Origin of the sequence: Delftia acidovorans NBRC 14950, assembly GCF_001598795.1 — a bacterium.
Taxonomy (GTDB): domain Bacteria; phylum Pseudomonadota; class Gammaproteobacteria; order Burkholderiales; family Burkholderiaceae_C; genus Comamonas; species Comamonas acidovorans.
On sequence record NZ_BCZP01000007.1, the window covers coordinates 223,673 to 278,701 of the forward strand.

Here is a 55,029-nt window from a genome sequence, read left to right on the forward strand (position 1 = left end):
ACCGCATCGGACAGGCCGCCCAGGTACAGCGGCCAGACCAGGGACAGGCTGGCCGAGGCATTCGTGCTCTTGCGCTGCAAGGCATAGGAGGTGGGCAGTTGCGGCAGCGAGGGAATGGCCGGCCCCACCGAGGGCGGCAGCTGGCCGAGGACGCCGTCCAGGGTGCGCCGCGCAGGATCGAGATCGATGTCGGCATTGGCCGAATAGCGGTAGCCCAGGCCCGTGATGGCCACGGAAGGCCCGCCCAGCCCCTGCGTACCCTGGCGTCTGAGCCGCGCGCTTTCCACGGCCTTGGCCGAGGCGGCCAGTTGGTCGGAGCCCTCCAGCAACGCCTGGCGGGCCTGCACGAAGCTCATCGCGGCGGCAGCCTGGGAGGCCGGAGCCTCCCCTGCAGCCTGGGCTGCCCCTGCGACCATGCCCAGCGCCGCCAGCCACGGCACAAGGCGCGCGGGCCGCGCAAGCAACGGAAAAAACATGGAAGCGCTCAATGGCATGAAGGGGGGCGCCTTGCGTGGTTCACCGATGGTGGCGAAGCTTACACGGGCTTGCAGGCGGCCCCCCGTCGGACAAGGTCCTGTGCCTTGTGCCCCCGGCACTGTGCAGCAGGGTCGATTTGCGTGGCGTTCCATCCCATTTCTGTGCGCAGGTGCCGCGTCATGCCGCTACACTGGCGCCTGCCTGCGCGAGCATGTCCTGGCGGACCTGTCCGCAGGCCTTTTTTTTCTGCCCGGCATCGGCCCGATGCCCCGACTGACCACCATGTCCACCGTCTTCAACTTCACCTTCGTCCCCTGGTTCCGGTCCGTGGCTCCCTATATCCACAAGTTCCGACACCAGACCTTTGTGGTGGGACTGACGGGCGAGGCCATCGCATCGGGCAAGCTCAGCTCCATCGTCCAGGACCTGGCCATGATCCAGGCCATGGGCGTGAAGATCGTGCTGGTCCATGGCTTCCGTCCCCAGGTCAACGAGCAGCTTGCCGCCAAGGGCCACGAGGCCCAGTACTCGCGCGGCGTGCGCATCACCGACTCCGTGGCGCTGGACTGCGCCCAGGAAGCCGCTGGCCAGCTGCGCTACGAGATCGAGGCCGCCTTCAGCCAGGGCCTGCCCAATACGCCCATGGCCGGCGCGCGGGTGCGCGTGATCTCGGGCAACTTCCTCACGGCGCGGCCCGTGGGCATCGTGGACGGCGTGGATTTCAAGCATTCGGGCCTGGTGCGCAAGGTCGATGTGAGCGGCATCCGCAGCGCCCTGGACATGGATGCCATGGTGCTGATGTCGCCCTTCGGCTTCTCGCCCACCGGCGAGGCCTTCAACCTGAGCATGGAAGAGGTGGCCACGCGGGTGGCCATCGAGCTGAAGGCCGACAAGCTGATCTTCATGACCGAGGTGCCGGGCATCCGCATGGACCCCACGGGCCCGGCCGACGAGACCAACCCCATCGACACCGAGCTGCCGCTGGCCACGGCCCGCCGCATGCTGGCCGAGCTGCCCACGCCCGAGCAGCCCACGGACACGGGCTTTTACCTGCAGCACTGCGTGCATGCCTGCGAGCACGGCGTGGAGCGCAGCCACATCCTGCCCTTCGCCATCGACGGCGCGCTGCTGCTGGAGATCTATGTGCACGACGGCATCGGCACCATGATCATCGACGAGAAGCTGGAAGAACTGCGCGAGGCCACGCCCGACGACGTGGCCGGCATCATCCAGCTGATCGAGCCCTTCGAGAAGGACGGCACCCTGGTCAAGCGCAGCCGCACCGAGATCGAGCGCGACATCGCCCACTACACCATCATCGAACACGATGGCGTGATCTTCGGCTGCGCCGCGCTCTACCCCTATCCCAGCGCCAGGACCGCCGAGATGGCGGCCGTCACCGTCTCGCCCAAGAGCCAGGGCACGGGCGATGGCGAGAAGCTGCTCAAGCGCATAGAGCAGCGCGCCAAGGCCCAGGGCCTGGACAGCCTGTTCGTGCTGACCACGCGCACCATGCACTGGTTCATCAAGCGCGGCTTCCAGCCCGTGGACCCCGACTGGCTGCCCGAGGCTCGCAAGGCCAAGTACAACTGGGACCGCAAAAGTCAGGTCCTGGTCAAGAAGTTGTAACCCCCTGAGGCGCTGTGCGCCTTCCCCCTCACGAGGGGGGCATACGGGCGGCCGGCGACACCCTCGGTGCGGGGGCGGCGCGGCCGGCCCAGGCCCTTCCTCGGTGTCTCTCGTCTTCAGGCCACGCCAATTTTCTGAAATCGCCCAAATCAAGCGACATGGTGGCGCAACTTAGCCTTGCACTGCTGCCTGCCAGCGTGCGGCCGCCTTGCCGGCCGCTGCCAGCGCCGCATCGCGCTGCGGCGCGTCGGCCGGGCATTCGGTGAGGTAGCCGGTCACCAGCAGCGGTGCGCTTTGCGGCGTGGGCCAGGCGATGACGGCATCGTTGGCCGTGCCGCGATCGCCGGTGCCCGTCTTTCCACCCACACGCCAGCCGGCCGGCATGCCCGCGCGCAGGCGCTTGTCGCCCGTTCGGCTGGCCACCAGCCACTGCTGCAGCAGGGCGCGGCCATGGCCGTCCAGCAGCGATCCCAGCAGCAGGCGTTGCATGCTTTGCACCATGGCCAGCGGCGTGGTGGTGTCGCGCTCGTCACCGGGCAGGCCTTCGTTGAGCTCGGGCTCCATGCGGTCCAGGCGCGTGGTCTCGTCGCCGCTGGCGCGCAGCCACTGCGTCAGCGCCTGCGGGCCGCCGCTGGCGTCCAGCAGCAGGTTGGCGGCGGTGTTGTCGCTGAGCACCACGGCGGCCTCGCACAGCTCGGAGATGGTCATGCCGCCGCCATCGCCGGCACGCGGGCCGCTGGCCGGCGAGTAGGGAACCAGCCGGGAGCTGGCGTAGTGCACGCGGCGCGACAGGCGCTCATCGCCCTGCTGCACGCGGTCCAGCACCTGGGCGGCCAGCAGCAGCTTGAAGGTGCTGCACATGACAAAGCGCTCGTCGCCGCGGTGGTCCACGCTGGCGCCCGACTCCGCCTCCAGCACGGCCACGCCGAGCCGGCCGCCCACACTTTTCTCGATGCGCGCCAGCTCGGTCCTGAAGGCCTGGTCGGCAGCCCCCTGTTTTTTTGATGGCAGGGCGCAGCCCGCCAGCCCGGCCGCCATCCAGGCGGCCGCGCCGCCCGTCATCAGAAAATCGCGTCTTTGCATTGTTTTTCCTTTTCAGTTGCAGATCGACAACCGCAACGATAGCGCCGCACCCAATCTGCGACCAGCGTGAATAATTGGCAGCATCCCTTAGAAAAACTATTGGCTCACCATGCAACTGCCCCTCAACGCCCTGCGCATGTTCGACGCGGCCGCGCGCCATCTCAACCTGACGCGGGCGGCCGACGAGCTGTGCGTGACCCAGGCCGCCGTCAGCCAGCACATCCGCAACCTGGAGGAGCGCCTGGGCAAGCCGCTGTTCCGGCGCCTGCCGCGCGGCCTGGCGCTGACCGACGAAGGCCATGCGCTGTGGCCTGCCGTGGCCGAGAGCTTTGCGCGCATAGAGCATTCGCTGCAGCAGGTGGCCGAACCGCGCCCGCGCGAGGTCCTTACCGTGGGCGTGGTCGGCACCTTCGCCATCGGCTGGCTGATTCCCAGGCTGGGCCAGTTCCAGCAGCAGCACCCCTACATCGACCTGCGACTGCTCACGCACAACAACCGCGTGGACCTGGCCGGCGAAGGGCTGGATGCGGCCGTGCGCTTCGGCGACGGCGCCTGGCAGGGCACGCGCGCCGAGCTGCTGCTGCGCGCGCCGCTGACGCCCATGTGCACCCCCGCCCTGGCCCAGCGCCTGCGCCAGCCGGCCGACCTGGCCGGGCAGACGCTGCTGCGCTCGTACCGCCTGCAGGAGTGGGAGAGCTGGTTTGCCACGCTGGACCAGAGCGCGCCGCTGGCGCGCGGGGCCATGTTCGACTCCTCGCTGACGCTGGCCGAGGCGGCGGCCCAGGGCGCGGGCGTGGCCCTGCTGCCGGCGCGCATGTTCCAGCACCTGCTGCAGCAGGGCCGGCTGGTGCGCCCCTTCGAGCAGGAGGTGGACACGGGCGCCTACTGGCTGACCCATCTGCGCTCGCGCGCACCCAGCGCGGCGCTCAAGACCTTCAGGCAATGGCTGCTGGCGCAGCTGCAATAGCCACGGACGCCCGCGGCAAGACCCGCAGGCCGCCTGACTTTGGCCCCGGCGCTATCATCTGCCGCTTTTGGCCCCTAGCCCCGTCCCCGCTCCATGACCCAGACCCTGCCGGTTCTCTACTCGTTTCGCCGCTGCCCCTACGCCATCCGCGCCCGCCTGGCGCTGGCCCATGCCGGCCTGGCCTGCGAGCTGCGCGAAATCAACCTGCGCAACAAGCCGCAGGCGCTGCTCGATGCCTCGCCCAAGGGCACGGTGCCCGTGCTGGTGCTGGAAGACGGCCGCGTGATCGAGCAGAGCCTGGATGTCATGCTGCACGCGCTGCGCGCCAATGACCCGGACGGCTGGCTGGCACCGACCAGCGGTTCGCTGCCGGACATGCTGGCGCTGATCGAGCGCAACGACGGCTTTTTCAAGCACGCCCTGGACCGCTGCAAGTACCCCGAACGCTATACGGCCGAAGAGGTCAACCACGCCCAGGCCGATGCCCTGACCTGGCTGGCCGAGCTGGACGACCAGCTGGAGGCCACCGGCTACCTGTTCGGCCAGAACCCCAGCCTGGCCGACATGGCCCTGCGCCCCTTCGTGCGCCAGTACGCGCGCATCGACGAGTCGCAATGGAACGAGCAGCCCTGGCCGCACCTGCAGGCCTGGCTGCAGCGCTGGATCGATTCGGCCCTGTTCGCCGAGGTGATGGAAACCTACCCGGGCTGGGTGCCCGGCACGCGCGGCCCAGTCTTTGCCGCCGGTGGCGTGGGCAGCGACTGACGCCTGCCCGCCCCGTGTGCCCTGCCCCGGGTCGGCAGGGGCTGCGCAAGGCAGGCAAAGCTGGCACAGTGGCAGGCTGTTGCCAACCGCATGAGCCTTCGCCGACATGACCCTCGCCACCCTGCTCGTCTTCTCCCTGGTCGCGCTGATCGCGATCATCACCCCCGGTCCCACCGTGCTGCTGGCCCTGGCCAATGGCTCGCGCCACGGCGTGCGCCGCGCCCTGCCGGGCATGCTGGGCGCCGTGCTGTCGGACTTCGTGCTGGTCGGCGCTGTCGCGCTGGGCCTGGGCGCGCTGCTGGCGGCCTCGGAGTTCTGGTTCTCGGTGGTCAAGTGGGCGGGAGCGGCCTACCTGGCCTGGCTGGGCCTGCGCATGCTGCGCAGCCAGGGCGGATCGCTGTCGGCACCCCAGGGCGACGGCAAGGCAGAGGCCGGCGCCGACGGCTACAGCGCCCGCACCGTGCTGCTCAAGTCGTTCCTGGTCGCCGTGACCAATCCTAAGGGCTACCTGTTCTGCTCGGCCCTGCTGCCGCAGTTCATCGACCCGGCGGCCGCCCAGGCGCCGCAGTACATCGCCATTGCGCTGGTGTTCGCGCTCATCGATTTCCTGGTGATGCTGGCCTATGCCTTCGCCGGATCACGCGCCGCGCGGCTGCTGCGCGGGCGGGCCGTGATGTGGCTGGACCGCCTGTGCGGCGGCATGCTGCTGGCGCTGGCAGGCTCGCTGGCCTTCTACCGCCGCGCGTCGAACTAGGCGCGCCGCCCAAGAGCCTCGCCTCCCCCACTGCGTCAGCGCGTCGTCCCCATGACATCGTCCAGCTGCAGCACGGCCGCCGCGTTGGCGGTGGTGGTGGCCAGGGTGTCGATGGCGCCGGTGCGCAGGGCGCCCAGGATGGCCGTGACCTTGCTGGATTCGGCCGCCACCGCGATGACGTTGGGTATGCGCAGCAGGTCCTCGCGGCTCAGGCCGATGACGCGGTCCTGCATGGGGGTGGCGGCCGGCTGGCCGTGGATGTCGATGAAGTCGTAGCCCATCATGTCGCCCACCGTGCCCGCGCGGCGGGCGTCCGAGATCTCCTGCGCGGAAAACCAGCCCATGCGGGCCATGTTGCTGTCCACGCTGACATCGCCCACGCCGATGAGGGCGATGTCGGCGCGGCGCGCCTTGTCCAGGGTGTGCCTGACGGTGTCGTTGTCCAGCAGCGCCTTGCGCAGTTGCGGATCGCCCACCAGGGCCGGCGCATAGAGCGATTCGGACTTGCCGCCAAAGCGCGCGGCCAGGCGGCGCGCGATGTGGTCGGCGTTCATCGCCTCCCCGCCACGGTAGGAGCCGCCGATGGCGCTGACGAAGTGGCACTCCCGCCGTGTGGCGGACAGGGCGTGCTCGGAGACCGAGGACACGTTGCGCCCCATGCCCACGGCCACGATGGAGCCATCGACCAGGATGCGCTCCAGCTCGCTGGCCACCAGCCCTGCCAGCAGTTCGCGCTGCCGGTCGGCATCCTTGTGGTCCACCGCGATCAGCGCGCGCTTGATGTGAAAGCGCTCGGTCAGCTGCCGCTCCAGGTCGGCGGACACCAGCGAATGCGGCCGCACGCGGATCTCGACAATGCCCTCTTCCTGCGCGCGGCGCAGCAGCCGCCCGACGGTGGCGCGCGAGATGCCGAACTCCTTGGACAGTTGGTCCTGCGTGCATCCATCGACGTAGTACAGGGTCGCCAGTCGCGTCAGGTCGCTTTCAGTCAAGGGTGCCTCCAAGGGTGCCGGGAAAGGCGCGCAGTGTAGCGCCGCTCACCGGGCCTCGCCAGCGTGGGGCAGCAGCAGGACCTTGACCGAGTCCATGGAATCGGCCACCCGGATGGCGCTCTCCCAGTCCGACAGCGCATAGCGGTGGGTGACGATGCCCTCGGAGGTGACCAGCCCGCGCGCCAGCAGGTCGATGGCAATGGGGTAGCAATGGGCGCTCAGGTGGGCGCCGCGCAGGTCCAGCTCCTTTTCCTCGCCGATGATGGACCAGTCCACCGTGGTCTCGCGCCCGAAGACACTGAACTCCACGAAGCGGCCGAGCTTGCGCACCAGGTCCAGCCCCTGCGTCACGCCCGAGGGCGCGCCCGTGGTCTCTATGTACACATCGCAGCCATAGCCGTCGGTCAGTGCGTGCACGATGGCGCGGGCGTCCTCGCGCGCGGGGTTGATGGTCACGTCGGCGCCGCAGCGGCGCGCCAGCGCCAGGCGCTGATCCGACAGGTCCATGACCACCAGCCGGCGCGGCGTCTTCAGGCGCGCCACCTGGGCCATGAGCAGGCCCAGCGTGCCCGCGCCGGCGATGACCACCACATCATCGAGCTGGATGTCGCCGCGGTTGACGGCATGGATGGCGCAGGACAGCGGCTCGGTGATGGCCGCATCCTCGAAGTCCACGCTCTCGGGAATCCGGTGCACCACGGCGCGGGCGGACAGGCGCATGTACTCGGCCATGCCGCCATCGGCCACCTGGCCCTGGAAGCCGTAGACATCGTGCACCTCGCACATCCAGCGAAAGCCGGTCCTGCAATAGCGGCAGGCATGGCAGGGCACGATCTGCTCGGCGATCACCCGGTCACCCAGCTGCACGCCGTGGTGCTCCTGGGCACCCTCGCCCACCTCCACCACATGGCCCCAGAACTCGTGGCCCGCGATCACCGGCGGGCGCACATAGGCTGGGCGGCCTTTTTCCGGGTCTCCCCAGAAGCGCGGCGCGCCAGCCCAGCATTTGCAGTCGCCCGCGCAAATGCCGCAGGAAGCCACGCGGATGACCAGCTCGCGCGGCCCGGCCTGCGGACGCGCGACGCGCTCGAGCCGGTAATCCCTGGGCCCGTGGCAGACCACGGCCAGCATGTTCGTATCGGCGGCGTCAGGCAGGGTGTTTTGCATGGAACTCTCCCGGGTTGCAGGTTGTGGACAGGACGTGGGCGCAGCGCTTCATGCCCTGCGGCGCGAACTGTCGAGCAGCACGGCGCCGACGATGATCACGCCCTTGATCAACTGCTGGTAGTACGAGGACACGCCCAGCAGGTTCAGCCCGTTGTTGATCACGCCGATGAGCAGGGCGCCGACGACCGTGCCGCCCAGGCTGCCCGTGCCGCCCGACAGGCTGGTGCCGCCGATCACCACGGCCGCAATGGCGTCCAGCTCGTAGGACACGCCGGCCTGCGGCAGCGCCGCCGTAGTGCGCGACGCCAGCAAAATGCCGGCCAGCCCCGCGAGCAGGCCGCTGACCACATAGACCAGCAGCACGATGGCGCGGGTGTTGATGCCGCTGGTCTTGGCGCTGCGCAGGTTGCCGCCCACGGCGTAGATATAGCGGCCATACACGGTGTAGCGCAGCACGAAGGCAAACACCGCGACGGCAACGGCAAAGATCACGATGGGCATGGGCACGGGGCCCAGCTGGCCGGCGCCGATGGCAAGAAAGCCGTCGGGCAGCTCGGACACCGGCATGCCGTCGTTGTAGATGTAGGTCAGGCCGCGCGCCGCACTGAGCATGCCCAGCGTGGCTACGAAGGGCGGCACCGCGAACCAGGCCACCAGCAGGCCGTTGACGCCGCCCAGCAGCATGCCCACGCCCAGCCCGGCGCCCACGCTCACCGCCAGCCCCTGGCCATCGGCCGCCAGCCAGGCGCCCACCATGCCGGCCAGCGCCAGGATGGCGCCCACCGACAGGTCGATGCCCGCCGTCAGCACCACGCACGTCATGCCGATGGCCAGGATGCCGTTGATGGAGGTCTGGCGCAGGATGTCGGCCCAGTTGCCCCAGGTCATGAAATGGGGGTTGGCCAGCGCCAGCGCGGCGCACAGCGCAATCAGCGCGATGACCACGCCGTAGCGCTCGCGCAGGCTGCGCAGGTCCAGCGCGCGCCGCCCCAAGAGCGGCGGCGAAGATGCGGCTTGAAGATTCGTCATGGAGGACTCCCGCGTTGATGGAAGAAAGGCGTGGGGCCGGCAGGCCGCTCACTGGATGGAGTAGCCCCCGTCGATGACGATGTTCTCGCCCGTCAGCATGCCGGCGTGCGTACCGGCCAGGAACACGGCCAGCCGCGCCACCTCCTCGGGCTGCGCAAAGCGGCCCGTGGGAATGAGTGCGCGCATGGCCTCCCCCACCTGCCCGGCCCAGGCCTTGCGGCCCAGCGGCGTATCCACCACGGTCGGCGAGATGGCGTTGACGGTGATGCCGTCCGTCGCCCACTCCAGCGCCAGCACGCGCGTCAGCCCCACCAGGCCCGCCTTGCTGGCGCAATAGGCGGCATGGCGCCTGAGCGCGACCACGCTGGCCTGCGAGGCCAGGTTGATGATGCGTCCGTGGCGCTGGCGGCGCATGGCCGGGGCCACCGCCTGGGCCAGCAGCAGCGGCGCCGTGAGGTTGACGGCCAGCGTGCGCTCCCAGGCCGCCTCGCTGACTTCGCCGGCCGGCTCCAGCAGCGCCACGCCGGCGCTGTTGACCAGGATGTCGATGCGGCCCGTGGCCTCCAGCACCGTGGCCACCGCCTGCTCCACGCCCGCAGGCCTGGTCACATCCACCTCCAGCGCCAGGTGGTGCCGGGGCTCCGCCAGGCTGGCAGCGGCCACGTCCAGTGCCTGCCGCTCCAGGTCCACCAGGACGACACGCGCACCGCCTTCGGCGAGCTGCCGGGCAATCGCCAGGCCGATGCCGCCCGCGCCGCCGGTGACCAGGGCCGTGCGGCCGTCGAAGTCCCGCTCCAGGCTGGCGGCGCTCATTTGCGCACCTTCTGCAAGAAGGCGTCGGCATTGGCGGGCACGATGGCGGTCCAGGGCACCTCGTAGGATTTGGCCGTGCCATCGCCCCAGGGCATGGCCTGGGCATACTCGCTCCATACCACCGAGCGCGGCTGGTAGGACGGGCCGACAAGGTGGCGCAGCAGCACATCCAGCGCGCCCTGCGCCTGGGCCTGGGCATCCTGGAAATTGGTGGTCATCTCGCCGCGCTTGACGGCCGTGATGGCGGCGGCCACGCCGTCCACGCCCACCACCGGGATGGTCTTGATGTCGATGCCCTTGGTCTTGATGGCCTGCACCGCGCCCAGGGCCTCGTCGTCGTTCTGGGCGATCACGCCCTGTATCTGGCCCGGGAATGCGGTCAGCCAGTTCTCCATCAGTCCCATGGACTCGGCGCGCGACCAGTTGGCGGTCTTGCGCGCCAGCACCTTCACGTCCTTGTGGCGGGCCAGCACCTCGTCATTGCCGCGCGCCCGCTCGATCTGTGCCGACTGGCCTATGGGCCCCTCGATGACGACGATATTGCCCTTGCCGCTGATGGCCTTCATCAATGCCTCGGCCTGCATGCGGCCGGCCACCACATCGTCATTGCCCACGTAGGAGGTCAGCACATCGCCCTGCACGCGCGTGTTGGAGCCCACCACGGGAATGCCGGCCTTCACCGCCTTCTGCACGGGCGCCGCACCCGCCTTCAGGTCAATGGGCACGAAGAGGATGCCGTCGTACTTCTGCGTGATCATGGTGTCGAACTGGTTGCTCTGCGTCAGCGCGTCGTAGTTGCCGTCGAACACGGTGATCTGCACCGTGCCGTCCTTCACGGCCGGATGCGCCTTCAGCTCCTTGGTCCACATCTGCATGAACTCGCCCTTGAGCCCATAGACGGCCGCGCCTATGCGGTAGGGCTTGGCCGGTGCTGGTACTGGTGCTGGTGCCGTCAGCGGGGCCGGAGCCTGGGCCCGGACCTGCGCTGCGGCCAGGAACAGCCCACCGGCAAGCGCGGCGGCAAGCACGGTGGTGAAACGAAAAAACGGCATGGTCATGTCTCCTGTGTGTTGTGAAAGGCAAGGGGGAAAACGCTGCATGGGCATCGCCCGGGCTCAGGAAGCGAGGTGCATCAGCGCCTCCTGCGTGATGCCGTGGCCGGCCACCACGCGGTCAAGCCGGCCTTTGCGGAAGATGGCAATGCGGTCGCTCAGCTCCAGCAGTTCCGGCGCCTCGGAGGACACCACGACAACGGCATGGCCCTGCTCGGCCAGCGAGGCCAGGAAGGCGTACACCTCGCGCTTGGCGCCTTCGTCGATGCCCCGCGTGGGCTCGTCGCACAGCAGGCAGACGGGGTTGGTAGCCATGCAGCGGGCCAGCACCACCTTCTGCTGGTTGCCGCCGCTCAGGCCCGAGACCGGCATGGCCGGGCTGGCCAGCTTCACGCGCAGGCGCTGCAGCAGGCCGCCCACCAGCACGCGCTCTGCCGCGCCATCCACCACCCCGGCGCGCTGCAGGCCCGGCAGTGCGGGCAAGCTGGTGTTGAAGCGCACCGAGGAGCTCATCACCAGCCCCGTGGCCTTGCGGTCCTCGGTCACCAGGGCCAGGCCCGCCTTGATCGACGCCGCCGGATTGCCGCGCGGCAGGGGCAGCCCGCCCATGCTCGCCTGCCCCTGATCGGCGCGCGTGAGGCCGTACAGGCAGTTGAGGAATTCGCTGCGGCCCGATCCCATCAGTCCGTAGATGCCCAGCACCTCGCCGGGGGCAACGTCCAGGCTGATGTCCTCGAACTCGCCCCGGCGCGTGAGCCCCTGCACCGACAGCAGCGGCTCGCCCGGCGCCGCAGCCCTGCGCTCGTTGGCGGCAGCGCGGACTTCCCTGCCCACGATGAGCTTCACCAGCTGCCGCCGGTCGATATCGGCCAGCGCGCCGGTCTGCACGAAGCCGCCATCGCGGAACACCGTGTAGCTGTCGGCAATGGTGAAGATCTCCGTCAGGCGGTGCGACACGTAGAGGATGCCGGCGCCCTGCGCGGTCACGCGGCGTATCGCGTCGAAGAGGATGGCGGTCTCGCTTTCGCCAATGGCCGAGGTGGGCTCGTCCATGATGATCAGCTCGCTTTGCCGGCTCAGGGCCTTGGCAATCTCCACCAGTTGGGTCTGCGCCAGGCTCAGGCGGCCCATCTGCGCACGCGGATCGATATCGAAGCCCAACTGCCTGAGCAGCGCATCCGCCTGCTCCAGCAGCGCGGCATGGCGGACCACCACGCCAGCGCGCCGGGGCTCGCGGCCCAGGAAGATGTTCTCGGCCACGCTCATGCCCGGGATGGGCGACAGCTCCTGCGTGATGATGGACAGGCGGTGCGCCAGCGCCTCGTGCGGCGTGGCGAAATCCACCGGCCGGCCCTTGAGCAGAATCTCGCCGGCATCGCGCCGCAACAGGCCCATCACGATGTTCAGGAAGGTGGATTTGCCTGCGCCATTGCCGCCGCACAGCGCGTGCACGCTGCCCGCCTGCAGCTCAAGGCAGCCGTTGCGCAGCGCAGGCACGCCGCCGAAGCTCTTGGCCACCCCGCGAGCCTGCAGCAGTGCGGTGCCGGTGCGGGTGCCGGTGCCCATGGTCACGCGCCCTGCCCGCGCCCGGCCGCGGCGGCCTGCGAGCGTTCGAAGCCGGTGATGGCATCCACCTTCAGGGCCGAGCTGCCGCCATCGAAGCGCGATGCAAGGAAGCGGTCCACGATGGCCTTGGCCAGCTCCACCCCGATCACGCGCGAGCCCAGCGTGATGATCTGCGCGTCGTTGCTGCGGCTGGCGCGCTCGGCCGAATAGGTGTCATGGGCCTGCGCGGCGCGGATGCCCGCCACCTTGTTGGCGGCAATGGCCATGCCTATGCCCGTGCCGCACAGCAGAACGCCGCGCTCATGGCGGCCCTGGACGATGGCCTGCGCCACCGCGATGCCGATGTCGGGGTAGAGCACCGGCTCGCCGTCGTGCGTGCCGAAGTCGGCCACTTCGTGGCCCTGGGCCAGCAGATGCTGCTTCACGGCGTTCTTGAGGTCGCAGGCGGCTTCGTCGCAGCCGATGGCCAGCTTCATGGCATCCCCTTCATTACAAAAGACCATCACATGATCATTTGATCAATGTTTTTTGAGAGTCTTCTCAATCGGAGATCATTTGTCAAACAACGAAAGCTATGCGCATCAGCAATATGAAGACGTAACCTGTTGAATTTTCTAAATAAATCATCAAATCCTATCGTTTTCCCTTGGCTATTGAATAGCCAAAAGGCATTGACACGCCAATTTCAACAAATCAAAAATGACCACGCAATGATCATATGAACAGTCTTCGGCACACCCGCCGAGACCGCACCTGGAGGAGACAAAGGCATGACGACCAACCGCGTGATCAACGACCCCGACCGGGTGGTGGAGGACATGCTCCAGGGATGGATCGCCGCCCATGGCGACACCCTGCGCATCGACGCCGGCAATGCCCGCGTCGTGCGCCTGCATGGCGCGCCACGCAGGGGCAAGGTGGGCATCGTGACGGGCGGCGGGTCGGGCCACGAACCAGCCTTTCTGGGCTATGTGGGCGCAGGCCTGTGCGACGCCGCCGCCGTGGGCGAGGTCTTCTCGTCCCCCACGGCCAGAAGCTTCTACGACGCCATGCGCGCGGCCGATGGCGGCGCCGGCGTGGCCTGCCTGTATGGCAACTACGCGGGCGACAACATGAACGTGGCCATGGCCGTGCAGATGGCCGCGGCCGAAGGCATGGCGGTCAGGACCGTGGTGGCCAACGACGACGTGCCTTCAGCCGCGCGGGGCGACGAGGCCAGCCGCCGCGGTGTGGCCGGCGAGATCCTGATGTGGAAGGTGGCGGGCGCCCGGGCGGCCATGGGCGCCAGCCTCGACGAAGTGATCGCCCTCGCACGGCACGCCATGGCCCGCACGCGCAGCATCGGCATCGGCCTGTCGGCATGCACCATTCCCGCCGTGGGCAAGGCCAACTTCCATATCGAGCGCGGCAGCATGGAGGTGGGCATAGGCCACCATGGCGAGCCCGGCATGTCCGTGCACCGCACGGCCACGGCGGCCGATATGACCGAGCGCATGCTGGACACCCTGCTGCCCGACCTGCCCTTCGCCCCGGGCGACCGCGTGGCCGTGCTGCTGTCCGGCCTGGGCGCCACGCCACTGATGGAGCAGTACATCCTCTATGGCGAGGTGGCCCGGCGCCTGCAAGAACGCGGCATTCAGGCGGCCTTCCGGCTGGTGGGCAATCTCTTCACGTCGCTGGAGATGATGGGCATCACGCTCACGCTGATGCAGTTGGATGATGCGCTGGAAGCCTGCCTCAAGGCGCCCTGCCAGTCAGTCGCCCTGACCCTGGCCGGCGGGCTGCCGCCCCAGCCGCAGGACGCCACTCCAACGTCGCCCTCTGTTCCGGCAAGGACGCCGGCACAGGCCCAGGAACAAGCACAAACCGCCCGCCCCCAAGCCGCAAGGCGCACCAGCCAAGGGCCGGCCATCGTGCTCGATGGCGCGGGCAGCATCGTGCGTGAACTGATCACGGCCATCGTCAGCCACCGGGAGTTCCTGAGCGAGATCGACGGCCTGATCGGCGATGGCGATCACGGCATCAACATGGCCAAGGGCTTTTCCGGCTGCGGCGCACGGCTCGATGCCATGGACGCCAGCCAGGCGGCGCAGCTGCCTGCGGCGCTGCAGCAGCTGTCCCAGGCCTTGATGGACGATATCGGCGGCTCCATGGGCCCGCTGTACGGCAGCTTCTTCCAAGGCTTCGCCGATGTTCTTGGGCCGGAGCAGGAGATGGATGCCACCCTGTTCGGCCAGGCGCTGGCGCGGGCCGTCGCCGATGTGCAGGAGATGGGCAAGGCCCAGGTGGGCGACAAGACCCTCATCGACACGCTGGCCCCGGCCCTGCAGGCCTACCGGCAATCGCTGCAGGCGGGCGCCGGCTTCCGCGAGGCGCTGCAGGCCATGGAGGCCGCGGCCGAAGCGGGCAAGGAATCCACGCGCCACCTGCAGGCCCGCATCGGGCGCTCGGCCCGGCTGGGGCCGCGCTCCATTGGCGTGCTGGACGCGGGCGCCACGTCCTGCTGGCTGATTCTGAGCACCCTGGCGCAGTCGCTGCAGCGGCGACTGGCGCAAGCCTCAGCCTAGGGCTCAGCGCCTGCGGGCAGCGCCGCGCACCAGCAGCACCAAGACGGCCACGCTCATGATGGCGAAGCAGATGAAGGACCAGTTGGCGATGGAGCCGCCCAGGAAGCTCCAGTCCACGGCGGCGCAGTCGCCCGAGCCACGGAAGATCATGGGCACGGCACGGCTGATGGAGTAGTTCTCGATCATTCCGTAGAAGTCGCGCCCGCAGGTGGCGAACTCGGGCGGATACCACTGCAGCCAGCTCTGGCGCGCGGCGACGAAGGCGCCAAAGCCTGCAGCCACCAGCGCCAGCACGCCCCAGCTGATCAGCCAGCCGCGACCGCCGCGCACACTGCCCAGGCCCGTGAAGAGGGCCACGCCGATCAATGCATAGCGCTGCACGATGCACATCGGGCAGGGCTCCAGCCCGACCACATGCTGCAGATACATGCCGAAGGCCAGCATGGCCACGCAGGCCAGGCTGATGAGCGCCAGGATGCGGCGCGGAGCGTTGTCAAACCATTGAAGCATTCTTGTCTTTCGTCACCCGGTTGAATGAAATCAGGGCTGCGGCGCCGGCCCGGCGCTGCAGCCCTGTTCAGCGGGTGCAGGAAGCCGTTGCCGCGCCGTCAGATGCCAGCCGCCTCGTCCAGAAACACCTTGGCACGGCGCGGTGTCACCACCAGGGTTTCCCCCTCGCGCAGGGCCATGTCCCTGAACTGCTGCGCAGGAATCTGCGCCTCGATCAGGCCACCCTCTTCGGCATTGTCCGTGCTTTCGGTGCTCTCCGATGGAATAAGTTCCAGGCGCGCAATGGGCCCCACGACGATGGCGCGGGCCAGCTGCACGACGATGCCCGTGGGCCGTCCCTGGACGTCCAGGTTCTGGCCGGGCGAGTAGCGCTCCACCTCCAGATCGTGCGGGCGCACATAGGCGAAGGCCTTGCTGTCGCTGGCGCCCTTGGCGTCGTGGCTGTCCAGCTGGGTGCCGTCGTCCAGGTAGACACGGCCATCGCTGGCGCGGCCCTTGAACAGGTTGACATCGCCCAGGAAGCCGTAGACGAAGGGCGTGGCCGGGTTGTCCCAGACCTGCTGGGGCGTGCCCTCCTGCTCGATGCGGCCCTGGTTGATGACGACCACGCGGTCGGCCACTTCCAGTGCCTCCTCCTGGTCATGGGTCACGAAGATGGAGGTCACATGCAGCTCGTCATGCAGACGGCGCAGCCAGCGGCGCAGCTCCTTGCGCACCTTGGCATCCAGCGCGCCGAAGGGCTCGTCGAGCAGCAGCACCTTGGGCTCCACCGCCAGGGCGCGGGCCAGGGCAATGCGCTGGCGCTGGCCGCCCGACAGCTGGGACGGAAAGCGTTCGGCAATCCAGTCCAGCTGCACCAGCTTGAGCAGGCTCATCACCTTCTCGCGGATCTGGGCCTCGCTGGGGCGCTGGCTGCGCGGCTTCACGCGCAGGCCGAAGGCCACGTTCTCGAACACGGTCATGTGGCGGAACAGCGCGTAGTGCTGGAACACGAAGCCCACGTTGCGCTCGCGCACATGGACATCGGTGGTGTCTTCGCCGCTGAAGTGGATGCTGCCCACGTCGGGCGTCTCCAGGCCCGCGATGATGCGCAGCAGCGTGGTCTTGCCGCAGCCCGAGGGGCCGAGCAGTGCGATGAGTTCGCCGGACTGGATGTCCAGGCTCACATCGCGCAGGGCCTGGAAATCGCCGAACTGCTTGCTGACGTTGCGTATTTCAATGCTCATGGTCTTGCTCTTGCTTTTGTCTGGTCGGGGCCGAGGTTCAGGACACCTGCGGCACCTGGGATGCCTGGGATGCCTGGGATGCCTGGGATGCCTGGGATGCCTGGGAAGACGCCGTGGGGCGCTCGGGAGGCAGGTCGGCAGCGGCCTTGGCCTGCTGCTCGGCACGCCACTCGGCCACCGACTTGATGACCAGGGTCACCAGCGCCAGCAGGGCCAGCAGCGAGGCGGCAGCGAAGGCGGCAACGGACTGGTACTCGTTGTAGAGGATCTCCACATGCAGCGGAATGGTGTTGGTCTGGCCGCGGATGTGGCCCGAGACCACCGACACCGCGCCGAACTCGCCCATGGCACGCGCATTGCACAGGATCACGCCGTACAGCAGGCCCCACTTGATGTTGGGCACGGTGACCTTCCAGAAGGTCTGCCAGCCCGTGGCACCCAGCACGATGGCGGCCTGCTCCTCGTCGCTGCCCTGCGCCTGCATCAGCGGGATCAGCTCGCGGGCGATGAAGGGGAAGGTCACGAAGATGGTGGCCAGCACGATGCCGGGCACGGCGAAGATGATCTTGATGTCATGCTCGGCCAGCCAGGGGCCGAACCAGCCATGGGCACCGAACACCAGCACGTACATCAGGCCCGCCACCACAGGCGAGATCGAGAACGGCAGGTCGATCAGGGTGATCAGAAAGGCCTTGCCCCGGAACTCGAACTTGGCGATGCACCAGGCCGCCGCCACGCCGAACACCAGGTTCACCGGCACGGCGATCAGCGCCGTGATCAGGGTCAGCTTGATGGCCGACCAGGCATCGGGCTCCTGCAGGCCGGCGACATAGGCGTCCCAGCCCTTGCGCAGCGCCTCGGTGAACACGGCCGCCAGTGGCAGCACGAGGAACAGGCCGATGAAGATCAGCGCAATGCCCGTGAGAATCCAGCGCACGGCGCGCGGCTCGGTGGTGGTGAGCTTTTCGCGCCGGCCCTTCGGGGGCGCGGTGAGCCTGTACAGAACCAGAACGGCGACCAGCACCGCGCCAATGATCTTGAGAAGCAATGCTTCCTGTGGAGACAACGCCATCTCAAGCCCCTCCCGAATGCTTGCGCTGCCATGCCTGCAGCGCGTTGATGACCAGCAGCATCACGAAGGAGAACAGCAGCATCACCACGGCCACGGCCGTGGCGCCTGCGTAGTCGTATTGCTCCAGCTTGCCAATGATGATCAGCGGTGTGATTTCAGAAATCATGGGCATGTTGCCCGCGATGAAGATGACCGATCCGTACTCGCCGATGGCGCGTGCAAAGGCCATGGCAAAGCCCGTGAGCAGCGCGGGCGTGATGGCCGGCAGGATCACCTTGTAGAAGATCTGCCAGCGCGAGGCGCCCAGGCTGGTGGCCGCCTCCTCAAGCTCCTTTTCGGAGTCTTCCAGCACCGGCTGCACCGTGCGCACGACAAAGGGCAGACCGATGAAGATCAGCGCAATCACCACGCCGTTCGGGTTGAAGGCCAGCTGGATGCCGTAGGGCTCCAGGTACTGGCCCACCCAGCCGTTGCCGGCCAGCAAGGCGGTCAGCGAAATACCGGCCACGGCCGTGGGCAGGGCAAAGGGCAGGTCCACCAGGGCATCGACGATCTTCTTGCCCGGGAACTTGTAGCGCACCAGCACCCAGGCGATCAGCAGGCCGAACACCAGGTTCACGCAGGCCGCCGCGAACGAGGCGCCAAACGTCAGCCGGTACGAGGCCAGCACGCGCGGCGAGGCCACGGCCTCCCAGAACTGGGGCCAGGTGAGCGAGAAGGTCTTGAACAGCAGTGCCGACAACGGGATCAGCACAATCAGGCTCAGATAAAACAGCGTATAGCCCAAGGTCAGCCCGAAGCCGGGCAAAACGCGCTTGGCGCCGCGCCCTTTGCGCGCCGCACCGGACGGTGCGGGCACAGGAGCGTCGGCGCCAGGCCTTGGGCTGGTCGGAACGGCAGACACCATGTTGGATTCCAAATCAGCCAGTGTGGGGAGGGGGCCTCAGGCGGACTGCGCCGCCTTCATACCTGCTTGCGTGCTTACTTGCCGGGGACGTAGATCTTGTCGAACTGTCCGCCGTCGTTGAAGTGCACCTTCTGGGCTTCGGACAGCGAGCCGAAATACTTGGCCACGGTGAACTGCTTGATGGGCTTGAACACATCGGCATGCTTCTTGAGCACGGCCTCGGAGCGGGGGCGCAGCGCGTGCTGTGCGGCGATTTCCTGGGCCTCGTCGGAGTACAGCCAGGCCAGGTAGTCGTGCGCCAGCTGGCCCGTGCCCTTCTTGGCCACGGTGCGCTCGACCACGGCCACGGGGTTCTCGGCCACGATGGACACCGAGGGATGGACGGCATCGACCTTGCCCTTGCCGAATTCGCGGTCCACGGAGACCACTTCGGATTCGAAGGTGATCAGCACGTCGCCGATATTGCGCTGCAGGAAGATGCTGGTCGCGTCGCGGCCGCCCTTGCCCAGCACGGGCACGTTCTTGTAGAGCTGCTGCACGAACTCGGCCGCCTGCGCGTCGGTGCCGCCCTTCTCGCGCACTGAGCCCCAGGCCGCCAGGTAGGCGTAGCGGCCATTGCCGCCGGTCTTGGGATTGACCACCACGACCTTCACGTCGGGACGGATCAGGTCGCTCCAGTCCTTGATGTTCTTGGGATTGCCGTTGCGCACCAGGAACAGCATGGTCGATGTGGTGGGCGAGGCATCATTGGGGAATTTCTTGGCCCAGTCCTTGGCGACCACGCCGCTGTCGGCCAGGAACTGCACGTCGGTGGTGGTGTTGAAGGTCACCACGTCGGCGGCCAGGCCGTCGTTGACGGCGCGCGCCTGGGCGCTGGAGCCACCGTGCGACTGGTCCACCTTGATGTCCACGCCCTTGGTCTTCTTGTAGTGCGCGACGAAGGCGGCGTTGTAGTCCTTGTAGAACTCGCGTGCCACGTCGTAGGAAACGTTGAGCAGCTGGTTCTGCGCCGATACCGTTCCCGCGGCGGCCAGCGCCAGGGTGGCCAACAAAGTCTTGAGCTTCAAAGAATGCATGGTTCGCTGCCTTTTATTAGTGGACATCTCTGCGGTGTATTCACAGACAGTCACATTGTGCGAACGCTGACTTAAAACTCAAAAGAATATATTTTTGTTTGTTAATGGCCTGTCACCATATAAAGAACCTGCCCTGCCTGCGGCCCGCCTGGCCATCACAGACCGGCAGCCCATGGCGCGCCAGCGCCAGTACCCGCAGAGACGGAGGCATGCGCAGCCGCCACACGTGGCGGACGCGGCGAGCGCGGCGAACGCACGGCAGGCCGGGGCTGGGCCGGCTGCCAGCTGTCGCCCTGCATCAGCGACTGCAGCAGCGCCAGGCCCAGGGGCCAGTCGCCAAAGCCTGATTCGACATTGATGTGCCCCGCGTTCTGCAGCCGCACGAACTCGCTTCCCCAGGCCCGCGCATAGGCGCCGGCCCGGCGGATCGGACAGTAGGGGTCGTTGCTGCTGGCCACCAGCACGCTGCGGTACGGCAGCGGCGCATAGGGCACGGGCGCAAAGTCGGCCAGCTGGGCACGGCGCTCGGGATCGGCCGGCGCCACCAGCAGCGCACCGCGCACGCGCGCACTGGCCTCGGGGCCCAGGTGCGCGGCCGTGATGCAGCCCAGGCTGTGGGCGGCCAGCACCACCGGTTCGGGCCGGGACAGCACCAGTTGCTCCAGCGCGGCCACCCAGGGCTCGCGGTGGGGCACCAGCCAGTCGTCCTGCTCCACGCGCTCGGCATGCGGCAGCTGCTGCGCCCACAGGCTTTGCCAGTGGTCAGGACCGGAGTTGCGCCAGCCGGGCACGATGATGATGCGGTGGGGATTCATGGGTTCTCCTGGACTGTCCATTGCTGGACATGGGCCCCGATTGTGGAGAACACCGCCAACTATCCCAACGAACGTTTTGTTGTTTTCTTATGGCGTGGCGAGGTGCAACCCAACCCTAGCGTACCGCCGGCTCGCGCGTGGCATGGCTGTTGCGCCCCGGCACGGTCTCGCCGAGGAAGTCCAGGAAATGCCGCACGGCCGGCGCCAGGCCGCGCCGCGAGGGGAAGACCGCGTGCACGATGCCCTGGGGCGGCTCCCAGCCCGGCAGCAGGTGCACGAGCCGGCCCTCGGCCAGTTCCTCGTGGCACATGTAGTCGGGCAGCCAGCACATGCCGCTGCCGGCCAGCGCCGCGAATTTCAGCGTCAGCAGGTCATCCACCACATAGCGCGGCTGCAGCTGCAGGCGTTGCTCGCGGCCTTCGGGGCCGACCAGGAGCAGGCTGGACTGGCCATCCACCGCCGACATGGACATGCTGTCCAGGTGCTGCAGGTCGGCCAGTGCACGCGGCGTGCCCTGGCGCTCCAGCAGCTCCGGGCTGGCCACGAGGATCTGGCGCGCCACATCCAGCCGCTTGACGACCATGGAGCCGCTGTCCTCCAGACTGGGGCGCACGCGCAGCGCCACGTCGATGCCCTCCTCCACCAGGTTCACGGGCCGGTTGGTCACCTGCATCTCCACATGCACCAGCGGGCAGCGCTGCAGGAACTGGGGCATGAGCTCGCCCAGCACGGTCTGGGCCAGGGTCACGGGGCAGCTCACGCGGATGGTGCCGCGCGGCTCGGTCTGCACCTCGGCCACGGTGTCGGCGGCGGCCAGGGCCGCATCTCGCATGGCCTGGCAGTGGCGCAGATAGGCCTCGCCCACCTGGGTCAGCGAGAGCTTGCGCGTGGTGCGCTGCAGCAGGCGCACGCCCAGCCGGGCCTCCAGCTCCGCCACGCGCCGCGACAGCCGCGACTTGGGTATGCCCAGCGCCCGCCCTGCAGAGGCAAAGCCGCCGCGCTCCACCACCTCGGCGAAGTACAGCATGTCGTTGAGATCCATCATGTCGCGCGTCCCTCCCCTGTGCTCATTGACTGCAAATTCAGGACAATCTATCGCAATTTCGGCGGCTTATCAAAGACTCTGTCCAAATTCACAATTGATCCCATCGTCGGCCCTACAAGCTTTCCCGAGTGGCCGATCCCAACCGCGATCCCAACCGACATCCCAGGAGCTTTTCCATGCAAGTGCTGCACATCGACTCTTCCATCACCGGCGCCGCTTCGGTGTCCCGCCAGCTGACCGCCCAGACCGTTGCTGCCCTGGTGGCCGCCAACCCCGGCGCCAAGGTCGAATACCTGGATCTGGCCGTGAACGCCCCCGACCACCTGAACGCAGTGTCCATGGGCTTTCGCACCGGACAGGCCGCCACGACGGAAGCCGAGCGCGCACAGAACGCCATCTCCGAGGCCCTGGTGAGCCAGTTCCTGGCGGCCGATGTGGTCGTGGTCGGCGCTCCGTTCTACAACTTCACCATCTCCAGCCAGCTCAAGGCCTGGATCGACCGCATCGCCCAGGGCGGCCGCACCTTCCGCTACACCGCAGCCGGCCCCGAAGGCCTGGCCAAGGGCAAGAAGGTCATCGTGGCCTCCACGCGCGGCGGTGTGTACTCCACCAGCGAAATGGGCCAGGCCCTGGAGCACCAGGAAAGCTATCTGAAGACGGTGTTCGGCTTCCTGGGCATCACCGATGTGAGCATCGTGCGCGCAGAAGGCGTGGCCATGGGCGATGAGTCCAAGGCCAAGGCCCTGGAATCGGCCCGCAGCGACATCGTGCGTGCAGCGGCTGCCGCCAATCAGGAAGCGGCCATCGCCGCCTGAGGGCCATTGCAGCCCGCAGGGGCTGCCTGCTCAATGAATGGACAAGCGCCTGGGTTTAGGCCCAGGCGCTTTTGCTTTTGCAGAGGCACGACAGCGGCCGTGCCGGGCCGTCCGGAATGCTCCCAATGGACTGTGGCGAATAAAAGAGGTATCCGCCTCTGCACCTCCTTTGAAAAAAGCAATGCGCGATGGGCTTTCGCAGACACACGAAGCTGGTAGGCTGAATCATCACCGCCCTATTCGCGGCTTTGTCCGACACGAACCGTCTGTATTTCAGAAGGACGGCGGACCTGCCGATATCCAGGCAGCCTTATTGCATTCACTGCCTTCCATCCATGCCAGCCACAAGCCACCGTCCCCATGCCCGGCCCCGCGGCCCTGTCCATGTCCATGTCCGCCCGCCGTCCGATGAAAACCTGGTGATCACGGTGATTGCCGTGTCCCTGCTGGCCATTACCGTGCTGGGCATCGGCGTCTACCAGTTCATGCAGTACCAGCGCGAGCAGGACCAGGAGCAGCTCAATTCGCGCGTCTACCGCAGCTATGTGCGCAACACCGACGAGGCACCTGCGCCCGAGGAGCCCGAGCAGCCCGCCGCAGCGCCCACCCCCGCCAAGCCCAGCCAGCAGCAGCTGAACCAGGAAATGACGCGCAAGCTGCTGGCCCATCCCGGCGTGACGCCCGGTGCCGGCTTTTCGGCGCCCGGCGTCAAGTCGACGGGCGTGGTGATCATCGACGCCATCGACCAGGCCCAGGCGCGCGAGAAGGCATCGTCCGCCGCGCGCCCTGCTGCGGCGATTGCCAACCCCTCTCCCGCTTCCTGACGCTTCCTGACCTCTGCGCCCACAGGAGCCGCAACGCAAAAGCCCGGCATTGCCGGGCTTTTTTGTGTCTTGAGCGGCCTTGCCGCACCGCTCACTGGTGCTTGCGCGCCCAGGCCGCGAACTTCTGCACAAAGCCGTTCACGAAGTCGCGGCTGCCGGCGCCGATGGAGCCGTCTTCGGCAAACAGGCCGTCCTTGGCCTGGATGAAGATTTCGGGCTGGGCCAGCGTGGGCATGTCGAGGTAGGCCAGCACATTGCGCAGGTGCTGTTGTGCGAGCGCCGTGCCGATGGCACCCACGGAGACGCCGGCCACGGCAGCGGGCTTGCCGGCCCAGACGCTCTTGCCGTAGGGGCGCGAGCCCTGGTCCAGCGCGTTCTTGAGCACGCCGGGAATCGAGCGGTTGTACTCGGGCGTCAGGAACAGCACGGCCTGGGCCGACTGGATCTGGGCGCGGAACTGCTTGACCACGTCCACCTCATTGCCGTCATGGTCCTGGTTGTACAGGGGCAGGTTGTCGATGGCGACCTGCTCGAAGACCAGGCCTTCGGGCGCCAGGCGCGCAATGGCGTCGGCGAATTTGCGGTTGAAGGAATCCTTGCGCAGGCTGCCCACGATGACAGCGACCTTGATCTGGCTCATGCATTGCTCCTGGAGGAAGTGGCGGGAAACGGGCGGGAAAGAGGCGGGAGGGGCACCTCCCGCAAGCAGCCATTATGTGGCCGCGTTCAGCAGGCTCACTGTAGGAAGGAGGGCTTGGCGTAGCCCTGGAACTTGCTGTCCACCACGGCCTTGAATTCGGCGGAGCGGTAGACCTCGGCCAGGTCCTTGGCCCATGCCGTGCCCTGGTCCTTCTTCTTGATGGCCACCACGTTCAGGTAGTGGTCGGGGGTCTTTTCCAGCGAGACGGCCTCGGTCAGCTTCAGGCCCGAGGAGATGGCGAAGTTGCCGTTGATGATGGCGTACTCGGTGTCGCCCAGCGAACGCGGCAGCTGTGCGGCTTCCAGCGGGATGAACTTGAGCTTGCGCGGATTCTCGGCCAGGTCCTTTTCGGACACGCGCAGCGGATCGATGCCGGGCTTGGCCTTGATCAGCCCGGCCTGCTCCAGCAGCACCAGCGCGCGCGCGAGGTTGCTCGGGTCGTTGGGCAGGGTCACGCGGTCGCCTTCCTTGGCCTCGGCCAGGGTCTTGCGGGTCTTGGAATACACGCCCAGGGGGGCGATGGGGCCTTGCACCAACTCCACCAGGTCCAGCTTCTGGTCGGCCGCGAACTTCTGCAGGTAGACACGGTGCTGGAAGAAGTTGGCGTCCAGCGAGCCCTGGGCCAGCGCCAGGTTGGGCTGCACGTAGTCGTTGAACTCCACCAGCTTGACCTGGTAGCCCTTCTTTTGCAGCAGCGGCACGATGCCCTGCTTGAGCTGGTCGATGTTGGAGCCGGCCGTGCCGCCGATCACCAGCTGCTTCTTGTCGGCCTGGGCGTGGGCGGGCAGCGCCAGCACGCTGGCAGCGGCAAGGGCGGCGGCCGAGGCCAGCAGATGGCGGCGCACGAAGGAAAGGGATGCGGTCATGTCGGAATCCTTTTTTTGGGAGAGAGCGGGAAGAAAGAAGAAAGCGGGTCTGGACAGCGCGCTCAGCCGCGCTTGTCCAGGCGGCGGGCCGCCGTGTTGCCCACGAACTGGATGACCTGGACCATGGCCACGAGGATGGTCACGGTGAGCACCATCACATCGGTCTGGAAGCGGTAGTAGCCGTAGCGGATGGCCAGATCGCCAATGCCGCCGCCGCCCACCACGCCGGCAATGGCCGAGTACGACAGAAAGCTCACGGCCAGCACGGTCAGCGCCAGCACCAGGCCCGAACGCGCCTCGACGATGAGCACGCGCCAGACGATCTGCAGCTCCGAGGCGCCCATGGCGTGCGCGGCCTCGATCACGCCGCGCGGCACATCGCGCAGGCACTGGTCCACCAGGCGTGCCAGGTACGGGATGGCCGCCACGGACAGCGGCACGGCCGCAGCCAGCGGGCCGATGGAGGTGCCGGCCAGCCAGCGCGTGAAGGGCACCAGGGCGACCAGCAAGATGATGAAGGGGAAGGACCGCACGGTGTTGACCGTCCAGTTCAGCACGGCGAAGGCCGGGCGGTTGTCCAGCGACTGGCCGGGGCCCAGCAGGAACAGCAGCACGCCCAGCGGGCCGCCAATGAGCACGGCGGCCGACAGGCCGATGCCCAGCATCAAAAGGGTCTGGCCCATGGCCAGCCACAGCTCGGGCAGGATTTCGACGATGTTTTCAGACATGGGAATGCGGAATCGAAAAGAAGGGGAAAACAGGAAGAGGCGAAAAGCGGGAACGGGCGAAAGCCCCGTCAGTGCTCGGAGCCGCCCACGGCGCGCAGCACCACGGGACGGGTGGCGCCGCGCTCGCGCAGGGCCTTGTCGGCGCGCTCCACGCGCAGGGCCTCGAGTTCGCTGCCCAGCAGCGTGGCGCGCTGCGGCGCCTCGTAGGCACGGCCCTGCGGCAGGGCGGGCAGCGTGAAGCGTTCGGCCACCTGGCCCTGTTCGATGATGGCCACCTCGCTGCACAGCGCATCGACCACGGCCAGCTCGTGCGTGACGATGACGATGGTCACGCCCAGGCGGCTGTTGATGTCCGCCAGCGTGGCCAGGATGGAGCGCGTGGTCTCGCTGTCCAGCGCCGAGGTGGGCTCGTCGCACAGCAGCACCTGCGGGCGCGGCGCCAGGGCGCGCGCAATCGCCACGCGCTGCTTCTGGCCGCCCGACAGCTGGGCAGGATGGCTGGCCGCCTTGTCGGTCAGGCCGACGATGTCCAGGCACTCGCGCACGCGCTGCTCGATCTGGGCACGCGAATGGCCACCGTGGATGCGCAGCGGAAAGGCCACGTTCTCGAACACGGTGGCGTTCTGCAGCAGGTTGAACTGCTGAAAGATCATGCCGATGTTCTGGCGCGCCTCGCGCAACGCGCGGCGGCCCAGGTCGGTCAGGCGCTGGCCTGCCACCACCACCTCGCCGCTGTCGGGACGCTCGAGCAGGTTGATCAGGCGCAGCAGCGTGGACTTGCCCGCGCCGCTCTTGCCGATCAGGCCGAAGACCGTGCCCTGGCCGATGTCCAGTGATACCGAACGCACGGCATCGAAGTGCTTGCCATCGGCTGTTACAAATTTCTTTTGCAGGTCGCGCAGGCGGATCAGCGCGTTTTCCGGGGCCAAATGGGCGGTCTGAACGGTCATGGAGTCTCGGTTCGGCAGTGAGAACGGTCCTGGGGTCGGCAACGGCAGCCTTTGCACCGCCATCTCCAGGCAATGGCGCGCAATTTCCGGGCCCTGTGCTGAGGAGTTGGACGCAGTTGCAAACCGATGGGCATGCGTTGTCTTGCGTCGTCGCCAAGCACAGGCGAATCCCCAGGATCTGCCGTCATTAGTGTTCTAACGAGTGTGTTGCAAAACGTTGTTCAAACAAAAGAATAAAAAATACGGTGCTTATATCGATTGCCGTCTTTCAAGCCTTGATGTACGGCCTGGACGGCATTGCTAGAATCCGCCCCCGACAGGCCTGTACAACGGCAAGATCCCTTGCGGTTGCGTGCATTACAGGTAAGTGCCCGCTTTCCTTTGCCATGCCCGAATCCTCCCGAACTGCCGACCGTCCTGCCAGCACCGCCAGCCTGCGCGTGGAAGCCGTGCGCCTGCGGCGCGGCATCACAACAGTCTTTGACGGCCTCGACCTGCGGCTGGACGAGCCTCGCGTGGGCCTCATCGGCGACAACGGCGCCGGCAAGACCAGCCTGTTCCGCCTGCTGTGCGGCCTGGATGCGCCCGAGGCCGGGCGCGTGCTGCTGGACGGCACCGAACTGCACGAGGCCCGTGCACAGCGCCCGGGCCAGGTCGGGCTGATGTTCCAGAACCCCGACGACCAGATCATCTTCCCCACCGTGGAGGAAGAGCTGGCCCTGGGTCTGCGCCCTTCGGGCATCTCGCGGCGCGAGGCCACGGAGCGCGCCCGCGCCCTGCTGGCCAGCCGCGGCCTGGCCGACTGGGCTCCGCGCGCCGTGGCCGGGCTCAGCCAGGGCCAGCGCCAGCAGGTGTGCTGGCTGGCCCTGCTCATTGCCGCGCCGCGCGTGCTGCTGCTGGACGAGCCCTTCGCCAGCCTGGACCTGCCGGGCCAGGCGCGGCTGGCCCGCGACATCGCGTCCGCCGAGCAGCAGGTGCTGGTCTCCACCCATGTGCTGGACCACGTGCGCAGCTTTGGCCGCGTGCTCTGGCTGGAGCGCGGCCAGGTGCGCGCAGACGGCCCCGGCCACGCGGTCTGCGCGGCCTATGAAGCCGACGTGGCCCGCCGGCTGCAAGCGCAGGACTGACGCAGGAGCCGGCCGCCATGGGAAGCCTCTACAGCGAATACACCAGCTGGCTCCATGCCTGGAGCGCGGGCCGCAAGCTGCTGCTCATGGCGCTGCTGGGAACGGGCCTGTTCCTCATCGATTCACCGTGGCTGCTGGCCCTGGCCGGCGCCGCCTGCGGCCTGCTGTGGCTGTCGCTGGGCCGCGCCACCGAGGGCGCACGGCGGCTCATGCTGTCGGTCACCGTGGCCGCCCTGCTGGTCGCTGCCTTCCATGTGTGGATGCAGCACTACGCCCTGGCCGCCGCCAGCGCGCTGCGCCTGGTCTGCGCCTCCACGCTGGGCATGGCGCTGACCGTGAGCACACGCCCCAGCGATCTGGTCGATGTGCTGGAGCGGCTGCTGGCGCCGCTGGAGCGCATCGGCATCTCCCCCGAACAGGTGGCCCTGCAGCTGGCATTGATGCTGCGTTTCACCGAGCATTTCGTTGTGCAGTGGAAGCGCATGGACGATGCCCACCGGCTGCGCACGGGCCGCGCCGGCGGCCTGCGCCTGATTGCGCCGCTGACCATCCACATGCTGCAGGCCACGCGCCGCGTGTCCGACGCGCTGTGGGCGCGCCTGGGCCGCTGAGGCCTGCCCTGCCCCATTTCCCGACCGATCCATACGCAAAAGCCTTGCGAGAACCTTCCGAGAACCGTCCATGACCGCCCCCTCCACCGTCTCACGCGCCTCTGCGCGCTCCATGGCCCAGGTCTCGCTGTTTGCGGCGCTGATGGCGGTCATGGGCCTGATTCCCAAGATCGACCTGCCGCTGGGCGTGCCCATCACCATCCAGTCGCTGGGCGTAATGCTGGCCGGCGTGATGCTCGGCCCCTGGCGCGGCATGCAGTCCATGCTGCTGTTCCTCGCGGCCGTGGCCGTGGGCCTGCCCCTGCTGTCGGGCGGGCGCGGCGGCATTGCCGTCTTCATGGCGCCCTCGGCCGGCTACCTGCTGGGCTACCCGCTGGCGGCCTGCATTGCCGGCCTGGTCATGCGTGCGCTGCCCCAGGGCTCGCCCCGGCGCGCGGCGTTCAGCGCCTTTGCAGCCTCGGCGCTGGGCGGGCTGGTGGCCCTGCATGCCTTTGGCGTGCTGGGCCTCATGCTGATGGCCAAGCTCAGCCTGTCGCAGGCCTTCATGGCCACCTTGCTGTTCGTGCCCGGCGATCTGATCAAGTGCGTGCTGTGCGCCCTGGTGGTGCACACGGTGGCGCGCGGCATGCCGGACTGGCCGTTCGGAGGCCGCCAGCATGGTTGAGCCGCTCGCGCCCCACCCGCTGGCCGCGCCGCTGCAGCACCCGTGGACCCTGGTCCATGGCCCGCTGGAGCATTGGGCCCGGCAGCGCCCCGATGCGATGGCGCTGCAAAGCGAGGCGGGCCAATGGAGCTTTGCCGCGCTGCATGCCGCCGTGCTGCAGCGCTCGGCCGCGCTGGTGGCCAGCCAGGCGCCAGAGATGCTGCTGCTGGACACGGGCGGCAGCGCCAGCACCGTGGATGCCATCGTCGATTTCCTCGCCATCCTGCACAGTGGCCGCTGCGCCGCCGTGGCCGACCCCGATTGGCCCGAGGCCGTGCGCCAGCGCATCGAAGGCTGGCTGCCCAGCGCGCCCAGCCCGCTGGCCGAGGCCACGGCCACCTGCGCCTTCTACACCGGCTTCACCTCGGGCAGCACCGGCCTGCCCAAGGGCTTCATGCGCCACCACCGTTCGTGGACAGAGAGCTTTCGCGTCTGCCTCGAGGACTTCGGCGCCGTGGCCGCGCAGCGCACCATGGCGCCCGGGCGCATCTCGCATTCGCTGTTCCTGTTCGGCGTGATGCAGGGCCTGTGGTGCGGCGAAGGCGCCGTGGTGCAGGAGCGGTTCTCGGCGGCGCGCTGCCTGGCCAGCCTGGCGCGCGGCGAAGCGCCCTGCCTGGTCGCCGTGCCCAGCCAGTTGCTGCTGATGCTGCAATGGTCCGCACACCGTGCGCTGGCGCCCATCCCCGAGGTGGAGCTGATCATGATCAGCGGCGCGCGCTGGATGCGCGCCCAGACCCCGGCCCTGCGCGCGCTGTTTCCGCGCGCACGCATCATCGAGTTCTACGGCGCCTCGGAAGCCAGCTTCATCGCCTGGATGGAGGCCGACGAACAGGCCCCGCCCCAGGCCGTGGGCCGGCCCTTCAGCAATGTGCAGTTGCAGATCCGCCCCGCCACGCAGCAGCCCGGCGACCAGCCCCTGCAGCCAGGCGAGGACGGCCTGATCTACATGCGCAGCCCCATGCTGTTCATGGACTATGTGGGCGAGGCGCGCGACGGCACGGCCGCGTTGCGCGACGGCGAATGGCTGTCCGTGCGCGACATGGGCCATATCGATGCCGGCGGCCAGCTGTGCCTGGCCGGACGCCAGAGCCGCATGCTCGTCACCCAGGGCAAGAACCTGTTCCCCGAGGAAGTCGAGACCCTGCTGGCCGCGCATCCGGGCGTGGCCCAGGTCTCCATCCAAGGCCTGCCCGACGCCCTGCGCGGCATGCAGGTGCACGCCGTCGTGCAATGGCACGGCGCCGCGCCCGCAGGCTCCGCACAGGCGCTGGCGGCCTGGCTGCGCGAGCGGCTGGAAAGCTACAAGCTGCCGCGCCAATGGTGGAGTTGCGCCGACTGGCCGCAGACCGCCAGCGGCAAGACCGACCACGGCCGTCTGGCGCGCATGCTGGCGGCCACGGCCACGGCCACCGCCACGGACACTGGCCAGGCACTGCCCGGCGAACCCGCGCTGCTGCCCCTGCCATGAACCCGCAAGACGCCCCCGTCATCCTGGCCTGGGCGCGCAGCCCCGTCGCCCCCGTGGGCGGTGCGCTGCGCGAGCTTGCCGCGCACGAGCTGGGCGCGCCCGTGCTCCAGGCCCTGCTGGCCCGGGCCGGCCTGCCTGCCCGGGCCGTGGATGCCGTGGTCTTAGGCAACGCCCTGGGCGCAGGCGGCAACCCGGCCCGCATGCTGGCCCTGGCTGCGGGCCTGCCGGAGCGCTGCGCGGCCCACAGCGTGGACACTCAATGCTGCTCTGGCCTGGACAGCGTGGCCCTGGCTGCGGGCCTGCTGCTGTCGGGCCAGGCCGATATCGTGGTGGCCGGTGGTGCCGAGGCCTGGAGCCGTGCCCCCATCCGCCAGACACGCCCGCGCCATGCAGGCGAGTTGCCCGTCACCTATGACCGCCCCGCGTTCGCTCCCGACCCCGCACGCGACCCGGACCTACTGCAATCCGCCGCAGACCATGCACTGGCCCACGGCATCACCCGCGCCGTTCAGGAGGCCCATGCCATCCACAGCCACGCGCTGGCGCTCGCGCACCGCGACCGGCTGACCCAAGAGATCGTGCCCCTGGCCGGGCTGGACCACGACGCCTATCCGCGCGCCCTGAATCCGGCCCGCGTTGCCCGCATGCCCGTGGTGGCCGAAGCGGGCGGCGCCGTTGACGCCCATGCACGCCAGCGCCATGCGCTGAGCACACCCACCATCTCGCCCAAGGCCGATGGTGCAGCCCTGGTGCTGCTGGCCACGCCGCAGGCCTGTGCACGCCTGGGCCTGCAGCCACGCGCCCGCTGGGTGGCCAGTGCCTCGCTGGGCCATGCGCCTGAAACACCGCTGGTCGCCGCCGCACTGGCGACCCAACAGGTGCTGGAGCGTGGAGCCGCAGCGCTGCAGCTGCCTTGCCTGACTGCGGAAGAGCTCCAGGCTGTGGAGCTGCACGATGCCTTCGCCGTGCAGGCCCTGGCCTTTGCCGAAACCCTGGGCCTGCCGCTGCAGCAGCTCAACACCGGCGGCGGCGGCCTGGCGCGCGGCCATCCTATTGGCGCATCGGGCGCGGTTGCGCTGGTGCGCATGCTCTCAGACCTGCACCGCACGCCAGCAGCCCACAGACCGGCCCTGGGCCTGGCCGCCATTGCCGGTGCGGGCGGCATAGGCGCGGCCTGCCTGGTACAGGCACTTTGAATCCATGGACTCCGCATTTCCCATGTCCGCCAAACCACCGTCCGACACCCTTCCCTTTGGCGATGCGCATGAAGCCCTGGTGCACGCGCGCCGCTCCGTGCGCGCCTACCGGCCCGATCCCGTGCCGGACGCGCTGCTGCACCAGTTGCTGCAATCGGCCCGCCGGGCGCCCAGCGGCGGCAACCTGCAGCCCGGCCAGTTCATCCAGGTGCGCGGCAGCCTGCGCGGCGCACTCACACAGGCACTGCTGGCCGACTGGCAAGGCGGAGCGCCTGAGCGCGAGGACTACGGCTACTTCCCCCGCCCCATGCCCATGGCGCTGCGCAAGCGCCAGGTGGCGTCGGCCCAGGCCCTGTACAGCGCCCTGGGCGTGGCCCGCGAGGACCGTGCCGGGCGCGACGCGCAGTTCGGCCGCAACTACCGCTTCTTCGACGCGCCCGTGGCGCTGGTCGTGAGCATTGACGCCCGCTTCGGCGCAGGCGGCTACATGGACCTGGGCATGACCCTGTACGGCCTGCAAATGGCTGCAGCCGCCCAGGGCCTGGGCAGCTGCGCCATCGGCGCCCTGGCCTCCTACCCCGACACCGTGCGCCGCGTGCTCGACCTTGCGCCCGGCGAGCACATCGTCTGCGGCCTGGCCCTGGGCTGGCCCGACGAGGCCGCCCCCGTCAACCGCACCCAGACCACCCGCGCACCGCTGGGCGAATACTTCAGAGTGCTGGGAGAATAAAAAAAGCTGCCGAAATCGGCAGCTTTGCGAGCTCGCGCCCACTAGTACGGGTCATGGCGATGGCACCACCAAGGCCCAACTCGGGGACACCGAGGAAGGGCCTACGCCGGCCGCGCCGCCCCGCACCGAGGGTGTCGTCCCCCTCCCCCGCGAAGCGGGTAGAGAGGGGGAAGGCGCGTCAGCGCCTCAGGGGGTGCGTTCTTCAGAACGCAGGGATCACCGATCCCTTGAACTGCACATCGATGAACTGGCGCACTTCATCGGAGTGGTAGGCCTTGATCAGCTGCGCCACCCAGGGCTTGCCCTTGTCGGCATCGCGCGCGACCAGGATGTTCACATAGGGGTTCTTGGCGTTTTCCTGCGCAATGGCATCGGTCTTGGGGTTCAGGCCTGCCGAGATCGCGAAGTTGGTGTTGATGGCCGAGGCGTCCAGGTCATCCAGCGAGCGTGGCAGCTGGGCTGCGTCCAGCTCCACGAAGCGCAGCTTCTTGGGGTTGGAGACCACGTCCAGCGGCGTGGCCTTCAGGCCCGCGCTTTCCTTGAGCTTGATCAGGCCCTGGGCCTGCAGCAGCAGCAGCACGCGGCCACCGTTGGTGGGGTCGTTGGGGATGCCGAACTTGGCGCCCTGGGGCAGGTCGGCCAGCTGCTTGATCTTCTTGGAATAGATGCCGATGGGGAAATTCACCGTGTCGGCCACCCAGCCGATCTTGTAGCCGCGGTCGCGCACCTGGGCGTCGAGGTAGGGGCGGTGCTGGTAGCTGTTGGCATCCAGGTCACCGGCAGACAGCGCCGCATTGGGCTGCACGTAGTCCCCGAATTCAACAATCTGGATCTTCAGGCCGTTCTTCTCGGCGACCTTCTTGACCTGCTCCATGATCTGGGCGTGCGGGCCGGCCGTGACTCCGACCTTGATGGGCTTGTCCTGCGCCTGCGCGGGCATGGCCAGCAGGGTCATGGCGGCGGTGCTGGCAATCGCGGCGGCCGTGAGCGCGCGGCGGAGGAAATGGCGCTTGGTGGGCATGGATGCGGTTCCTTGTAACCTGTCAAAAACACAGGCGCACACTGTAGCGCCAACACAGCGCGCGGCGGCCGTACCGGCACACTGCGGCTAGACAGTTTTTTCAGTAGCTCACAACCGGCGCCGCAGCGCGGGCGTCAGCGGTCCTGGAACTCGGGCGTTGCCATCACCTGGTGGGCCACGACGTCCAGCACAGGGTGGGGTTGTTCCTGGCGGTCTATCCAGACCTTGGGCGTGAAGCTGCCACGCAGCGCCACGGCATCGCCTTCGATCAGATTGCGCAGCACCTCGCAGGCCTGGGCATCGAATGCAACCACGTTGACCGGGATGGAGGTGCCATCGGATGCCTCGGAACGCACGCGGGCCACCATGAAGGGGCGCCGATTGCGGTCGCTGCGGTGTTCGGGCGTACCGGTGAGTCTGCCGGTAATCAGTCCATCCATCATGTGCGAGACCAGGAAGAAATCGTCAGTTACAAAAGACGCCATTGTAGGTGCAGGTTTTACGTGCCCAGACCGGGACGCGCATCTTCGCGGTGCATGGACTTTTCATGCGCTGGCTGCCCTCGCCATCCGTGATGGACCTGCCTGGCGAAGCTGCACTTTCTCTTCGCAGCAAGGCGCCATCGCATGCGAAATCGAACGCGCAAAAAAAACGAACGTACAAAGCAAAAAGCTCCTGACGTTTCCGTCAGGAGCTTTGCGTTTTGGTCGGCGTGGCGGGATTCGAACTCGCGACCCCTTGCACCCCATGCAAGTGCGCTACCAGGCTGCGCTACACGCCGAAGCATTGAATTATAGGGACTAAAAACAGGCCTTCAGGGAAAACGCAGAGATTTTTCAAAAATGTCTGCAAATTCCTGAAATGGCGACGATCAGCCCCCGCATCTTCTCACCCCTGATGCGTGGCGCGCACGTGGTCCAGCAAGGCCTCCAACGGATGGCGCAGCTGCCGTGCAGACAGTCGCTTGACCTGGCTGCGGCAGGAGTAGCCGGTGGCCAGCGGCTCGCCCAGGTTCTGCTTGCTCTCGATCTGTTTCGCCCATGACTGGGCATAGATGGTCTTGGAGGTCTCGAGGTTGCGCGCCTCATGCCCGTAGGTGCCCGACATGCCGCAGCAGCCCGTGGCCTCCACGCTCAGGCGCAGCCCCCGTCGCTCGAAAAGCTGCGTCCACTGCTTGCCGCTGTCGGGCGCGTTGGTCTTTTCAGTGCAGTGCGGCAGCAGCCGGTAGGCCACGCTGGCCACGCTGGTCACTGCCTCGGGCAGCACCTGCAGCAGCCACTCCTGGGGCAGCGCGACCTTCGGCACCTCGCCCATGCCCGGCACCTTGAGGTATTCCTGCCGATAGGCCAGCGTCATGGCCGGATCCAGCCCCACCAGCGCAACGCCGGACTGCGCCAGTTGCGCCAGCTGCGCGGCATTGCGGATGGCCGCCTTGGCAAAGGCGCCCATGAATCCCTGCACATGCAGCGGCTTGCCATTGGGCAGCAGCGGTGCCAGCCAGACCTGGAATCCCAGGCGCGCCGCCAGCTCGATCAGCACCTGCAGCTGGCCGGTCTCGAAGTAGCGGGTAAAGCTGTCCTGCACGATGACCACGCTGCGCGCGCGCTGTTCGGGCGTGAGCGCAGCCAGCGCCTGCGCATCGGCCGCGCGCACCTTCCATTGCCGCAAGGTGGCTGCCAGGTCCAGCCGGCTCAGCAGCGGGCCATCGACCATGCCGATGCGACGGCTGAGCACATCGCGCATCCATGGCGAGCCCATCACCCCGTTGTAGAGCGCGGGCATGCGCGCCAGCCACGGCATGGTGAACTCCAGCGAGCCGATCAGGTAGTCGCGCACGGGCCGCAGGTAGCGGCGGTGGTAGAGCTCCAGAAAGCGCGAGCGGAATTCGGGCACGTTGACCTTGACGGGACACTGCCCGGCGCAGGACTTGCAGGCCAGGCAGCCGGCCATGGCGTCATAGACCTCGTGCGAGAAATCGGCCTCGCCGCGGCGCGCCGCGCGGCTGTTGCGCCAGCGCGCGGCCAGGCTGGACAGGAGGGATTGGGGCCGCTGCGCGACCTCCAGCACGTTCACGCCGGCCTGCCCCTGCAGGCGCAGCCATTCGCGCATCAGCGAGGCCCGGCCCTTGGGCGAATGCACGCGCTGGCGCGTGGCCTTCCAGGACGGGCACATGGCGTCGTCCGGGTCGAAGTTGTAGCAGGCGCCGTTGCCGTTGCAGTGCATGGCCGCACCATAGCTTTGCCATACGCGCTCGTCGATCTGCCGGTCCAGCTCGCCGCGCGTGGTGACGCCGTCCACCTTGAGCAGCAAGGTCTTGCTGGCCGGCGGCGTGGCGATCTTGCCGGGGTTGAGCTGGTTGTGCGGGTCGAAGGCGGCCTTGAGCTGCTGCAGCGAGGGATACAGCTCGCCGAAGAAGGCCGGCACATATTCGGAGCGCAGGCCCTTGCCGTGCTCGCCCCACAGCAGGCCGCCATGGCGCTGCGTGAGTTCGGCCACCGCGTCGGAGATGGGGCGCACCAGGGCGGCGTCCACGGGGTTCTTCATGTCCAGGATGGGGCGCACATGCAGCACGCCGGCATCGACGTGGCCGAACATGCCGTACTGCAGGCCGTGGCTGTCCAGCAGCGCGCGGAACTCGGCAATGAACTCGGGCAGGTTCTCGGGCGGCACGGCCGTGTCTTCGACAAAGGGCTGGGGCCGCGCCTCGCCCGCCACGTTGCCCAGCAGGCCGACGGCGCGCTTGCGCATGGCATAGACGCGTTGCACCGCCGCATTGCCTGCCGCCAGCGTGTGGCCCAGCCGCTCCACCGAGGCGTCGGCGCCCAGGTGGCCGAGGAAGGCCTGCACGCGGCCATCGACCTCCTGCGGATCGTCGCCGCTGAACTCCACCAGGTTGATGCCCAGCGTGGGGCGCTGGCCGTCCTGCGGGAAGTACTCGGCCACGCTGCTCCAGACGAAGTCCTTCATGGCCAGCAACAGCACCTTGGAATCCACCGTCTCAATGGACAGCGGCCGGTGCGCCATCAGCGCGCGCGCATCGCGCAGCGCATCCATGAAGCCCGCATAGCGCACGTTGACCAGCACCGAATAGCGGGGAATGGGCAGCACGTTGAGCTTCGCCTCCACCACGAAGCCCAGCGAGCCTTCGGCGCCGCACAGCACGCTGTTGAGGTTGAAGCGCCCGTCGCCTTCGCGCAGATGGGCCAGGTCATAGCCGGTGAGGCAGCGGTTGAGCTTGGGAAACCGCGCCTCGATCAACTCCGCCTGGTCCTCGCTGATGCGCCGCGCAGTGCGGTGCACCTTGCCGATGCGCCCCGAATCGGCGCACATGCGCTCCAGCGCCTCGGCATCCAGCGGTGCGCTGTGCAGGCGCTCGCCGCCGAGCAGCACGAAGTCCAGCGCCAGCACGTGGTCGCGCGTCTTGCCATAGGTGCAGCTGCCCTGCCCGCTGGCATCGGTGTTGATCATGCCGCCGATGGTGGCGCGGTTGGAGGTGGACAGCTCGGGGGCAAAGAACAGCCCGTGCGGCCTGAGCGCGGCGTTGAGCTGGTCCTTGACCACGCCTGCCTGCACGCGCACCCAGCGCTGCTCGGCATTGATTTCGAGGATGCCGTTCATGTGCCGCGACAAGTCCATGGTCACGCCATGCGTGAGCGACTGGCCATTCGTTCCGGTGCCGCCGCCGCGCGGTGTCAGCACCACATCGCGGAACTCAGGCCGCGCCAGCACCTGCGCCGCCCTGGCCACATCCTCGGCGTGACGCGGGTAGATGGCCGCCTGCGGCATGCGCTGGTAGATGGAGTTGTCCGTGGCCAGCACGGTGCGGCTGGCATGGTCCGTGTCCACGTCGCCCTCGAAGCCGGCGGCCTTCAGCGCTTCAAGAAACTCAAGGTATTCGGCAGGCACGGGGGCGCCGGCGTGGGGCAGTGGGGCAATCGACATGGAGGGCAAGGTGGGGAGTTTTGTTGCAGGCGATCAGCCCAGGAAACCCATGCATGCAATACACGATTTCAGGCCGACCATGGCCGCAAGTATCTCTACACTCTTCCTCTGGAACAAACGAAAATTGCTGCCGTAAACACTGCATAAAACTCATGAATTACCGACGCCTGACGCCCTCCATGTCCCTGCTGCTGGTCTTCGAGGCAGCCGCGCGCCACGAAAGCTATGCGCGTGCGGCCGAGGAGCTGTCGCTCAGCCAGAGCGCCATCAGCCGGCAGGTGCAGACACTGGAGGCGCAGCTGGGCATCAGCCTGTTCCGCCGCGAGGGCCGCACGGTGCGCCTGACCGACGTGGGGCGCCGCTACTTCATCGACCTGGGCGCCGCGCTGGGCCGCATACGCAGCGCCACCCTGCAGGCCATGTCACGCCAGTCCGGCGGCGGCACGCTCAACCTGGCCACCCTGCCCACCTTCGGCTCCAAATGGCTGCTGCCGCACCTGCATGGCTTCTACCAGGCGCAGCCCGGGGTGACGATGCACATCCACTCGCGCATCGGCGATATCGATTTCGACAGCGCAGAGATAGACGCCGCCATCACCGTGGGCACGGGAGACTGGCCCGGGCTGACCGCGCATCGCCTGTACCACGAGTTTCTGGTGGCGGTGGCCAGCCCGCAGGCGCTGCAGCAGGCCGGGCAGGCAGCAGCCTCGCCGGATTGGGCGGGCCAGCAGGTGCTGCTCACGGTGGCCAGCAACCGGCAGGCCTGGAGCGAGTGGTTCACGCACTATCGGCTCGATCACCGGCAGATGCGGATAGGGCCGAGCTTCGAGCTGACCTCGCACCTGATACAGGCCGTGCTGGCAGGCATGGGCGTGGGCCTGGTGCCACGGGTACTGGTGGAAGAGGAGATGGCGCGCGGTGAGCTGCACGTGGTGGGAGACGCCATCCCCAGCCAGCGCAGCTACTACCTGGTCTATCCCGAGAGGAACGCGACACTGCCGGCGCTGGCAGCCTTCCGGCAATGGCTGCTTGCAACCTGCGCTCAGGGTTGATTCCTGCGCAACTGCCGCTCCCCTTCAGCGGTTGGCGATGGCACAAAGAAAAACGGACCACAGCCAGAAGCTGTGGTCCGTATTCATTTATGGTCGGCGTGGCGGGATTCGAACTCGCGACCCCTTGCACCCCATGCAAGTGCGCTACCAGGCTGCGCTACACGCCGAAGAATTCAATTATATACAGCTTTTTGCTCTCAAATAGAAAGCAGCGCACGAATCTGCAAAAGCTCCTCGCGCACGGCCTCCGGCTCCAGCGGAACGCTGGCCGCGGCATCGCCACCGAGCAGCGGCGCGGCAGCCGGCGCCGACACCACGACACCTGCCTGCAGCGCGGGAACCACGGCAGACCCCGAGGCTTCGCGCAGGCGGTTGCGCGCGCCGTTGATGGTGAAGCCCTGTTCGTACAGCAGCTCACGGATGCGCCGGATCATCAGCACTTCGTGGTGCTGGTAGTAGCGGCGGTTGCCGCGCCGCTTCATGGGACGCAGCTGCGTGAACTCCTGCTCCCAATAGCGCAGCACATGCGGCTTGACGTCGCACAGATCCGCGACCTCACCGATGGTGAAGTAGCGCTTGGCGGGAATCTGGGGCAGAAGTGAAGCCATGGCAAATGTGGATGAGGTCAGGATGTGCAATGCCGCTGGTGCGCGGACGCCGATCCGGGAAGAAGGCCGAGCCTACTGCACAGCTCGCTTGCAGGCCAGCACCCTGTCGTAAAAACAGCCCATCCACCGCAAGGCAGACAGGCTGACGACAGCTGGGCCACGGCAAGCCGGGCCCCGGGGACGACCCTTCAGGACGCGGAGCCCGTCGTGCCTTCCTGGATCTGCTCCTTGAGCTTGCTGCTCGCATGGAAGGTCACGACGCGGCGCGCCTCGATCGGAATGGCCTCGCCCGTGCGCGGGTTGCGCCCCGGACGCGGTGCCTTGGTGCGGATCTGGAAGTTGCCGAAGCCCGACAGCTTCACATCCTCGCCCGTCACCAGGCTTTGCGAGATCAGCTCGAAGAACGCATCCACCATTTCCTTGGATTCGCGCTTGTTCAGGCCGATCTCGTCGAACAGCAGGTCCGCCAGCTGCGCCTTGGTCAGCGCGGGCGAATCAAGACTTTCCACCGTCAGTTCCATCACGGGATCTCCTTTCACGGCATGGGCCATCCATCAGGCGCGCAGGCGCGCGCCCAGGCGTTGCTGCAGTTGCTCGAGCACGGCCTGCACGGCCTGTTCGATCTGCACGTCGGTCAGCGAGCTGTCGTCATTGCCCAGCGTCAGGCGCACGGCCAGGCTCTTTTCGTCCTGCGCCAGCGCGCCCGGTGCCGCTGTCTCGCCGGCCTTGAGCGCCTTGGGGCGGAATACATCGAACAGAACGGCAGAGCGCAGCAGGCCGCCTGTCTGGGCAGCTTCCACCGCCTGCATCAGCTGGGCATGCGTGGCCTTTTCGTTCACGACCACGGCAATGTCGCGCTCCACGGCCTGGTGCTTGGCCACGGGCTTGAACACCGGCACCTCGCGCGCCAGCACGGCATCGAGCTCCAGCTCGAACAGCACAGGCGCCTGTGCCAGATCCCATTGCTGGCGCCACTGGGGATGCAGCTCGCCGATGAAGCCGATGGACTGACCATCGAGCAGCACGCGCGCGCAGCGGCCCGGGTGCATGGCCGGATGCTCGGCCGGCTCGAACACGGGCTTGCGCGGCGCCAGCAGCGCCTCGACATCGCCCTTGACGTCGTAGAAGTCCACCTTGGTTTCGGCACGGCCCCATTGCAGCTGCTCTCCAGCACCCCAGGCCAGGCCCGCCACGCGCATGGGCTGGTAGAAGCCCTTGACCGTGGTGTCGCTGTCAACAACGCTGTCATCCTTGAGGAAGACACGGCCCAGCTCGAACACGCGCACGCGCTCGGCCTTGCGGTCGGCATTGAACTTGAGCACCTGCATGAGCGAGCCGATGAGGCTGGAGCGCATCACGCTGAGCTGGCTTGCGATGGGGTTGAGCAGCTGGATGGGATTGGCGTTGCCGGCCAGATCCTTCTCCCATGCGGCTTCCACAAAGCTGAAGTTGATGGTTTCCTGGTAGCCCAGATCGGCCAGCGCGCGGCGCACGGCGAACTGGCTGCGGCGGTTTTCGGCGCGCAGCTTGGGCGCAATGGGCGCCAGCGGCTTGGTCGTGGGCAGGTTCTCGTAACCCACCATGCGTGCCACTTCCTCGATCAGGTCTTCCTCGATGTTGATGTCGAAGCGGAAGCTGGGCGGCGTGACGGTGAGCACGCCGTCGCCCTGCTCCACCGGCAGGCCCAGGCCGGCCAGCGCATCGTGGCACTGCTGCTGCGTGAGCGGCATGCCGATGACCTTGGCCGCACGCGCCACGCGCAGCGTGACGGGCTTGGGCTGGGGCATGTTGGCCTGCTGGTCGTCGATGGGGCCGCAGACGGTCTCGGGCGTGCCGCAGATCTGCAGCACCAGCTCGGTGATGCGCTCGATGTGCTCGACCGTCAGTTCGGGATCGACACCCCGCTCGAAGCGGTGGCCCGCATCGGTGGAGAAGTTGTAGCGGCGCGAACGGCCGGCAATCGACTTGGGCCACCAGAATGCGGCCTCGATGTAGATGTGGCGCGTGTCGTCGGACACGGCCGTGGCGTCGCCGCCCATGATGCCGGCCAGCGACTCGACTTCGCGGTCATCGGCGATCACGCCCACCTGTCCATCCACGGTGACGGTGTTGCCGTTGAGCAGCTTGAGCTGCTCGCCTTCCTTGCCCCAGCGCACCTGCAGGCCGCCGTGGATCTTGTCCAGGTCGAAGATGTGCGAAGGACGGCCCAGCTCGAACATCACATAGTTGGAGATGTCCACCAGCGGCGCCACGCTGCGCTGGCCGCAGCGCGCCAGGCGATCGACCATCCACTGCGGCGTCTTCGCCTGGGTGTTGACATTGCGCACCACACGGCCCGAGAAGCGGCCGCACAGGTCGGGCGCCTCGATCTTCACGGCCAGCTTGTCCTGCACGCCCACGGCGGCAGGCGTAAACGACTGGGGCTTGAGCGGCGCGCCGGTCAGCGCAGCCACTTCGCGCGCCACGCCGTAGACGCTCAGGCAATGCGCCAGATTGGGCGTGAGCTTGAGCGTGAGCAGCGTGTCATCCAGGTTCAGGTACTCACGGATGTTCTGGCCCAGGGGCGCGTCCAGCGGCAGCTCCATCAGGCCGCCATGGTCCTCGGACAGCTTGAGCTCGCGTGCCGAGCACAGCATGCCGAAGCTCTCCACACCGCGCAGCTTGCCGATCTTGATCAGGAAAGGCTTGCCATCTTCACCGGGCGGCAGCTCGGCGCCCACCGTGGCGCAGGGCACGCGGATGCCCACGCGCGCGTTGGGCGCGCCGCAGACGATGGTCAGCAGCTCGGGTCCGCCCACATCAACCTGGCACACGCGCAGGCGATCGGCATTGGGATGCTGCTCGGCAGCCTTGATCTCACCGACGACGATCTTGGTGAACGGCGGCGCCACGGGCTCCAGCTCCTCCACCTCCAGGCCGGCCATGGTCAGGGTGTCGGCCAGTTCTTGGGTGGTCAGCGGCGGATTGCAGAACTCGCGCAGCCAGGATTCGGGAAATTGCATATCAGACTCTTTGGCGTTGGTTCGGTCCGCGCGCCGTGGCGCTGGCGGACTCTTTGGCGAAGGCTTGCAGCCGGATCAACGGAATTGCGACAGGAAGCGGATATCGCCGTCAAAAAACAGTCGCAGATCGTTGACGCCATAGCGCAGCATGGTTAGGCGGTCAGGCCCCATGCCAAAGGCAAAGCCGATGTACTTTTCGGGGTCCAGCCCCATGTTGCGCACCACGTTGGGGTGCACCTGGCCGGAGCCGGCCACTTCCAGCCAGCGGCCGGCCAACGGGCCGCTCTGGAACTGGATGTCGATCTCGGCGCTGGGCTCGGTGAAGGGGAAGAAGCTGGGGCGAAAGCGCAGCACCAGGTCGTCGCTCTCGAAGAAGGTCTTGCAGAAGTCGGTGAAGACCACCTTCAGGTCCTTGAAGCTGACGTTCTCGCCGATCCACAGGCCTTCGCACTGGTGGAACATGGGCGAGTGCGTGGCATCGCTGTCCACGCGGTAGGTGCGGCCCGGCGCGATCACGCGGATCTCGGGCATGCCCTGGCCGGCGTCGAGCCGCTCACGGTATTTCTTGACGTGCTGCACAGCGTGGCGCACCTGCATCGGGCTGGTGTGCGTGCGCAGCAGATTGGGAGCCTGCTCCGTGCCGCCTTCCACGTAGAAGGTGTCGTGCATGGAACGGGCGGGATGGTCTTCCGGCGTGTTCAGCGCCGTGAAGTTGAACCAGTCGGACTCGATCTCGGGGCCCTCGGCCACATCGAAGCCCATGGAGCCGAAGATGCCCTCGATGCGCTCCAGCGTCAGCGACACGGGGTGCAGGCCGCCCTGGCCACGGCGGCGGCCCGGCAAGGTCACATCCAGCACCTCGGCCTTCAGGTGGGCCTGCAGTTCGGCATCGGCCAGGGCCTTGCGGCGCGCGGTCAGCGCGGCCTCGATGCCTTGCTTGGCCACGTTGATGGCGGCTCCGCGCGACTTCTTCTCTTCGACGGAAAGCTGCGCCATGCCCTTCATGAGCTCGGTCACCTTACCCGACTTGCCCAGAAACTGCGCCTTGGCGTTTTCCAGATCAGCGGGGGTTTGTGCCTGCGCGAACAATTGCTGCGCGCTTTCGACCAGAGAATCCAACTCGTTCATATCGACTCTTTATCGACTGTGAAAAGAAACAAGGGCTAGCAGCCTTTTCAAGCCCTAGCCCTTGCTGTTTGCGCTGCAGACCATCACGAGGATGGCCGCAGACCGTTATCTCAAGCAGCCAGCTTGGCCTTGACTTGATCAACGATGCTGCTAAAAGCAGCCTTGTCGTGCACCGCGATATCGGCCAGCATCTTGCGGTCGATCTCGATGGCTGCCTTCTTCAGGCCGTTGGCGAACTGGCTGTAGGTCAGGCCCAGTTCACGTGCAGCGGCGTTGATACGGGCGATCCACAGACGGCGGAACACGCGCTTCTTGGCACGGCGGTCACGGTAGGCATATTGCCCAGCCTTCATCACCGCCTGCTTGGCGATGCGGAAGACATTGCCGCGGCGGCCGCGGAAACCCTTGGAAAGGGCCAGAACTTTTTTGTGACGGGCGCGGGCCGTTACACCACGTTTGACGCGAGGCATGTGTTTTCTCCTTGTTCGTCAGTGAATTACAGGCCAGCCATCGGCAGCATTTGTGCGATAGAGCCCATGTTGGTCTCATGCACAGACACTGCACCACGCAGGTGACGCTTGTTCTTGGTGGTCTTCTTGGTCAAGATGTGACGCTTGAAGGCTTGACCGCGCTTGACGGTGCCACCGGGACGAACGCGAAAACGCTTCTTCGCGCTGCTCTTGGTCTTCATTTTGGGCATTTGAATGCTCCTGTTGTTTGTGCTCGTGAGGCGGCTCGCAACACTGCGCGCACTTGCTGGCCCCGAGACACTTCTGTGCCAGCCCGAAGGCCGGCAAGAACAAGGGACATGGAAACCATGTCCCTTGCATCGCACGCCCCGCGCAATCAACTCGCGCACGGCCTGCAAATTCTGTCGCCCCTCAACGAAGGGCGAAACCGCGATTATGCCTTATCAGCCACCGCAGGTGCAGCAGAAACTTCTGCCGGCTTGCCGCCAGCTGTGGGCTTCTTGCGCGCAGGGGCGATCATCATCACCATCTGGCGGCCTTCCAGCTTGGGGAACTGCTCCACCTGGATGGAATCCGCCAGATCGTCACGCAGACGGTTCAGCAGGTCCAGACCAATCTGCTGGTGCGTGATTTCACGGCCGCGGAACCGCAGCGTGATCTTGCACTTGTCACCATCGGCCAGGAAACGGCGGATGTTGCGCAGCTTGATGTTGTAGTCGCCGTCGTCGGTACCAGGGCGGAATTTCACTTCCTTGATTTCGATGACGGTCTGCTTGGCCTTGGCTTCGGCAGCCTTCTTCTGTTCAAGGTACTTGAACTTGCCATAGTCCATCAACCGGCAGACAGGTGGAGTGGCAGTGGCGGCAATTTCCACCAGGTCCACGTCCAGCTCGCCCGCCATGCGCAGCGCTTCCTGCAGAGGCACGATGCCCAGCGGCTCGTTCTCCGGGCCGGACAGACGCACTTCAGGCGCCATGATTTCACGGTTGAGACGATGCTTGCGCTCTTCACGGTGGCGCCGATCACGAAATTCAGTAGCTATGGTTCTCACCCTTGGATTTAAGTTGCTACAACAGCGTAGCCGCTTGTGTGCAGTACACGCAAGCGGCTACCGCCTTTGGAGATGCTCCATCAGGCCTTCGCCGCGATGTCCTTGGCCACGAGTTCAATGAACGCATCGACCGACATCACACCGAGGTCCTTGTTGCCCCGTGCGCGCACTGCCACTGCACCAGCGGCCTTCTCCTTGTCGCCAGCAACAAGGATGTAAGGCAGCTTTTGCAACGAATGCTCCCGTATTTTATACGTAATCTTTTCGTTGCGCAGATCTGTCGCCACCCTAAGGCCTTGATTCGGAAATGCTTTTTGCAGCTTTTGTGCGACTTCCCGCACATAGTCCGCCTGCGCGTCGGTGATATTGAGCACGGCGGCCTGCACGGGAGCCAGCCAGGTCGGCATGGCGCCAGCGTGCTGCTCGATGAGAATGCCGATGAAACGCTCCAGGCTGCCGACGATGGCACGGTGCAGCATCACGGGGCGATGGCGGTCGCCATCCTCTCCCACGTACTCCGCATCCAGGCGCTCGGGCATGGAGAAATCCACCTGGATGGTTCCGCACTGCCACTGGCGGCCGATGGCGTCCTTGAGCGTGTACTCGATCTTGGGGCCGTAGAACGCGCCATCGCCGGGCGAGATCACGTACTCGCAGCCCGAAGCCTCCAGGCTGTTGATCAGCGCAGCTTCTGCCTTGTCCCAGCTTTCATCGGAGCCGATGCGCGCCTCGGGGCGCGTGGCGACCTTGTAGATGATGTCGCTGAAGCCGAAGTCCGCGTAGACCTTTTGCAGCAGCGTGGTGAAGGCCAGCACCTCGGGCTGGATCTGATCTTCGGTACAGAAGACGTGGCCGTCATCCTGCGTGAAGCCGCGCACGCGCATGATGCCGTGCAGGCCGCCCGTGGGCTCGTTGCGGTGGCACTGGCCGAATTCGCCGTAGCGCAGCGGCAGGTCGCGGTAGCTCTTGATGCCCTGCTTGAAGATCAGGATGTGGCCGGGGCAGTTCATCGGCTTGAGCGCGTAGTCGCGCTTTTCCGACTCGGTCGTGAACATGTTCTCGCGGTACTTGTCCCAGTGACCCGTCTTCTCCCACAGGGTCTTGTCCAGGATCTGCGGACCCTTGACTTCCTGATAGCCGTTGTCGCGGTACACGCGGCGCATGTACTGCTCGACCTCTTGCCAAAGGGACCAGCCCTTCGGGTGCCAGAACACGGTGCCCGGCGAATGCTCGTCGATGTGGAACAGATCCAGTTCGCGGCCCAGCTTGCGGTGGTCGCGCTTTTCAGCCTCCTCCAGCATGTGCAGGTACTGCTGCAGGTCGTCCTTCGATGCCCAGGCCGTGCCGTACACGCGCTGCAGCATCTCGTTGCGATGGTCGCCACGCCAGTAGGCGCCAGCCACCTTCATCAGCTTGAAGAACTTGAGCTTGCCGGTGCTGGGCACGTGCGGGCCGCGGCACAGATCCTCGAAGCTGCCTTCGCGGTACAGGCTCACATCCTCATTGGAGGGGATGCTGGCGATGATCTCGGCCTTGTAGTTCTCACCGATGCCCTTGAAGTACGCAACGGCCTCGTCGCGCGGCAGCACGCGGCGCACCACGGGCTCGTCCTTGGCGGCCAGTTCGGCCATGCGCTTTTCGATGGCGACCAGGTCCTCGGGCGTGAAGGGGCGCTTGTACGAGAAGTCGTAGTAGAAGCCGTTCTCGATCACGGGACCGATGGTGACCTGGGCCTCCGGGAACAGTTCCTTGACCGCATAGGCCAGCAAGTGGGCCGTGGAATGGCGGATCACCTCCAGGCCATCGGCGTCCTTGGCCGTCACGATGGACAAGGGCATGTCCTTGTCGATGACGAAGCTGGTGTCCACCACCTTGGCGTCCTCGCCAGCCCCCACCTTGCCGGCCAGTGCCGCTTTGGCAAGGCCCGTGCCTATGGATGCAGCCACTTCGGCCACGGTGACCGGGCCGGGGTACTCACGTTGCGAACCATCGGGAAGCGTAATGTGGATCATGGGATTCCTAAAATATTTCTCAGGGGGCGCGCATCCCCCAAAAGCAAAAAGCGCGGAGCCAGGTCCGCGCTTTCTTGGGGTCGAGTGAATCTCGTGCAGGCGCGAACCGCCAGCCGCTAGCGGCCGGTGTACATCTCCGATGTAGTTCGCGGTGTCATAACCATGATGCCTTTCTCGCCCTTGTCAGTTGTTGTCAATTGAAAACTTCCGCCATTTTAACCCCAGCAAAGAAAAAGCGCCCGAAGCACAAGGCCCCGGACGCTTTCTCACCCCTATCTACCTGAAGTTGCACTCACCGAAGCCGCGCTTCAGTGGAATTGCTCCTCTTCCGTGGAGCCGGTCAGCGCCTTCACGCTGGACGAGCCGCCCTGGATCACTGTGGTCACGTCGTCGAAGTAACCTGCGCCCACTTCCTGCTGGTGCGACACGAAGGTGTAGCCTTGTTCGCGGGCTGCGAATTCGGGCTCTTGCACCATGTTCACGTAGTGCTTCATGCCTTCGCCGTTGGCGTAGGCGTGGGCAAACTTGAAGGTGTTGAACCAGTTGATGTGAATGCCGGCCAGCGTGATGAACTGGAACTTGTAGCCCAGCGCAGACAGGTCTTCCTGGAAGGAGGCGATCTGGCTGTCGTTGAGGTTCTTCTTCCAGTTGAACGAAGGCGAGCAGTTGTAGCTCAGCAGCTTGCCTGGGCAGGCGGCATGCACGGCCTGGGCGAACTCGCGGGCAAAGCCGATGTCGGGCACGCCGGTTTCGCACCACACCAGGTCGGCATAGGGCGCGTAGGCCACGCCGCGGCTGATGGACTGCTCCATGCCATTGCGGACACGGTAGAAGCCTTCCTGTGTGCGCTCGCCGGTCAGGAACGGCTTGTCGTTGGCGTCGTGATCGGAGGTGATCAGGTTGGCGGCTTCAGCATCGGTGCGGGCCAGCACGATGGTAGGCACGCCCATCACGTCAGCGGCAAAGCGGGCGGAGATCAGCTTTTCGACGGCTTCCTGGGTGGGCACCAGAACCTTGCCGCCCATGTGGCCGCACTTCTTCACGGCAGCCAGTTGGTCCTCGAAGTGCACGCCTGCTGCGCCAGCGGCAATCATGTTCTTCATCAGTTCGAACGCGTTGAGCACGCCGCCAAAACCGGCTTCCGCATCGGCAACGATAGGCAGGAAGTAGTCGATGAACTCCTTGTCGCCGGGGTTGATGCCACGGCCCCACTGGATTTCGTCGGCACGCTTGAAGGTGTTGTTGATGCGGCGCACCATGGTGGGCACCGAGTCATAGGCGTACAGCGACTGGTCGGGGTACATGGTTTCGCTGGTGTTGCCATCGGCGGCCACCTGCCAGCCAGACAGGTACACCGCTTCCAGGCCGGCCTTGGCCTGTTGCATGGCCTGGCCTGCGGAGATGGCGCCAAAGGCATTCACATAGCCCTTCTTGGCACCGCCGTTGATCCTGTCCCAGAGCAGTTCCGCGCCACGCTGGGCCAGCGTGTACTCGGGCTGCAGGCTGCCGCGCAAACGCACCACGTCGGCGGCGCTGTAGCCGCGCTTGACACCTTTCCAACGGGGGTTCTGCGCCCAGTCTTTCTCAAGGGCGGAAATCTGCTGTTCACGGCTCAGTTGCTGGGTCAGGGATTGGGGCATGTTGCTCTCCTGGGAGGTGGTTGAAACAAGCGGCCTTCTTGCGTCGGCCTTGGGATCAAATTTAAGTCTTATAGAAGACCTCATCAACATCTTGTGTCTTATACAAGACTAAATTTTTCATCATATAAATCAACGAGTTATTTTCATATTTTTCAATATGAAATCACATTTCTCGTATTGAGAAAAATTGGCGCAATGCAGCATTTCAATATTTCACAATGCAAAACATGAATTCCATGCCATGAAAAGTCACCACAGCATGGCAAGCGTCCGCGACAGGCACATGTCACGCACACCGGACGCGCTCACAGGTACCATCGCGCGTTCAGGCGGCGCTCCCGCCTCTCAAACCAGCACTTGCCGTGAACACCTCCCATCGCAGATCTGCCTATGCCTGCCTGGCGCTGAGCATGTCCCTGGTCGGCAGCTATGTCGCCCTCTCCAAGCCTCTGGCGGCCATTTTTCCGGTGCTGCTGCTGGCCTGGCTGCGCTTTGGCATCGGGGCCATCGCCATGCTGCGCTGGCTGCGCAAGCCGGCGGACGAGGCACCCCTGTCTCGGCGCACGCAGGGCCTGCTGTTTCTTGAGTCGCTGTTCGGCAACTTTCTCTTCACCATCTGCATGGTGACTGGAGTGAGCCTGACAAGCGCCGTCACGGCCGGCGTGACCATGGCTGCCATCCCTGCTGCCGTGGCCTTGATGAGCTGGCTGTTTCTGCGCGAGCGCGTGGCTGCGCGCACCTGGCTGGCCATTGCGCTGGCCGTGGCGGGCATCGGCCTGTATGCACTGTCCCGCCCCGCCGCCTCGGCAGCATCAGTCTCACCGCAGGCGTGGCTGGGGCAGATGCTGCTGGTCGGTGCCGTGCTTTGCGAGGCGTTCTACGCCGTCATCGGCAAGCGCCTGACCACGTCCCTGGGGCCCAAGCGCATCACATCCATCGTCAATCTCTGGGGATTTGCGCTGTCTACGCCCTTCGGGCTGTATCTGGCGTGGCGCTTCGACTTCGGCAGCGTGGCATGGAGCATCTGGGGTCTGTTGCTGTTCTACGCTCTTGCCGCCTGCGTGTGGACCGTGTGGTTGTGGATGACAGGCTTGCGCAACGTGCCAGCCTCCCAGGCCGGCACCTTTACGGTACTGCTGCCGATCAGCGCTGCCGTGGTCGGCATGTGCGTACTGGGCGAACGGGTCACATCCATGCAGGCGCTGGCCTTTGCGATCGCCCTGCTGGGCATTCTCGTGGCCACCTGGCCGGGCAGAAAACGCCTTGCACAACACCCTTCCGCGAGCGGTGCCAGCTCCTTCTGAAAACGCCGCCGCCGACGGCCAACCTGCCAGTGCGGCCCTCGAAAGCGAGCCAGAATGCAAAAACTCCTCAAAAAACAGCGCCACAGCAACAAATCGAGGCAAAAATTTGACGGGTAAGCTTGGAAGAGCGTTTTTTTCCCATTAGCATCAGCCTGCCAGTGGATAGCGACGGTTTTTCGCTGGTAAAGAATCCACTCCATACTAGGAACAAGCAACATGGCAACTGCAAAGAAGGCAACGGCTGCTCCGGCAGCTCCCGCAAAGAAGCGCACTCCCAACGCCGCCTTCATGAAACCCCTCACCCCCAGCCCCGCTCTGGCTGCCGTGGTGGGTTCCACTCCCCTGCCCCGCACCGAGATCATCAGCAAGCTGTGGGTCTACATCAAGGCCAACAAGCTGCAAGACGCTGCCAACAAGCGCATGATCAACGCCGACGCGAAGCTCAAGGAAGTGTTCGGCAAGCCCCAAGTCTCGATGTTCGAGATGGCTGGCCTGATCGGCAAGCACGTCAAGTAATCCTCGGGCCTGCGCCACGACGGATGAAAGCCGGCCCCTGGGCCGGCTTTTCTTTTTTCCGGGTTGCCATCTCCTCTTCTTGCCGGAGATGCTGCACACCGACAACATTCCAATGCCATGAGTCAAGTGCCCGCGCTGCAAGCCGTTCCCGACGGCATCATCAATCTGGCCGACCACGAGGCGCATGCGCGGCAGCGGATGGACGACAACGCCTGGGCCTATTTCTCGGGCGGCGCGGCCGATGAGCGCAGTCTTGCGGCCAACCGCAGCGCCTGGGACGCGCTCACACTGTGGCCGCGCGTGCTCCGCCCCCTTGCAGGCGGCCATACCCGGCTTCAGTTGCTGGGCAGGGAGCTGGCCTGCCCGCTGCTGGTGGCACCCATGGCCTTCCAGCGCATGGCCCATGCGGACGCAGAGCTTGCAACGGCCTATGCCGCAGCGGCGCTGGGGGCGGGCATGGTGCTCAGCACACAGGCCAGCCTGCCGCTGGAGACAGTGGCACAGGCAGCACGGCTCACGCCTGGCCATGGCCCTTTGTGGTTCCAACTCTATCTGCAGCATGACCGTGGCTTCACCACGCAACTGATCAAGCGCGCAGAGGCCGCAGGCTACGAAGCGCTGGTGCTGACGGTGGACGCGCCCACCAGCGGTGTGCGGGACCGTGAACGCCGCGCGCGCTTTTGTCTTCCGCCGGGAGTGTCTGCCGTCAATCTTCAGGGGATGGCGCCACTTGCAGCCATGCAACTCGCACCAGGCCAGAGCCCCCTGTTCGACGGCCTTTTGCACCATGCACCTACCTGGGATGACGTCGCCTGGCTGCAGCAGCAGACACGGCTGCCGCTGCTGCTCAAGGGAGTGCTCCACCCGGCCGATGCGCTGCAGGCCGCGAGATTGGGAGTGGCGGGCATCATCGTCTCCAACCATGGAGGGCGCACGCTGGACACCGCTCCGGCAACCGCAACAGCCCTTGCCCGCGTGGCCAGGGCCGTGCGCGGCGCGGGCCATGAGCTCCCCTTGCTGGCCGACGGGGGCATACGGCGCGGCACAGACGTGCTCAAGGCGATCGCCCTCGGTGCGACGGCGGTTCTGATAGGCCGCCCCGTACTCTGGGGGCTGGCCAATGCGGGCGCCGCCGGCGTGGCCCATGTGCTCAGGTTGCTGCGCGATGAACTGGAGATCGCCATGGCGCTGACAGGGTGTGCCACCCTAGCCCAGGCCACTGGGGAACTACTGGATACCGAGTAAAGCCGAGCACCATACATCCCTACAGACAACCAAGAATTGCAAATGCGATGAATTCTCATTTATAATTTTTCATCCTATCAATAGCCAGCCACTACTGCCTGTAGCCATGATCGTCTGTGTATGCCGCCGGGTTTCCGACCGTGAGATCGCACGCCACGCTCATGCGGGCATGAGCTTTGACGAGATCCAATTCGAATTGGGTATCGCCATGCAGTGCGGCCGCTGCGAGAGCTGCGCCCGGGATGTGGTGGCGCAATGCTGCGCCAGCCAGCCCGTGGCGGCCATCCACAACGAGGTCGCGGCCCAGACCGTCCAGCTTGCCAACAACATTCTGGAGAGCAAAGCATGGTCCTCCTCTCAGCACTTGTCGGCAGCCTGATCCTCGTCGTTACATGCACCTGGTGGATTCTGCGCAGCTGATACTCCGTCTTCCGAGCGACAGCACCCGGCTCCCATACGCTGACCGCTCCTTCTGTCTCTATGTCCCAGTCTGATCGTTTTGGCCCCCCCGGGGGCCTTGGCCGTAACGTGGCCATCGCGGGTTCGGTCGTGGTCTTGCATGCAGCAACCCTTTGGGCGATGCAGCATGGACTGCTCCAGCGCGCACCCGAAGAGGTCATCGTGCCAGCCCAGGTGATTGCGGAATTCATTTCGCCACCCGCTCCCGAGCCCGAGGCACCCAAGCCTCCTCCTCCGCCGCCACCTCCCAAACCCCAGCCGGTCGTGAAGAAGGCACCGCCGCTGCCCAAGGCCATTGCCGACCCCAAGCCCGCACCTGCGGCGCCGCGCGGCACGCTGGACGACGAGCCCAAGCCCGTGGTGGAAGCACCACCGGCACCACCCGCCCCTCCTGCGCCGCCAGCGCCTCCCGCCCCCCCGGCACCACCGGCTCCGCCCAAGATCGAATTGCCGTCCAACAACGCGGCCTACCTCAACAACCCGGCCCCCAACTACCCCGCCATCAGCAGGCGCATGGGGGAACAGGGAACGGTCACGCTGCGCATCTTCGTGGACGCGCAAGGCCTGCCTCAAAAGATCGAGGTCAGCAAATCCAGCGGCTACGACCGTCTGGACCAGCAGGCCGTGGACGGCGTCAAGAACTGGAAATTCGTCCCCGGCAAGAGCAACGGCACGCCAACCCCCATGTGGGTCACCGTCCCGGTCAAATTCACCCTCAATTGATTCTCAGGAGTATCCATGGATTCCCAATTCGGCATTGCCCACGTCTGGACGCAGGGAGACTTCGTCACCCGTGCCGTCGCCATCATCCTGCTGGCCATGTCGGTGGCCTCTTGGCTCGTGATGATCATCAAGGCCCTGGACATCGTGAAGTTCAAGAAGCTGGCGCGCAACGCCCAGGACTTCTGGCACAGCCCCGACCTGGCCAGCGGCCTGGAAAAGCTGGGCGATGACCGCTCCAACCCCTTCCGCTACCTGGTGCTCGAAGGCCGCGAAGCCACCGCCCACCACCGCAAGACCAGCGCCCACCTGCATGACACGCTGGACATCAGCGACTGGGTGACCCGCTGCATGCGCAACGGCATCAGCGAATTCACCGCCCGCCTGCAATCGGGCCTGGCCATTCTGGCTTCCGTGGGCTCGACCGCCCCCTTCATCGGCCTGTTCGGCACCGTCTGGGGCATCTACCACGCGCTGGTCGCCATCGGCCTGTCCGGCCAGTCCTCGATCGACAAGGTCGCGGGCCCCATCGGTGAAGCGCTGATCATGACCGCCCTGGGCCTGGCCGTGGCGATTCCCGCCGTGCTCGGCTACAACGCCGTGGTGCGTGGCAACAAGTCCATCCTCAACGCCCTCAACAGCTTTGCCCACGACATGCACGCCTACTTCGTGACCGGCGCCCGCGTGTCCATCGACGGCAAGGAAGCCGGCAACGTGCTGCCGCTGAAGAAAGGCGCGTAAGCCATGGCATTCGGAACAATGGACGATGACGGCGAAGAGGTGATGAACGAGATCAACATGACGCCGCTGGTCGACGTCATGCTGGTGCTCCTGATCATCTTCATCATCACCGTGCCGGTGATGAAGCATTCGGTGAACGTGGACCTGCCCCGCGCCACCAACCAGCCCGAGGACGTCAAGCCCGCTACCGTGCGCCTGGCCGTCTCCGCCGATGGCCAGTACCACTGGAATGGCGTTGCCGTCAGCGATACGCAGTTCGAGGAGAACCTCAAGGCCGAGGCGGCCAAGGAGCCGCAACCTGACCTGCACATCCAGGGTGACAAGGAAGTCCGCTACGAGCGCGTGGCCCAGGCCATGGCTGCCGCACAGCGTGCAGGCGTGCGCAAGATCGGCTTCGTGACGGACCCGGCCAAGTAGGCCGTGGCAGGCATTCCTTGCCTGGCGATCAACGACAACGGCCCTTCGGGGCCGTTTTTCATTTTCTTCGCGTTGGCAGTGCATCGAGTCGCAGGGATAGGACTGGTCCCAGAAACCACAATGCGAGTAAGTCTCACTTGATTTTCAATTGAGAATTGTTATCATTCACAAAACTTTCCAATTTTTGAGGAATTCCCTGCATGTCTGCCACTTCCGCCGCCACCTCGCATCTGTCCGGCAACTCCAACGCCCAGGCCTTTGCAGCGCTGCAGGCCGCAGCATCTGCAGCCCTGACCGGGGCCGCCAGCGGACTCGACAGCACCTTGCTGCTCAATGGACAAAAGGCTGTGACCATCGTGCACAACGGCACGCCCTACCGCCTGCAGGCCACAAAGCTGGGCAAGCTCATCCTGACCAAATAAACAAGATTCCGGCCGTCGTCGGATGCCCGACCGGCGGCTTCTTCGTTTCATCGTGGGGCGACCTTGGGACTTCCAGTCTCAGAGGTCGATTAGCCAGCCAACAAAATCTCCGGATTTTGCGTAGCCAAGCATTTTTTCCCCGCGCTGCAGCGCAGATTGACCAAAGAAAAAGCCCCTGTCCATCGGCACAGGGGCTTTTTCTTGGTTGCATGGATCAGTCCCCAGGGACCGATTCAGGCAGCATGGGTGCACCAGGGGCTATTACAGGCCCAGAGCAGCAATGCCGGCGCCGGCAACCTGCGCATCCTCGCTCGCCTTGACGCCGCTGACGCCCACGGCGCCCAGGCATTGGCCGTCCTTCATGATGGCCACGCCACCTTCGAGCAGGCCGTCCAGCGTGGGCGCGCTCAGGAAGGCCGTGCGGCCGTTGTTGATCATGTCTTCATAGCCCTTGGTATCGCGGCGGCCCAGGGCCGCCGAGCGGGCCTTGGACGGAGCGATGTGGGCCGACACGGCGGCGGCGCCATCCAGGCGCTGCAGCCACAGCAGGTGGCCGCCGTCATCGACGATGGCAATGGTCACGGCCCACTTGTTCTTCAGCGCCTCGGCTTCTGCGGCGGCGGCAATGGCCTTCACGTCGGCCAGTTCGAGTTCATGCTTGGTCTTCATAAGATTCCAATTATCCATTCCATCACAAATGTCCTATAAGCATAGCAATCGTATGAGGACTGACAATGCATGCGCAGAACAAAACATTCGAAACCAAACCATGGCGGCGGCTCGGGGTATTGCAAGTCGCGCGCAAGCCGCCACCTAGAATGGGCAAGTCGCAACAACACTCCTTCGGAGGACTGGCCACATGAATGATCAAGTCACCACACTGGGCTCTGCGGGCTACGGTGTCTCGCAGCAAGAGCGCAATCGCGTATTGCGCAACACCTACTGGCTGCTGGCCCTGAGTCTTCTCCCCACCGTGCTGGGCGCTTGGCTGGGCGTGGCCACGGGCATCACGCGCTCGCTGAGCGGCGGGTTGGGGCTCATCGTCTTCC

56 protein-coding genes and 2 tRNA genes (2 of these 58 only partly in view) are annotated in these 55,029 nt (G+C 66.4%); 23 read left to right on the forward strand and 35 right to left on the reverse strand.

The window, feature by feature from the left end; genetic code table 11:
- On the reverse strand, positions 1 to 476 hold the 5' portion of the coding sequence (locus tag DA1_RS11425) for a TolC family protein (protein ID WP_034395420.1). It extends 976 nt beyond the left edge of the window; the window shows 476 of its 1,452 coding nt (coding positions 1–476); it begins with the start codon at positions 474 to 476; its stop codon lies off the left edge, out of view.
- A 283-nt stretch (positions 477 to 759) separates the two neighbouring features.
- Between DA1_RS11425 and argA the strand changes: the two genes are divergently transcribed.
- The gene (gene argA / locus DA1_RS11430) at positions 760 to 2,106 is read left to right on the forward strand and encodes an amino-acid N-acetyltransferase (protein WP_012206372.1); all 1,347 of its coding nucleotides are present in this window, start codon (positions 760 to 762) and stop codon (positions 2,104 to 2,106) included.
- Positions 2,107 to 2,277: 171 nt separating this feature from the next.
- Here the strand turns inward: argA and bla are convergent, their stop codons facing one another.
- On the reverse strand, positions 2,278 to 3,189 hold the full coding sequence (gene bla / locus DA1_RS11435; RefSeq protein WP_034395417.1) for a class A beta-lactamase: 912 nt from the start codon (positions 3,187 to 3,189) through the stop codon (positions 2,278 to 2,280).
- Positions 3,190 to 3,298: 109 nt separating this feature from the next.
- On the opposite strand from bla, the gene DA1_RS11440 reads away from it, so the two are divergent.
- From DA1_RS11440 to DA1_RS11450, 3 genes are all read left to right on the forward strand, one after another.
- Positions 3,299 to 4,156, forward strand: a complete 858-nt coding sequence (locus tag DA1_RS11440) for a LysR family transcriptional regulator (RefSeq protein WP_012206374.1) — start codon at positions 3,299 to 3,301, stop codon at positions 4,154 to 4,156.
- A gap of 93 nt (positions 4,157 to 4,249) precedes the next feature.
- Positions 4,250 to 4,921 (forward strand): glutathione S-transferase, encoded by a 672-nt coding sequence (locus DA1_RS11445; RefSeq protein WP_013801706.1) that lies wholly within the window; start codon positions 4,250 to 4,252, stop codon positions 4,919 to 4,921.
- A gap of 106 nt (positions 4,922 to 5,027) precedes the next feature.
- Positions 5,028 to 5,675, forward strand: a complete 648-nt coding sequence (locus DA1_RS11450; RefSeq protein WP_016453272.1) for a LysE family translocator — start codon at positions 5,028 to 5,030, stop codon at positions 5,673 to 5,675.
- A gap of 35 nt (positions 5,676 to 5,710) precedes the next feature.
- Here DA1_RS11450 and DA1_RS11455 read toward each other — a convergent pair whose 3' ends face one another.
- The 7 genes from DA1_RS11455 to rpiB form a co-directional block, all read right to left on the reverse strand.
- The gene (locus DA1_RS11455) at positions 5,711 to 6,667 is read right to left on the reverse strand and encodes a sugar-binding transcriptional regulator (protein ID WP_012206377.1); all 957 of its coding nucleotides are present in this window, start codon (positions 6,665 to 6,667) and stop codon (positions 5,711 to 5,713) included.
- Between the two features lie 45 nt (positions 6,668 to 6,712).
- Complete coding sequence (locus tag DA1_RS11460) at positions 6,713 to 7,834, reverse strand: alcohol dehydrogenase catalytic domain-containing protein (protein WP_034395413.1); 1,122 nt, start codon at positions 7,832 to 7,834, stop codon at positions 6,713 to 6,715.
- A 48-nt stretch (positions 7,835 to 7,882) separates the two neighbouring features.
- Positions 7,883 to 8,863: an ABC transporter permease gene (locus tag DA1_RS11465; RefSeq protein WP_012206379.1), complete on the reverse strand. Its 981-nt coding sequence runs from the start codon at positions 8,861 to 8,863 to the stop codon at positions 7,883 to 7,885.
- A 48-nt stretch (positions 8,864 to 8,911) separates the two neighbouring features.
- Complete coding sequence (locus tag DA1_RS11470) at positions 8,912 to 9,676, reverse strand: GolD/DthD family dehydrogenase (protein ID WP_034395410.1); 765 nt, start codon at positions 9,674 to 9,676, stop codon at positions 8,912 to 8,914.
- Positions 9,673 to 10,728, reverse strand: a complete 1,056-nt coding sequence (locus DA1_RS11475) for a substrate-binding domain-containing protein (protein ID WP_034398783.1) — start codon at positions 10,726 to 10,728, stop codon at positions 9,673 to 9,675. Before DA1_RS11475 ends, DA1_RS11470 begins: the two co-directional genes overlap by 4 nt.
- 63 nt (positions 10,729 to 10,791) lie before the next feature.
- A complete protein-coding gene (locus DA1_RS11480; RefSeq protein WP_034395407.1) occupies positions 10,792 to 12,294 on the reverse strand; it encodes a sugar ABC transporter ATP-binding protein in 1,503 nt (500 codons plus the stop codon).
- Between the two features lie 2 nt (positions 12,295 to 12,296).
- On the reverse strand, positions 12,297 to 12,770 hold the full coding sequence (gene rpiB / locus DA1_RS11485; RefSeq protein ID WP_012206383.1) for a ribose 5-phosphate isomerase B: 474 nt from the start codon (positions 12,768 to 12,770) through the stop codon (positions 12,297 to 12,299).
- A gap of 294 nt (positions 12,771 to 13,064) precedes the next feature.
- On the opposite strand from rpiB, the gene dhaL reads away from it, so the two are divergent.
- The gene (dhaL, locus tag DA1_RS11490; RefSeq protein WP_034395404.1) at positions 13,065 to 14,861 is read left to right on the forward strand and encodes a dihydroxyacetone kinase subunit DhaL; all 1,797 of its coding nucleotides are present in this window, start codon (positions 13,065 to 13,067) and stop codon (positions 14,859 to 14,861) included.
- 3 nt (positions 14,862 to 14,864) lie between these two features.
- Here dhaL and DA1_RS11495 read toward each other — a convergent pair whose 3' ends face one another.
- From DA1_RS11495 to DA1_RS11525, 7 genes are all read right to left on the reverse strand, one after another.
- A complete protein-coding gene (locus DA1_RS11495) occupies positions 14,865 to 15,371 on the reverse strand; it encodes a disulfide bond formation protein B (protein ID WP_012206385.1) in 507 nt (168 codons plus the stop codon).
- A 98-nt stretch (positions 15,372 to 15,469) separates the two neighbouring features.
- Positions 15,470 to 16,597, reverse strand: coding sequence for a sulfate/molybdate ABC transporter ATP-binding protein (locus DA1_RS11500; protein WP_013801698.1), 1,128 nt, complete (start codon positions 16,595 to 16,597; stop codon positions 15,470 to 15,472).
- 37 nt (positions 16,598 to 16,634) lie between these two features.
- Positions 16,635 to 17,669 carry a sulfate ABC transporter permease subunit CysW gene (gene cysW, locus DA1_RS11505; protein ID WP_080736930.1) on the reverse strand — a complete coding sequence of 345 codons (1,035 nt, stop codon included), beginning with the start codon at positions 17,667 to 17,669 and terminating at the stop codon, positions 16,635 to 16,637.
- Position 17,670: 1 nt separating this feature from the next.
- Positions 17,671 to 18,576 carry a sulfate ABC transporter permease subunit CysT gene (gene cysT / locus DA1_RS11510; protein ID WP_013801696.1) on the reverse strand — a complete coding sequence of 302 codons (906 nt, stop codon included), beginning with the start codon at positions 18,574 to 18,576 and terminating at the stop codon, positions 17,671 to 17,673.
- A 74-nt stretch (positions 18,577 to 18,650) separates the two neighbouring features.
- On the reverse strand, positions 18,651 to 19,652 hold the full coding sequence (locus DA1_RS11515) for a sulfate ABC transporter substrate-binding protein (RefSeq protein ID WP_013801695.1): 1,002 nt from the start codon (positions 19,650 to 19,652) through the stop codon (positions 18,651 to 18,653).
- Positions 19,653 to 19,807: 155 nt separating this feature from the next.
- Entirely contained in the window at positions 19,808 to 20,467 is a 660-nt protein-coding gene (locus DA1_RS11520; RefSeq protein WP_034395401.1) for an RBBP9/YdeN family alpha/beta hydrolase, read from the reverse strand.
- 115 nt (positions 20,468 to 20,582) lie between these two features.
- A complete protein-coding gene (locus tag DA1_RS11525) occupies positions 20,583 to 21,512 on the reverse strand; it encodes a LysR family transcriptional regulator (RefSeq protein WP_016453282.1) in 930 nt (309 codons plus the stop codon).
- 176 nt (positions 21,513 to 21,688) lie between these two features.
- Between DA1_RS11525 and DA1_RS11530 the strand changes: the two genes are divergently transcribed.
- Together DA1_RS11530 and DA1_RS11535 are read left to right on the forward strand one after the other, a co-directional pair.
- A complete protein-coding gene (locus DA1_RS11530; RefSeq protein ID WP_012206392.1) occupies positions 21,689 to 22,327 on the forward strand; it encodes an FMN-dependent NADH-azoreductase in 639 nt (212 codons plus the stop codon).
- A gap of 335 nt (positions 22,328 to 22,662) precedes the next feature.
- Positions 22,663 to 23,151, forward strand: a complete 489-nt coding sequence (locus tag DA1_RS11535; RefSeq protein ID WP_034395398.1) for a hypothetical protein — start codon at positions 22,663 to 22,665, stop codon at positions 23,149 to 23,151.
- A 91-nt stretch (positions 23,152 to 23,242) separates the two neighbouring features.
- On the opposite strand, the gene DA1_RS11540 is transcribed toward DA1_RS11535, so the two are convergent.
- The 4 genes from DA1_RS11540 to DA1_RS11555 form a co-directional block, all read right to left on the reverse strand.
- Positions 23,243 to 23,791 carry an NADPH-dependent FMN reductase gene (locus DA1_RS11540; protein WP_012206394.1) on the reverse strand — a complete coding sequence of 183 codons (549 nt, stop codon included), beginning with the start codon at positions 23,789 to 23,791 and terminating at the stop codon, positions 23,243 to 23,245.
- 95 nt (positions 23,792 to 23,886) lie between these two features.
- Positions 23,887 to 24,717: a MetQ/NlpA family ABC transporter substrate-binding protein gene (locus tag DA1_RS11545; RefSeq protein WP_013801689.1), complete on the reverse strand. Its 831-nt coding sequence runs from the start codon at positions 24,715 to 24,717 to the stop codon at positions 23,887 to 23,889.
- A gap of 62 nt (positions 24,718 to 24,779) precedes the next feature.
- Complete coding sequence (locus DA1_RS11550) at positions 24,780 to 25,445, reverse strand: methionine ABC transporter permease (protein WP_012206396.1); 666 nt, start codon at positions 25,443 to 25,445, stop codon at positions 24,780 to 24,782.
- Positions 25,446 to 25,513: 68 nt separating this feature from the next.
- Positions 25,514 to 26,395 carry a methionine ABC transporter ATP-binding protein gene (locus tag DA1_RS11555; RefSeq protein ID WP_034395395.1) on the reverse strand — a complete coding sequence of 294 codons (882 nt, stop codon included), beginning with the start codon at positions 26,393 to 26,395 and terminating at the stop codon, positions 25,514 to 25,516.
- 386 nt (positions 26,396 to 26,781) lie between these two features.
- Between DA1_RS11555 and DA1_RS11560 the strand changes: the two genes are divergently transcribed.
- The 6 genes from DA1_RS11560 to DA1_RS11585 all read left to right on the forward strand — a co-directional run bounded on the left by DA1_RS11560 (position 26,782) and on the right by DA1_RS11585 (position 32,230).
- The gene (locus DA1_RS11560; RefSeq protein WP_034395393.1) at positions 26,782 to 27,522 is read left to right on the forward strand and encodes an energy-coupling factor ABC transporter ATP-binding protein; all 741 of its coding nucleotides are present in this window, start codon (positions 26,782 to 26,784) and stop codon (positions 27,520 to 27,522) included.
- 17 nt (positions 27,523 to 27,539) lie between these two features.
- The gene (locus DA1_RS11565; RefSeq protein ID WP_034395391.1) at positions 27,540 to 28,133 is read left to right on the forward strand and encodes an energy-coupling factor transporter transmembrane component T family protein; all 594 of its coding nucleotides are present in this window, start codon (positions 27,540 to 27,542) and stop codon (positions 28,131 to 28,133) included.
- 70 nt (positions 28,134 to 28,203) lie between these two features.
- On the forward strand, positions 28,204 to 28,797 hold the full coding sequence (locus DA1_RS11570; protein ID WP_013801685.1) for a biotin transporter BioY: 594 nt from the start codon (positions 28,204 to 28,206) through the stop codon (positions 28,795 to 28,797).
- Positions 28,790 to 30,304: an AMP-binding protein gene (locus DA1_RS11575; RefSeq protein ID WP_034395389.1), complete on the forward strand. Its 1,515-nt coding sequence runs from the start codon at positions 28,790 to 28,792 to the stop codon at positions 30,302 to 30,304. The genes DA1_RS11570 and DA1_RS11575 overlap by 8 nt, the downstream gene beginning before the upstream one ends.
- On the forward strand, positions 30,301 to 31,500 hold the full coding sequence (locus DA1_RS11580) for a thiolase family protein (protein WP_034395385.1): 1,200 nt from the start codon (positions 30,301 to 30,303) through the stop codon (positions 31,498 to 31,500). Before DA1_RS11575 ends, DA1_RS11580 begins: the two co-directional genes overlap by 4 nt.
- Positions 31,501 to 31,504: 4 nt before the next feature.
- Positions 31,505 to 32,230, forward strand: a complete 726-nt coding sequence (locus DA1_RS11585; protein WP_034395379.1) for a nitroreductase — start codon at positions 31,505 to 31,507, stop codon at positions 32,228 to 32,230.
- Positions 32,231 to 32,432: 202 nt separating this feature from the next.
- Here the strand turns inward: DA1_RS11585 and DA1_RS11590 are convergent, their stop codons facing one another.
- From DA1_RS11590 to ydiJ, 4 genes are all read right to left on the reverse strand, one after another.
- Positions 32,433 to 33,251 carry a MetQ/NlpA family ABC transporter substrate-binding protein gene (locus tag DA1_RS11590; protein ID WP_034395377.1) on the reverse strand — a complete coding sequence of 273 codons (819 nt, stop codon included), beginning with the start codon at positions 33,249 to 33,251 and terminating at the stop codon, positions 32,433 to 32,435.
- Positions 33,252 to 33,385: 134 nt separating this feature from the next.
- On the reverse strand, positions 33,386 to 33,736 hold the full coding sequence (locus DA1_RS11595) for a single-stranded DNA-binding protein (protein ID WP_012206405.1): 351 nt from the start codon (positions 33,734 to 33,736) through the stop codon (positions 33,386 to 33,388).
- A 219-nt stretch (positions 33,737 to 33,955) separates the two neighbouring features.
- Positions 33,956 to 34,032, reverse strand: a tRNA-Pro gene (locus tag DA1_RS11600).
- 107 nt (positions 34,033 to 34,139) lie between these two features.
- The gene (gene ydiJ / locus DA1_RS11605) at positions 34,140 to 37,193 is read right to left on the reverse strand and encodes a D-2-hydroxyglutarate dehydrogenase YdiJ (protein WP_034395375.1); all 3,054 of its coding nucleotides are present in this window, start codon (positions 37,191 to 37,193) and stop codon (positions 34,140 to 34,142) included.
- Positions 37,194 to 37,246: 53 nt separating this feature from the next.
- Here ydiJ and DA1_RS11610 point away from each other — a divergent pair, with 53 nt between their 5' ends.
- The gene (locus DA1_RS11610; protein WP_071956347.1) at positions 37,247 to 38,245 is read left to right on the forward strand and encodes a LysR substrate-binding domain-containing protein; all 999 of its coding nucleotides are present in this window, start codon (positions 37,247 to 37,249) and stop codon (positions 38,243 to 38,245) included.
- A gap of 90 nt (positions 38,246 to 38,335) precedes the next feature.
- Here the strand turns inward: DA1_RS11610 and DA1_RS11615 are convergent.
- From DA1_RS11615 to aceA, 10 genes are all read right to left on the reverse strand, one after another.
- Positions 38,336 to 38,412: transfer RNA gene (locus tag DA1_RS11615), tRNA-Pro, on the reverse strand.
- 30 nt (positions 38,413 to 38,442) lie between these two features.
- Positions 38,443 to 38,853 carry a MerR family transcriptional regulator gene (locus tag DA1_RS11620; protein WP_013801679.1) on the reverse strand — a complete coding sequence of 137 codons (411 nt, stop codon included), beginning with the start codon at positions 38,851 to 38,853 and terminating at the stop codon, positions 38,443 to 38,445.
- Between the two features lie 188 nt (positions 38,854 to 39,041).
- Positions 39,042 to 39,374: an integration host factor subunit alpha gene (locus DA1_RS11625; RefSeq protein ID WP_012206409.1), complete on the reverse strand. Its 333-nt coding sequence runs from the start codon at positions 39,372 to 39,374 to the stop codon at positions 39,042 to 39,044.
- A 33-nt stretch (positions 39,375 to 39,407) separates the two neighbouring features.
- Positions 39,408 to 41,855, reverse strand: coding sequence for a phenylalanine--tRNA ligase subunit beta (gene pheT, locus DA1_RS11630; protein WP_034395370.1), 2,448 nt, complete (start codon positions 41,853 to 41,855; stop codon positions 39,408 to 39,410).
- Positions 41,856 to 41,930: 75 nt separating this feature from the next.
- Positions 41,931 to 42,983: a phenylalanine--tRNA ligase subunit alpha gene (pheS, locus tag DA1_RS11635; protein ID WP_012206411.1), complete on the reverse strand. Its 1,053-nt coding sequence runs from the start codon at positions 42,981 to 42,983 to the stop codon at positions 41,931 to 41,933.
- 110 nt (positions 42,984 to 43,093) lie between these two features.
- Complete coding sequence (rplT, locus tag DA1_RS11640) at positions 43,094 to 43,453, reverse strand: 50S ribosomal protein L20 (protein ID WP_012206412.1); 360 nt, start codon at positions 43,451 to 43,453, stop codon at positions 43,094 to 43,096.
- A 26-nt stretch (positions 43,454 to 43,479) separates the two neighbouring features.
- The gene (gene rpmI / locus DA1_RS11645; RefSeq protein WP_012206413.1) at positions 43,480 to 43,683 is read right to left on the reverse strand and encodes a 50S ribosomal protein L35; all 204 of its coding nucleotides are present in this window, start codon (positions 43,681 to 43,683) and stop codon (positions 43,480 to 43,482) included.
- 203 nt (positions 43,684 to 43,886) lie between these two features.
- Positions 43,887 to 44,504, reverse strand: coding sequence for a translation initiation factor IF-3 (gene infC / locus DA1_RS11650; RefSeq protein ID WP_012206414.1), 618 nt, complete (start codon positions 44,502 to 44,504; stop codon positions 43,887 to 43,889).
- Positions 44,505 to 44,584: 80 nt separating this feature from the next.
- Positions 44,585 to 46,516 carry a threonine--tRNA ligase gene (thrS, locus tag DA1_RS11655; protein WP_034395367.1) on the reverse strand — a complete coding sequence of 644 codons (1,932 nt, stop codon included), beginning with the start codon at positions 46,514 to 46,516 and terminating at the stop codon, positions 44,585 to 44,587.
- Between the two features lie 308 nt (positions 46,517 to 46,824).
- Positions 46,825 to 48,156, reverse strand: coding sequence for an isocitrate lyase (gene aceA, locus DA1_RS11660; RefSeq protein ID WP_013801675.1), 1,332 nt, complete (start codon positions 48,154 to 48,156; stop codon positions 46,825 to 46,827).
- A 362-nt stretch (positions 48,157 to 48,518) separates the two neighbouring features.
- Here aceA and DA1_RS11665 point away from each other — a divergent pair, with 362 nt between their 5' ends.
- From DA1_RS11665 to hemP, 8 genes are all read left to right on the forward strand, one after another.
- Positions 48,519 to 49,460 carry a DMT family transporter gene (locus DA1_RS11665; protein WP_034395364.1) on the forward strand — a complete coding sequence of 314 codons (942 nt, stop codon included), beginning with the start codon at positions 48,519 to 48,521 and terminating at the stop codon, positions 49,458 to 49,460.
- A 216-nt stretch (positions 49,461 to 49,676) separates the two neighbouring features.
- A complete protein-coding gene (locus tag DA1_RS11670) occupies positions 49,677 to 49,976 on the forward strand; it encodes an SWIB/MDM2 domain-containing protein (protein WP_012206418.1) in 300 nt (99 codons plus the stop codon).
- Between the two features lie 117 nt (positions 49,977 to 50,093).
- Complete coding sequence (locus tag DA1_RS11675) at positions 50,094 to 51,221, forward strand: alpha-hydroxy acid oxidase (protein WP_034395361.1); 1,128 nt, start codon at positions 50,094 to 50,096, stop codon at positions 51,219 to 51,221.
- Between the two features lie 106 nt (positions 51,222 to 51,327).
- On the forward strand, positions 51,328 to 51,600 hold the full coding sequence (locus tag DA1_RS11680) for a (2Fe-2S)-binding protein (RefSeq protein ID WP_012206420.1): 273 nt from the start codon (positions 51,328 to 51,330) through the stop codon (positions 51,598 to 51,600).
- Positions 51,601 to 51,701: 101 nt separating this feature from the next.
- Positions 51,702 to 52,403 carry an energy transducer TonB gene (locus tag DA1_RS11685; protein ID WP_013801672.1) on the forward strand — a complete coding sequence of 234 codons (702 nt, stop codon included), beginning with the start codon at positions 51,702 to 51,704 and terminating at the stop codon, positions 52,401 to 52,403.
- 15 nt (positions 52,404 to 52,418) lie between these two features.
- Positions 52,419 to 53,141 (forward strand): MotA/TolQ/ExbB proton channel family protein, encoded by a 723-nt coding sequence (locus tag DA1_RS11690; RefSeq protein WP_012206422.1) that lies wholly within the window; start codon positions 52,419 to 52,421, stop codon positions 53,139 to 53,141.
- A gap of 3 nt (positions 53,142 to 53,144) precedes the next feature.
- Positions 53,145 to 53,558 (forward strand): ExbD/TolR family protein, encoded by a 414-nt coding sequence (locus DA1_RS11695; protein WP_013801671.1) that lies wholly within the window; start codon positions 53,145 to 53,147, stop codon positions 53,556 to 53,558.
- A 200-nt stretch (positions 53,559 to 53,758) separates the two neighbouring features.
- Positions 53,759 to 53,980 carry a hemin uptake protein HemP gene (hemP, locus tag DA1_RS11700; protein WP_012206424.1) on the forward strand — a complete coding sequence of 74 codons (222 nt, stop codon included), beginning with the start codon at positions 53,759 to 53,761 and terminating at the stop codon, positions 53,978 to 53,980.
- A 261-nt stretch (positions 53,981 to 54,241) separates the two neighbouring features.
- Here hemP and DA1_RS11705 read toward each other — a convergent pair whose 3' ends face one another.
- A complete protein-coding gene (locus tag DA1_RS11705) occupies positions 54,242 to 54,649 on the reverse strand; it encodes a heme-binding protein (protein WP_034395358.1) in 408 nt (135 codons plus the stop codon).
- 190 nt (positions 54,650 to 54,839) lie between these two features.
- Between DA1_RS11705 and DA1_RS11710 the strand changes: the two genes are divergently transcribed.
- A protein-coding gene (locus DA1_RS11710; protein WP_012206426.1) for a Bax inhibitor-1/YccA family protein crosses the window boundary here: on the forward strand, positions 54,840 to 55,029 show its beginning. Its footprint extends 503 nt past the window's final position; only the first 190 of its 693 coding nucleotides appear in the window; it begins with the start codon at positions 54,840 to 54,842; its stop codon lies off the right edge, out of view.

Coding starts and splice junctions, on each gene's coding strand:
- DA1_RS11560 (WP_034395393.1), top strand. CDS start 26,782: ATGCCCGAATCCTCCCGAACTGCCGACCGTCCTGCCAGCACCGCCAGC.
- pheS (WP_012206411.1), bottom strand. CDS start 42,983: ATGAACGAGTTGGATTCTCTGGTCGAAAGCGCGCAGCAATTGTTCGCG.
- DA1_RS11555 (WP_034395395.1), bottom strand. CDS start 26,395: ATGACCGTTCAGACCGCCCATTTGGCCCCGGAAAACGCGCTGATCCGC.
- DA1_RS11465 (WP_012206379.1), bottom strand. CDS start 8,863: ATGACGAATCTTCAAGCCGCATCTTCGCCGCCGCTCTTGGGGCGGCGC.
- DA1_RS11685 (WP_013801672.1), top strand. CDS start 51,702: ATGTCCCAGTCTGATCGTTTTGGCCCCCCCGGGGGCCTTGGCCGTAAC.
- bla (WP_034395417.1), bottom strand. CDS start 3,189: ATGCAAAGACGCGATTTTCTGATGACGGGCGGCGCGGCCGCCTGGATG.
- DA1_RS11525 (WP_016453282.1), bottom strand. CDS start 21,512: ATGATGGATCTCAACGACATGCTGTACTTCGCCGAGGTGGTGGAGCGC.
- pheT (WP_034395370.1), bottom strand. CDS start 41,855: ATGCAATTTCCCGAATCCTGGCTGCGCGAGTTCTGCAATCCGCCGCTG.
- DA1_RS11480 (WP_034395407.1), bottom strand. CDS start 12,294: ATGGGCACCGGCACCCGCACCGGCACCGCACTGCTGCAGGCTCGCGGG.
- DA1_RS11470 (WP_034395410.1), bottom strand. CDS start 9,676: ATGAGCGCCGCCAGCCTGGAGCGGGACTTCGACGGCCGCACGGCCCTG.
- cysW (WP_080736930.1), bottom strand. CDS start 17,669: ATGGCGTTGTCTCCACAGGAAGCATTGCTTCTCAAGATCATTGGCGCG.
- DA1_RS11620 (WP_013801679.1), bottom strand. CDS start 38,853: ATGGCTTCACTTCTGCCCCAGATTCCCGCCAAGCGCTACTTCACCATC.
- DA1_RS11540 (WP_012206394.1), bottom strand. CDS start 23,791: ATGAGCCAGATCAAGGTCGCTGTCATCGTGGGCAGCCTGCGCAAGGAT.
- argA (WP_012206372.1), top strand. CDS start 760: ATGTCCACCGTCTTCAACTTCACCTTCGTCCCCTGGTTCCGGTCCGTG.
- DA1_RS11515 (WP_013801695.1), bottom strand. CDS start 19,652: ATGCATTCTTTGAAGCTCAAGACTTTGTTGGCCACCCTGGCGCTGGCC.
- DA1_RS11440 (WP_012206374.1), top strand. CDS start 3,299: ATGCAACTGCCCCTCAACGCCCTGCGCATGTTCGACGCGGCCGCGCGC.
- DA1_RS11625 (WP_012206409.1), bottom strand. CDS start 39,374: ATGGAACTGACGGTGGAAAGTCTTGATTCGCCCGCGCTGACCAAGGCG.
- DA1_RS11570 (WP_013801685.1), top strand. CDS start 28,204: ATGACCGCCCCCTCCACCGTCTCACGCGCCTCTGCGCGCTCCATGGCC.
- DA1_RS11565 (WP_034395391.1), top strand. CDS start 27,540: ATGGGAAGCCTCTACAGCGAATACACCAGCTGGCTCCATGCCTGGAGC.
- cysT (WP_013801696.1), bottom strand. CDS start 18,576: ATGGTGTCTGCCGTTCCGACCAGCCCAAGGCCTGGCGCCGACGCTCCT.
- rpmI (WP_012206413.1), bottom strand. CDS start 43,683: ATGCCCAAAATGAAGACCAAGAGCAGCGCGAAGAAGCGTTTTCGCGTT.
- DA1_RS11610 (WP_071956347.1), top strand. CDS start 37,247: ATGCAATACACGATTTCAGGCCGACCATGGCCGCAAGTATCTCTACAC.
- rpiB (WP_012206383.1), bottom strand. CDS start 12,770: ATGAAGCTGGCCATCGGCTGCGACGAAGCCGCCTGCGACCTCAAGAAC.
- DA1_RS11550 (WP_012206396.1), bottom strand. CDS start 25,445: ATGTCTGAAAACATCGTCGAAATCCTGCCCGAGCTGTGGCTGGCCATG.
- DA1_RS11495 (WP_012206385.1), bottom strand. CDS start 15,371: ATGCTTCAATGGTTTGACAACGCTCCGCGCCGCATCCTGGCGCTCATC.
- DA1_RS11675 (WP_034395361.1), top strand. CDS start 50,094: ATGAGTCAAGTGCCCGCGCTGCAAGCCGTTCCCGACGGCATCATCAAT.
- aceA (WP_013801675.1), bottom strand. CDS start 48,156: ATGCCCCAATCCCTGACCCAGCAACTGAGCCGTGAACAGCAGATTTCC.
- DA1_RS11450 (WP_016453272.1), top strand. CDS start 5,028: ATGACCCTCGCCACCCTGCTCGTCTTCTCCCTGGTCGCGCTGATCGCG.
- DA1_RS11690 (WP_012206422.1), top strand. CDS start 52,419: ATGGATTCCCAATTCGGCATTGCCCACGTCTGGACGCAGGGAGACTTC.
- DA1_RS11580 (WP_034395385.1), top strand. CDS start 30,301: ATGAACCCGCAAGACGCCCCCGTCATCCTGGCCTGGGCGCGCAGCCCC.
- DA1_RS11475 (WP_034398783.1), bottom strand. CDS start 10,728: ATGCCGTTTTTTCGTTTCACCACCGTGCTTGCCGCCGCGCTTGCCGGT.
- rplT (WP_012206412.1), bottom strand. CDS start 43,453: ATGCCTCGCGTCAAACGTGGTGTAACGGCCCGCGCCCGTCACAAAAAA.
- DA1_RS11585 (WP_034395379.1), top strand. CDS start 31,505: ATGGACTCCGCATTTCCCATGTCCGCCAAACCACCGTCCGACACCCTT.
- dhaL (WP_034395404.1), top strand. CDS start 13,065: ATGACGACCAACCGCGTGATCAACGACCCCGACCGGGTGGTGGAGGAC.
- hemP (WP_012206424.1), top strand. CDS start 53,759: ATGTCTGCCACTTCCGCCGCCACCTCGCATCTGTCCGGCAACTCCAAC.
- thrS (WP_034395367.1), bottom strand. CDS start 46,516: ATGATCCACATTACGCTTCCCGATGGTTCGCAACGTGAGTACCCCGGC.
- ydiJ (WP_034395375.1), bottom strand. CDS start 37,193: ATGTCGATTGCCCCACTGCCCCACGCCGGCGCCCCCGTGCCTGCCGAA.
- DA1_RS11500 (WP_013801698.1), bottom strand. CDS start 16,597: ATGAGCATTGAAATACGCAACGTCAGCAAGCAGTTCGGCGATTTCCAG.
- DA1_RS11520 (WP_034395401.1), bottom strand. CDS start 20,467: ATGAATCCCCACCGCATCATCATCGTGCCCGGCTGGCGCAACTCCGGT.
- DA1_RS11575 (WP_034395389.1), top strand. CDS start 28,790: ATGGTTGAGCCGCTCGCGCCCCACCCGCTGGCCGCGCCGCTGCAGCAC.
- DA1_RS11445 (WP_013801706.1), top strand. CDS start 4,250: ATGACCCAGACCCTGCCGGTTCTCTACTCGTTTCGCCGCTGCCCCTAC.
- DA1_RS11590 (WP_034395377.1), bottom strand. CDS start 33,251: ATGCCCACCAAGCGCCATTTCCTCCGCCGCGCGCTCACGGCCGCCGCG.
- DA1_RS11695 (WP_013801671.1), top strand. CDS start 53,145: ATGGCATTCGGAACAATGGACGATGACGGCGAAGAGGTGATGAACGAG.
- DA1_RS11460 (WP_034395413.1), bottom strand. CDS start 7,834: ATGCAAAACACCCTGCCTGACGCCGCCGATACGAACATGCTGGCCGTG.
- DA1_RS11530 (WP_012206392.1), top strand. CDS start 21,689: ATGCAAGTGCTGCACATCGACTCTTCCATCACCGGCGCCGCTTCGGTG.
- DA1_RS11705 (WP_034395358.1), bottom strand. CDS start 54,649: ATGAAGACCAAGCATGAACTCGAACTGGCCGACGTGAAGGCCATTGCC.
- DA1_RS11545 (WP_013801689.1), bottom strand. CDS start 24,717: ATGACCGCATCCCTTTCCTTCGTGCGCCGCCATCTGCTGGCCTCGGCC.
- DA1_RS11680 (WP_012206420.1), top strand. CDS start 51,328: ATGATCGTCTGTGTATGCCGCCGGGTTTCCGACCGTGAGATCGCACGC.
- DA1_RS11535 (WP_034395398.1), top strand. CDS start 22,663: ATGCCAGCCACAAGCCACCGTCCCCATGCCCGGCCCCGCGGCCCTGTC.
- DA1_RS11595 (WP_012206405.1), bottom strand. CDS start 33,736: ATGGCGTCTTTTGTAACTGACGATTTCTTCCTGGTCTCGCACATGATG.
- DA1_RS11670 (WP_012206418.1), top strand. CDS start 49,677: ATGGCAACTGCAAAGAAGGCAACGGCTGCTCCGGCAGCTCCCGCAAAG.